Raw genomic sequence first — 57,671 nt, forward strand, 5'->3', positions numbered from 1 at the left:
ATTGGCTTGAGCAMTTTTCCCGTCAATTTCCATTGTCATAATTATGTTTAGACTAAAATCAGGACTAAAAAAAGGGTGTCGATTAGGTAGTATTGGGTAGTATTAGGTATGATTATTTTAATTTCATAACTCAAAAAGCCTTGCATTGCAAGGCTTTTTGAGTATTTTTAAACACGAAAAATAAGCCGATGATGAGATTTGAACTCACGACCTGCTGATTACGAATCAGCTGCACTACCCCTGTGCTACATCGGCGAGTTATTAAAACAGCAAGTTAAACACAAGTTTTTTGCGAAAATTATTATACCATCATCGCACACTTTGTTGAGTCTAAAAATTTGCTACCCCTAGGAATAATTTATCTCCAGCTATCACCGAGTAATACTAAAACACAAAATGGCTTAGCCATTTTGTGTTTCTAAAATCATTGCTGGGTAGCGATTAGCTGATTTCAAATTCAAAAAAAAATATAGGCTGTTGAGTCTTTGATTTGAGAAAAGCGCAGAGCACCTTTCTCAAAAATTGCTCTGGGTTTTAAGTCAGCGCAAAGCGCTGTACTACTAATTCTATTTCTGCAATCGTTTTAGTTCATCCTGTAAAGCTTGAACTTTGCTCTTGAGAGAATCCACATCGTTTACAGGTTGGCTAAAATTATCATCTTCCTCATCATCAATGGAGATCGTGCGGGGGGTATCTTTACCACTAGGATTGGGTGAGTTTTGAGATTCACTGATCGGCTTTTGAGAATTACGCACCAGATCATCTACAAATTTTCTTGCCTCCTCGGTAGTCATTTCACCGCGCTCAACTAGCTCATCGGCTAACTTGCTAGCCTGTGTGCGGAGTTCACCCAGAGTTTCTCCTGCTTTCTCACCTGCGACAGTCGCCAAGCCTAGACCTAGATAAAATGCTTTTTGGACGATGCCACCAAATGGATTCATTACCATTACTCCTAAGTTAATATCTAATTTAGTAGGATTAACGTACAGTGTAACCTACACCAAATTTATTCATATATCATATCTCGATCGCCTCGAATTTGGCTCTAAGTAAACCCTGAACATGAAATTTCCCAATTGGCTATCACAACGCGCAGTGCAGAAAAAAGGTGAGATTGCCTTAATTTTTAAATCTACGATTAGCCAAAAATCAGAGTATTGGACTTACTCTCAATTAGAAGATGATGTTAATTACTGGGTAGATTACCTGCAAAGCTTGGGTATAAGGGCAGGCGATCGCGTTGGTTTGTTACTAACTAATCAGCCTAGATATATCATGCTTGTTCATGCCTTAGTTAGGTGCGAAGCCATGGCTGTTTTTCTGAATATTCGCCTCACTTCTGAAGAAATACACTGGCAAATAGAAGATAGTCAGACCAAATATTTAATTTGCGATGAATTTACCCAACTCACTGCTAATCATTTAGGAAGTCAAATTAAGCAGTTAGTAGTTGAGAATTGCCCTCACTCCCCAGCACCCTCTCCCAGAGAGAGAGAGAGGGGAAGAGTCATGTGCCCCTCTCCCTCTGGGAGAGTGGAGAGGGGTGAGGGCTTAATTAATCTAGAAAAAATACAGGGTATTTTCTATACATCTGGAACAACGGGCAAGCCCAAGGGAGTGACCTTAACTTATAGCAATCATTTTCATAGCGCGATCGCCTCTGCTTTACAGTTAGGTATTCATCCAGATGATAACTGGTTGCTGTGTATGCCTCTGTTTCATGTGGGAGGTTTAGCGATCGCATGGCGGAGTGTGATTAATGGAACGACAATTACGCTGTTACCCAAATTTGATGAGCAGGAAGTGCTGGAGGTGATCGCTTTTGAGAAGGTGACAATCATTTCCCTTGTGCCAACGATGCTAACTCGGTTACTGCAACATCCCAACTGGCAAAATTTACAGAAATTACGAGCGATTTTATTGGGGGGCGCACCTGCGAGTTTAGAACTGATTGATCGCTGTTTGCAATTGAATTTGCCGATAATGCCAACCTATGGCATGACAGAGACAGCTTCACAAATTACTACACTGTTACCCCATGAAGTCGCTATAAAGAGAGGCTCATCGGGTTTACCACTTTTCGGTAATCGTCTGCGGATTGTGGATGATTATCAGCAAGATCTTGCTGTTAATGCGATCGGGCAAATTCTGGTGCAAGGGGCAAGCGTAATGAGTGGCTATCTCCATCAATCTGATGATAAGGCGACTCAAGATGGTTGGTTGTATACAGGCGATCTAGGCTATCTTGATTGCGATGGATATCTCTATGTCGTCAGTCGTCGTTCTGATTTGATTATTAGTGGTGGTGAAAATATTTATCCAGCCGAAATTGAGTCAATTTTATTAGAACATCCTGCGATCGCTGAGGCTTGTGTGGTGGGAGTAAGCGATCGCGAATGGGGGGAAATAGTTGCGGCGGCGATCGTGACTAAAGCTCAATTATCACTAGCAGAAATTAGAAGCTTTTGTGAACAAAAATCTCTAGCACGATACAAATCTCCCAAGTCGATCTATATTTGGGAATCTCTGCCAAAAACCTCTTCTGGCAAGTTGTTGCGCCAAGAAATCCGCGATCGCATGGAGGAATTATAGCGATTACGTTTTAAAGTAACCAAGGAAACGTAATTACTTTCATATTTATAAATACCAAGGCGATCTCAATTCATCCTAACCCAATCCCATTTTATGACGAAGATCAAACTAGAGAATTCTGAAATTGCTATAATTGATAATCATATTGAAAACTTGATAAAACATGAGCAAAAACACCTCAACACTACTTTTTTTATTGCCTATGGCTCTTTTGGGTTGTTCCTTATTTACGGCTCAAGTTGATACTGCCAACACTCTTCAATCAACTCAAAGTACTCCCACCACATCGGAGAATAAATCCATTCCTGATAATCAAACTGTCAAAAAACAGTTGATCACCTCAGCATTTATAGATGTTAACACCTTCAACCTTGATGAGTTATTTGATTCTAAGGGTGGTGGATGTGGCATGACCTTACAAGCAAAAAATGAAAAGAGAACTCAAAAATTTTTATTTTTCAATGGAATTTCTCCCAACTCGATGCTGATGAAAATCAATAGTAAAATGACTCGATTTAGCCTTGTCGAAGCAGTGGGCAATGACTTTTATGGTCAAAAGAATTTCCAAACTTTTGTTAGTGAAGACAAAAAAATTGAGGTAAGAGTAGCCGTAGTTCAGGGGGAAAGCGGTGAAATCGAATCTCTTGGTATTAGCACAGGTGTGATGTTAGTTAAAATAGGAGATAGTTTCCGAGAGTTAGTGGTAATTGGTGATGCAGGCTGTTAAATAAAGAAACTACACCTGTTTATAAAAATAGAATTAAAAAATGGAGAAAGATAAGGATAGGCGGCACGAAGTGACGCCTATCCTTATCTTTCCCCATTACTAATTTTGTTGTTTCGTGCTAGCATTAAATTGAATGCAAATTTAGTGCTACAGTCCTGTGATTAATCTTAGTCAAGACATTCAACCCCTATCTACCTTCAAGCGGAATACCAATGAACTCATCACCCAGATGAGAAAGACTGGCCATCCTATCGTATTAACCATCAATGGTAAAGCAGAATTAGTCGTACAAGATGCAGCCTCCTATCAACAATTGCTCAATACAATTGAAGAACTAGAAACCATCATTGGAATTAAAAAAGGATTAGAAGACGTGGCACAGGGTCACACTAGACCTTTGAACCAATTTGTCGAAGAAATGCAGAAAAAGCATGGAATTTCAAGTTAGACTAACTCGTTCTTCAGAGCAACAAATAGAGTCAATTTATCTATGGTTAAAAAAGCGTAATCCTGAATATGCAGATCAGTGGTTTAGAGGTTTAATGAATTTGATCGCCACCTTACAAGACAAGCCCAGACGCTGCTCATTAATCAAGGAAAATCATTCTACTTCTGAAGAAATTAGACAGGTTCTCTATGGTAAATCAAGAAATAAGTATCGAGTTTTTTTGCGATTAGAGAAGACATTGTACACATTCTTTATATACTTCATAGCGCCCAATCTTCAATCACTTTTAATCTCCTAGACTTTGAATAATGGCAAAAGCAAAATCTCGATATGTTTGTAATAACTGCGGTGAAGACTTCCCGCAGATGTATGGGAAATGTCCCGCTTGCTCCAGTTGGGGAACATTGCAAGAGGAATTAATTCCTGTGATGTCCACAAATACCAATGCGATCGCCACATTCTCGCATCTCGGTACAGCCAAATCTACGGGCAAAGCCAAACCTAGAGAATCCTTAACCCTCTCGCAAATTACGGACAATGACCAAGCGCGATCGCCTTCTGGTTATGAAGAACTCGATCGCGTTTTAGGTGGAGGTATTGTCGCAGGTTCTCTTGTGCTGATTGGTGGTGAACCGGGGATTGGCAAAAGTACGCTGTTATTGGGCATGGCGCAGAAATTGATGAGCCGCTATCCTACGCTCTATGTCTGTGCCGAGGAGTCAGCGCAACAGGTGAAACTGCGATCGCAACGATTGGGAATCTTAGAAGAGAACTCTGATGATCTCTATTTGTTAGCAGAAACAGATTTAGAAACTGTGTTGAGAGAATTACAATCTCTCCGCCCCAAAGTTGCGGTTATTGATAGTATTCAAGCACTCTACTTCTCAAACTTAAATGCTGCCCCCGGTTCCGTTTCGCAAGTGCGGGAATGTACGGCGGCGCTGATGCGTGTGGCGAAGCGGGAGAATATTTCGCTATTTATCGTTGGTCATGTGACTAAGGAAGGCTCAATCGCGGGGCCAAAAGTATTAGAACATATGGTTGATACGGTTCTCTACTTTGAAGGCGATCGCTTTGCTACCCATCGACTATTGCGCTCGGTCAAAAATCGCTTTGGCGCAACACAGGAAATCGGTGTATTTGAAATGATCGATCGCGGCTTACGTGAAGTATCTAACCCTTCGGAATTATTTCTCGGCAATCGCGATGAATCTGTCCCCGGAACTGCCACGATTGTTGCCTGTGAAGGAACGCGCCCGATTGTCGTGGAGCTACAAGCCCTCGTCAGTCCCACCAGTTATTCTTCGCCGCGCCGCACGACAACGGGTATCGAAACCAATCGCTTTCTGCAAATTCTGGCGGTTTTGGAAAAAAGGATTGGGATTCCATTATCAAAACTTGATGCCTATGTAGCGGCGGCAGGTGGCTTGAGTGTGGCGGAACCAGCCGTAGATTTGGGGGTGGCGATCGCTGTAGCGGCAAGTTTTCGCGATCGCACGGTCGATCCACGTACAGTGATGATTGGTGAAGTGGGACTCGGCGGACAGGTTCGTCCTGTGTCACAGTTAGATTTACGCTTAAAGGAAGCAGCTAAACTAGGATTTAAACGAGCAATCATTCCCAGTATGCAGGTGATGCAGGACTATGGAATGGAAATCATTCCTGTAAGCAAAGTACTTGATGCGATCGTGGCGGCTTTGCCTCGCACCAAGTTTGAAGTTGCTAAGGCAAGTGATGAATAGAGCAATTCAAGCCGCCTCACTTGCGTATTACTAACGATGTTTTAAATTATGTGCAGATATAGGCGACGCATGACACTAACTTACTCTTGTTACGTGGAACTCTGGTGATGAATCTCTTGCTACTAGCGTGACAGGGCAACCACGGGGGGATTACCCCTACCTGAACAATTAAGATTTCGTAGGGGCTGTGCCCCCGTGCCAGCCCTTAATTTCTAGGATCGCAGGCATTCCTTCCACGTAACATCAGTAACTTAGTGTTGATAGAGCATTTATTAATTTTTGATTTTCATGTTCCAGACGCACAGCCACTCGAAAATAGCGATCGCCTAATTCTGGAAAACTTAGACAGTCGCGAATGAGAATCTTATCTTTTTGTAATAGTTCCTTTTGTAAAAGAGAACCTGCAATTTCTGTTTGGACTAATAGATAATTTGCAGCATTTGGCAATGGATTTAACCCAGTTATTTGCGATATGCCTGTGAAAAGTTGCGATTTTGCCCTTTCTAACCAAGCCCAAGTCTGTTGCTGAAATTCCCGATCTTCAATTACAGCTATTCCTGCGGCAACTGCCAAACTATTCACACACCAAGGATCACGCCATGCTTGCCAACGTTGTAAAAGGTCTGGATGGGCGATCGCATAGCCAAGTCTCAATGCTGGCAAACTGTAAAACTTAGTAAGTGATCGCAAAATCACTAAATTTGGATGTGATGGAACTAAATCGATTAAACTTTGCTGTTGCTCTGGCGTAAGGAAATCCATAAAAGCTTCATCAATCACCACCAATGCAAATCTCTCCAGATAAGGCAAAATGCTATCTCTAGTAAATAAGTAGCCCGTAGGATTATGGGGATTATTGATCAAGATTCCTTTGGTATGAGAATTAGTGACTTCTGGCAGATCAGCATTAAAACTTACGGCTTGATTTTTAAATAGAAATGGATACTTTTCTACTTGACAATCAAAAGTTTTTAGAGCGCGATCGTAATCGGTAAAGGCTGGAGTAAATAGAACTGTTGATGCTAATTGTGAAAGATCACGCCCCACCCAAGTTAACAGCTCGGCAACACCATTTCCCGCCAAAATCCATTCTGATGATAACTGGTGAAACTTTCCTAAAGCTTCTCTGAGTAACGTATATTCGGGATCAGGATAATGATTAAGATCCGCTAAATGGGATTGAATTGCGGCGATCGCCGATTTGGGGGGGCCTAAAGGATTAATACTCGCTGAGAAATCTAAAATTTGCTCTGGTGTAATACCAGCAAGACTCGCCGCCCATTGACGATTTCCCCCATGCATTGGACGTGAGCGATCGGTTGCTTGCATAAAATTTTGTATTAACTCCGTTGAATTCATTATTAATTTACGCTCTTTATCCCCACAACTTACGAGAATACAGGTTAAGCTAGGATTAATCATCGCTTCTTACGTCACAATCTATGCTACGAATTGTCACCCAGAGAACTGAAGCAGAATCCGAAATCAAGCGGATTTGCGATCGCATCTATGACGATCAGATGATCCACAAGGAAGCCACCGTCACCGAAATCATCCAAACGGTTAGACGCAAGGGTGATATAGCCCTTCTGCACTATACCTCTGAGTTTGATGGTCAAGACTTTACGGCGGCGGAACTGCGCGTAAGTGGATCGGAACTTGATGCTGCTTATCAGCAGGTCAAAGGCGGTCTGCTGAAAGCGATCGAAATGGCGCATCAACGTATCGACGACTTTCACAAAATGCGTGTACCAAAAAGTTGGGTGCATTTTGGTGATAAAGATGTGGTGTTGGGCAAGCGCTATACACCTGTCGATGCTGCGGGTATTTATATTCCTGGGGGAAAAGCTGCCTATCCAAGTACTGTTTTGATGAATGCCGTACCTGCAAGAGTTGCAGGGGTGAAAAAGATAGTTATGGTTACACCTCCTGGTCAAGAGCGCACGATCAATCCTGCAATTTTGGTGGCGGCGCAGGTGGCGGGAGTAGAAGAAATTTATCGGGTGGGTGGGGCGCAGGCGATCGCGGCTTTAGCCTATGGCACAGAGACAATCCCCAAGGTTGATGTCATCACAGGACCTGGAAATATTTATGTCACCCTTGCCAAAAAACAAGTATTTGGACGGGTGGGAATCGACTCGATCGCAGGGCCTTCAGAAGTTTTAATTATTGCCGATGCCAGTGCTAATCCTACCTATGTAGCAGCCGATATGCTTGCCCAAGCCGAGCATGACCAGATGGCAGCATCGATCCTGCTCACCAATGATTCGCGCCTTGCCAATCGGGTCTGCGAAGAAGTCAATCGGATGCTGGAAAACCATCCTCGTCGTTTGATGACCGAAAAGGCGATCGCCCATTATGGCTTAATCGTCGTTGTCGATAGCCTGAAAACTGCCGCTGAGCTATCTAATCAGTTTGCTCCTGAGCATCTCGAACTTGAAGTCGAAGAGCCTTGGCAGTTGATCGATCAAATCCGTCATGCGGGGGCAATATTTATTGGACATTCCACACCTGAAGCCGTGGGTGATTATCTAGCGGGACCAAATCATACTTTGCCCACCTGTGGTGGTGCGCGATATTCGTCAGCACTGGGGGTCGAAACCTTCTTGAAGCATTCCAGTTTGATTCAGTACAGTCCCGAAGCATTAAAAGAAGTATCAGGGGCGATCGCTTTATTAACCGAAGCCGAAGGCTTACCCTCACACGGTGATTCAGTAAGATTACGTCTACAAGATTTGTAATAGCTATGGTTATAGCCAATTCTCCGCCAACGTTAACGATTTTGGAAAATGGCGATCGCCTGAATCGCGTTGAATTTGAGCGGCGTTATACAGCCTCAAACATTAAAAAAGCGGAACTCATCGAAGGACTTGTATACGTGGCATCTCCCTTACGTTTTACCCCCCATGCTAAACCTCATAGTCAAATCATTGGTTGGCTAATTACCTACCAGTCCATGATGACTGACTTAGAAGTTGGCATTGAGCCAACAGTCCGACTGGATGCTGATAATGAACCGCAACCAGATGCAGTCTTATTTCGGCTAGATGGTAATGCTCAAGTTGATGAGGATGGCTATATTACAGGCTCACCCGAGTTAATTGTCGAAATTGCCGCAAGTACTGTTTCCTATGATTTGCACGCTAAAAAACGCGCCTATGAACGTAACGGCGTAAAAGAATACATTGTTTGGCGAACATTGGATCAACAAATTGATTGGTTTGTTTTAGAAAATGGTCAATATGTGGAGTTAGCTCTTGATGCCGCAGGAATTATTCATAGTCGGGAATTTGAAGGCTTACGGCTCAATGTATCAGCCATCTTAAATGGTGACATATCAACAGTGCTCAAAACATTGCAATAAAAAAAGAACCTCCCGTTGGGAGGTTCTTTTTTTAAAAGCCCATTACTTTTGCAACGCTGGTAATGTCTGGAGCGATGCCTTTATGTAACTTGGACTCGGCACAGGCGATCGCTGTGTCAGGGTCTTTAATGCCATTGCCTGTTAACACACAGACAATCGTTGCACCTGAAGGAATTTGATCACTGACTTTTAGTAGTCCAGCTACCGAAGCAGCACTGGCAGGTTCACAGAAAACCCCCTCTTCGCCAGCTAGAAACTTATAGGCTGATAAAATTTCCACATCGGTAACACTATTAAAAGCGCCATCACTTTCTTCTCTCACTTTGAGCGCTTTCGCCCAGTTAGCAGGATTGCCAATTCTGATGGCAGTAGCGATCGTTTCAGGTTTCTCAAAAATTTGCCCCGTTACTAGAGGTGCAGAGCCTGCTGCTTGAAAGCCCATCATACGGGGTAATTTTGTGGACTTGCCTGAAGCATAATATTGTGAAAATCCCATCCAATAGGCGGTGATATTACCAGCATTGCCCATGGGAATGCAGAGCCAGTCTGGAGCATCGCCGATCGCCTCGACCAATTCAAAGGCAGCGGTCTTTTGACCTTCAAGACGGTAAGGATTGACTGAGTTAACTAGCGTAATCGGAAATTTCTCAGACATTTCCCGTACAATTTCGAGAGCTTGGTCAAAATTGCCATCGATCGCAATTACTTCTGCTCCATAGATTAGAGCTTGACTCAATTTTCCGAGCGCAATTTTTCCATCGGGAATTAATACAAATGCTTTTAACCCACCACGCTTAGCGTAGGCTGCTGCCGCCGCTGAAGTATTACCTGTACTCGCACAAATTACCGCTTCCGATCCCGCTTCCTTGGCTTTAGAAATTGCCATGGTCATGCCGCGATCTTTAAAGCTGCCTGTGGGATTAAGTCCGTCATACTTGAGTAAGACTTTGATATTGCGCCCTAGTCTTTCACTAAGAGCGATCGCAGGGATTAGTGGAGTATTACCTTCATGCAAAGTGACAATTGGAGTTTGGTCTGTAACTGGCAAATAATCCGCATAGCGACATATCAGTCCTGGCCAACCATTGGGAACTGTAGAGGCATGGTAAAGATCGAGACGAGTATCAATCACGCTTTCTTCTATAAAATACTTATAAACTGTCAAACCTAGTTTAGCCTGATACCAATTTCAAAGTCCAGACTGGGTTTGAGTTGTACTGGCAAACGAGTATAAGCTTATATATTACTGCAAATAGTTGAAGCGATCGCCAAAAATATAGGGGATAAGAAAAACCAAAGTAATGACAGGCTGAGAAAGTGCAAGACATAAACTATAGCAAAGTAAGTAAAAGATGAGTGGCGGCGCTTCGCGCCGCCACTCATCTTTTACTTACTTTGCTATGTATAAATCATCCAACTTGGTTAGCCAAAATAACGATTTAGTAAGTTCTTAACCTGTGAGGCTTTAACACGACTATGGCGATCTTTATTAGGCATAACTACTAAATTAGGAGCTTGTTTGCATTGCTTTTGACATCCCGTTTTTTGAATTTGGATGCGATCGCTCCAGCCGCGATCACGCAATTCCTGTTCCAAACTCTGATATATCTCTTTACCACCCTGTAGCCAACAGTCCGATTTTTGACAGATCAAAATACAAGATGCTTTATTCTTTTTCTTCTCAACCACATTGTGAACATCGCTAGAGGAAGTTAACGTTGACTTTAGTTTGGGCTTTAATTTGTGATTTAATTCACTATTAGGACAATTAGCTGCACGAAGAGATGAAGCTTTTAGCTTGAGGATAACTTTTTGGCGATCTAGGGTTTGAGTTCCCTCAATCTCTAACCAAGAACCATCTGTCAAGTTTGGATCAAATCTCTGACTCAATTTTTTCGGTAACTTCACCCAATATTCTTGAGAGGAGATCGCCACTTTCAAGTATTTGACGCGATCGCCATCTTTGATAATAATCCCTAGAAATTGCGCTATAACCTGAAAATCTGTCATTTGCGATAATAACTGTGACATGTATTTAGGATAAGGCAACCACACATATTTTTGCAGAACCGAATAAAAATGAATCCAAAATAGAAAATGCTTTTGAGTACTTGTGCAAAATAAATTACTAAATCCGTACTGCCAAAGCCCAAAAACTGGCAAGAATGGCAAGGATTACCACCAAGAGTGGAAAAGCCATCTAGATTGGCGATCGCGTGTCCTGTTGATCGCGTAGGGTATGAAAGTCTTTTTCAGGATTCCACTGAATTGCACCGTCGCGACCTGTCCAAAACACTCTAATTTTGGAATCATAAAGTTGATTGACCATCGCTTCGACAACACTCGTTGCTGAGGCGATGGCAATTTTAGGATTGATTGATTGCAAAATAGTTGGCTCAATTTGACTGCCTGTCCACCAAAGAATATTTGCAGATAGTTGGGGAAGTAGCTCTTTTTTAGCAGCGATCGCCTGTTGAGATTTAGGATCAGCATTTGGCAGCAATAACCAAGATAGCTCACCTGTTTTGATTTTAAGCACATCAGGAGATTGGTTGAGTAGTTGAATTTCCACTTGATTGTTAATCGTCAGAGTCTCGCCAGCTTTAAGGGAAGCCAAAGGTGTTTTAGCATTGGCAAGGGCTTGTTGAAGATTTTGATAAGGTTTTGGGGTAACACCGAGACTGATATCGCGAAACTGGGCGATCGCTACTGAGCCAGACACCAAAGTATTCCAGCCATCGCTAACATCGGGCTGAGTATCGGTGGATATTGCCCAATCAATGCGATTAACCCCCAGCTTCTGTAAAAAGGGTTGTAGTGTAAAACTGGCAAATTGTTGATCACCACTGTTAATTAGTACAGTTTGATTTTGATTTTTAATCAACATAATCGGGACATCATTAAAGGCTGGTAATGTCACTTGAAAGGTATTAGCTTGGGCGATCGCATTGGGAACAAATAGGACTACACAAGCTAAAACAAAAGCGATCGTCCAGCGCTGCATCTTGCCAAACCAAGGCACTACCCAAATCGCGATAAATAACAAATAGGCAAGTAACATTTGCCAGAGATGAATTGCCCCAACGCTAGTACTCGCATTGGGTAAAGTATTCAGCCATTGAGCCAGATCAATCATCCAATGTAGTAATGGATATAGCAACCAAGCGATCGCGGCTCCAATTGGTACAAAGATAATCCCTAAGACACCGCTAATAAGCCCGCCATAGGTGGATATAGAAACTAACGGTGTCGTCAGAACATTGGCGATCAAGCTGTAGGGAGAGAGTTTGCCAAATACTAATAGTTGTAAAGGTAATGTCCAGATATAGGCAGCGATCGGTACAGACAGTAATTCGGCGATCGTAGGTGGTAGCCATTCTAAACGCTCAGAAATTGAGCGCGAGGTGGTTAGCAGTCCAAAAGTTGCTAGAAAACTAAACTGAAATCCTAAATCCCAAATCCAAAGTGGTTGATAAAGCAATAACAATACGGCAGTAACAATTAAACCGATCACAGGACGGCTACGGCGTTGTACCACTAAACCAATCAAACTTCCGAAGCCCATCACCACGGCGCGCAAAATCGATGGACTCGCACCTGTTAACAATAAATATCCCCCTAAGCACAGGCTACCAATCACAAATTGGAGTTTGAGTGATTTATTTCGCGTTAAGGCGATCGCTGCACCTAGTACCAATGTCACCTGAAATCCCGAAGCCGCTAATACAGCCGCTAAACCTGCTTGAATAAAAGCATCTTTAAGATCACTCGGCAAATCCACGGCGCGGCTACCCAAGACCAGCGAGCTAAGCAATGAACCCTCTGGCACACCTGCACCCATCACATGGGCACGGACAATCCGACTCACAAACCACCATTCGCCAAAACTAGGAGCATTACCTTGCTCAACTAGCGATCGCCCACTCATTCCCGCAAATACACCCTGACGCGCTAAATAGGATTTGAAATCAAAGGCTCCAAAATTATCAGCTCGATTGGGCAAATACAATCTTCCCGACAGCTCAACGGCTTGTCCTGAGCGTAAACCTGTCACCTCAATCAATGGCACAGTCACATACAATTTTCCCGAAGCCGCTACAAATTTATTAGCCTCATCAGGTTTAGCTTCAGGACTACTGGGATTTGCCGCAGGATTTTGGGTAAGTTCTTTAATGTCTAATTTGCCAGAGGTATTGATTTCCTTCACCTCTAGTAAAAACTTTGCCCTTTCACTCCGAGTCAAGCTGGGCGCTTCGATTACCTGTCCACGCACGATCGCATTCGATAACGGCGCATATTTAGAAATATCGTCGGTTTGTGGTTGAGGAGTACGAATTTTTACATAAAAGCAAGCAAAAACCGCTAGCAACGTTGCTAATAAATAAACCCAACGCTTTGGCCCCAAGCGCCAGATTATAGGAAGCACCAGCGATAAGACAAAACCAAGGCAAAAAACCGTATAAAAACCTGTCCAATCGGCTAAAAAACTGGCATAGGCTCCCGCCACAAAAAATAAAGCTAGCACTAAGACAACTTGCGATTTCATTGGCTCAGATTAAATCGTCGTCATAGGTGTTCCGAATAGCGCGATCGCTAAATTCTGAAGGTGGGCGATCGTTGCTCCATGCCCACCAAACTGCTTGGCACTCACATTTATAAAACTCTTGCCACTTGCGTTGATGGTTTTCAGTATAAACAGGCGATCGGCGGTTTATCCACACCGCTTCAGATTTACTAGGCGGCTGCCCACATTTAGGACAACAAAAACCATTAGCATGTGTAGCCTTTTCGACCCATTCTGGAGGTATTGGATTGAAAGCATCCATAAAAAATGATAGGTAACGCGACTTTGCGATCGATATTTCTGGAGATTTTGCCGAACTTATGTTGCTTTAAGTTAACGCAAGATTAGCAATAAATGTCTTATGTTGCACAATTTTGGCGCAGATATACTCATATAGCAAAAAAAAAGAGTTAGCTAATACAAACCAAAACCCCAGAAGATGAGTTGTGGCACGAAGTTCCGCAACTCATCTTCTGGGGTTTTGTCCTAAGTAAAACTTGCTTTGCTATGTATCCCTATATAAATATTTATTAAGGTAGATCGCCTTGCATATTCGCTTAATAAACTTAAATCCGATTAAAATATTGGATTTTAATCGGTTGAAACTATAGGATTCCTTATTTTACGGAGAAGCCTATATCTTAGTAAGAGTAGTTCTCAATCCCTAAAATAGTTACACACCGCGCATTTATAACTTTCTTATAACTTTTTGGGAGTGACAACAGCAATCAGCGCGAAGTATTATTTATAGGAGATTAATTTAGTTAATTCTTATTGTTTTTTATGTGTATTTGTCTTTAAGAAACTGATGTTGAGAGGAACCCAATTTCAATTTTGGGGTAAGAAAGTAGCTCAATTTAACTTTAAGTATGTATAGGGAATGGCACTAGTTCCCTAACTAGAAATATTAAGTTGTAATCTATTCCTAGCAACAATTTTAGTCTTTAGCTGCAATTTATCTGCAAAGTCGCCAATCAACTGATTCATTGCTCTATCACTAAGTTAGTCTTCTACAGACTCAAAGAAGGGAAACAAATTACAACTAAACAGGGCTAACAGCATTGGGGGGCTATACGCTTGATATTTATATGTTTTATCTGACTTAAGACATTAACACTATTAAAAGAATTAAATAAATATTATGAATTGCAACAAGGTTGAAGCAAATCCAAACACCGATATCAACATTTCCGACTATGTTGTAGATGTCTATGCCAGTATAGAATTGCCTTGTTCGCACTATAGAAACTATCGCAATCCTATAAAATCCTCTACTCAAGAATTAATTAATGAGTCAAAATCTTTGATTGCTCATGCTGAAAAACTAATGATTAATTACAAAGCACTGTATAGATTGAGAACTTAATTATCATCCCCAAAACTCTTGTATTCTCTATATAAAGCTTAGATTCTCGGCTTTAAGCCATAGCAAAAAAAGAATTGGCTAGTGCAAACAAAACCCTAAGGAGTGAGTTCTAGCTATCCGCGCCAGAACTCACTCCTTAGGGTTTTATCTCTTAAAAAAATGAGATCAGATGATTTTGTGAATTATTCTTTACTACATAGATATAGCGATCCTAAAATGATTTGTAAGATTTGGAGGGTTGTGAGAGTGCGCCCCTTCGGGGCGCACTCTCACAACCCATTTAGATTGCTATATAGACTGGCGCAGTTACAATTAGAATGATTTTGAGTAATCACAAGGATTTTAGACAAATCTATTTAAATATTTAATTTTGCCCTCATGCCATCATACTTACAGCGCTTTGCGCTCAAATCCATACTAAAGAGTTTTTTGAAAGTGGTGCAAAGCAATTGTTTCAAAAATTCTTTGTGGTTCGTTTGATTGATAATTGCAGTAATAACTTTCTTATAACTTTTTAGTATAGACATTAACTCTTTGAATAGAATATAGTAATTTTGTAGTTAAATACTACGACAAGTTTCTGAATTCTACTGGTTTCTATAGCCATTCAAAAAATGGAGATCGGAACAGAGTTTTCTAGAGTTCTTGATTTATGTGTAGGGGATGGGGGAATCAAAACAACTATTAAATTGATTCCAAATTAAGTTTCTTGAAATCAAATTGTAAAATTTATAGGGGTTAATCATGAAATCTTCTGTCTTTTGTATCTCTGCGATCGCTGCATCTAGTCTAATCACTATAAGCTCTGCTACGTTGGCATCTGCTCAGCCTAAAAGCATTTCTGCAAGTCAGTCACAGTCTGTGCTGATATCCGAACATTCTACACAAATGCAAAAGGCTGGCTCTGGGGCTGAGACAAATGGAAGACTGTGTATTCCTATTCTTGATCCTTTGTGTGGTTGGTGGTAAGCGGCGACTCTTATCATTATCTCAAATACTCATTCTGAAAGAATAGTTTCTAAATCCTACTTGTTGACATATCCATCAAAAAGCAGGGATTAGGATAGATTTTTCTTGTCATCTTACACTTATATATGAGTATAGAAGAATCAAAACAACTATTAAATTGATTCCAAATGTTAAGTTCCTTGAAATCAAATCGTAAAATCTAAGCGGCTAACCATGAAAATCCCTTCTATCTTTTGTATCTCTGCGATCGCTGCGTCTAGCCTAATTACTCTTAGTACTGCGGCGTTGGCAATTTCTGAGCCTAAAAGTACTTCCACAAATCTAGAGTCACAGTCTCTTCAAATATCTGCATATTCTACTCAAAAGATTGCAGAAAAAACAGTAGAAGCAAATGGAAGACTGTGTATTCCTCTTCTTGATCCTTTGTGTGGTTGGTGGTAAGCTGCGACTCTTATCATTGTCTCAAATCCCTAATCAGAATAAAGTAGTGGAAAGCTTCAAAGAAATAAACACTGACAGCAATTACAGATCAAACGAACCTCAAGATATTTTTTGAAAGTGTTGCAAAGCAACACTTTCAAAAAATATCTTGGTTTGAGGGCAAAGCGCTGTAAAAAAGCTTTGACTTAAGTTTTTTATGTTTAATTCAGAACAAGCTATATGAGAAGGAAAAATAGATGCCATTTTCCTGCAAGGAATTACGATTTCCTTTTACTGAAATCAACGGAAATCCATAGTCAAGTCTTGCGGTAAGGCGATCGCCCATTTGCCAACGCAGTCCTAATCCTGTTCCCAATATCCAGTTATTAGCTAGATTAGAAGAATTGCTTTGATTCCATACTACGCCGCTATCAAGAAAAGGAACAATTTGCAATAAACCTTGGATTTCTGGAACCTTTAAAACAGGCAGCTTAACCTCCAGAGATACATTCAGTCCATTATCACCAACTAAAGCGTCTTGGCGATACCCTCGACCATTTTGAGAACCACCTAGACTAAACTTTTCTGCTGCTGGTAAAGGGCGATCGGCAAACTGTAAATTGCTACTCAAAACCAACAACGTATCCTCAGCTAGAGAGCGGATATATTGCAATTGTCCCCTCCAAGCTACAAAACGACTATCAGGGAATTTGGCATTAACCGTAGAATTGATCACGCTTCCTAAACCAAAACTAAGCTGTGATCGCAAGGCAAGCACCTCCTCGCTACTGCGTTGTGTAAAGTCTTGAAAAAATCGTAGGGTCGATAGCTTCGTCCGACCGAAATCATCTGCACCTTCCGACAGCGGAATGGCTAACTTGAGCAAGGTTGTGAAGCTTTCACTATGAGATGCTGTCAAGCCAAGTGCAAATTCTTGGGCGGGTGTTTTGATAAGTGGTTGACGGAAAGTTAGCTCGTAAGTTGTGGAGTTGGAATAAATATCAAGAATCTTGAATTCGGGATCGATAACACTGCTGTTTGTATTACTAAAAAGAAAGCTCAGCGTCCCGTTATAGGCATTGACGGGTAATGTGTAGTTGAGATTATAGAGGTTACGACCGTCTGTATTTCCATAGGTAGCGGCAATACGATCGCCAAAGCCCAGTAAGTTAATATCGCCGACTTCAACTTGTCGCAACAGTTGCCCAACACTGGGAGGTGCAGAATTATCAAGGCTTACCCTTATGTTAAAGGAATTTGCCTCTTCAACCTTAACTGCCAAGATGTTTGTCCCCAGTTGCGAACCAGTCTTTAGTTCTGCGGAAACAAAAGTAAATAAAGGATCAAGTTGCAATAATTGCAAAGCATTAAGCAAGCGATCTCGATTTAAAGGAGTGCCTGTTGCTACTTCTAAACGAGAACGAATATAGCTAGGGTCAAGTCGATTAGTACCTGTGATCTGAATTTCTTCTAACTTGCCTTCAACTACTTGAATAGTGACTGTGCCATTATTTGTTTCTTGGGGAGGTATAAAAGCACCTGAAGTGATATATCCATTGCGAATATATAAGTCAGCGATCGCCGCCCTTGCTTGCAATAATTCTGCAAAACTGATGGGACGATTGGTAAAAGGTTTAACAACCGCAGTTATCTCATCTGCCGAGAACACCGTACTACCAATAACTTGGAATTCCTGCACAACGAAAGTATTGTTTGCATCGGGTATTTCCAGATTGGGCTGAGTTGGGGGACTACTTGGCTTTAATAGTTGATCAATGGGAGGTAGAAACTGTGGCGGGACTTCGGGGCTTATAGGTACAGGTGGAACTAGATCGGATGATCTAATAGGTTGGGCAAGAATAGAATCTTTTGCTGACAAATAACCAAATATAGCGATCACACCGCAAAAAACAATAGGTTTCCAATGTAACCGCATCTTACGATATATCTCCACACATACAAGTTTTGACTATGTATACAAAACTAATTGCCCAACAATATAATATAGAGATCACCACTTTGGTAAAGCGATAAAGCCTAGAAGAAAGTTAAGAGACAAAGAGTACCGTAACCTTCTTTTGTTTTTTTGATATTGTCCTAATTTAGGATTAGCCTTCACTAAGTACCTAAGCTCAATTAAATATAAAGCTCCAAAATCTGTACTGCTTACTGTGCGGGCAGCACAGATTCTTAATCCATTTTTTCATTGCACCAATATATTTGCAATAATATCATTAAAAATTAATAAATTAGTTAATTACAGTAGATTAATTTAAGTTGATATTAGGTATCAGAATAATTGTTAGCTTATACTTCTCAATAAGGATAATATAATATGAAAATTTTGCAGCCAATTTATCTTAGGAATGCGATCGCTGCTTTTGTAAGTGTAAATGTTTCTGCTATATGTAATCCACAGCAGACCTTTGCCCAAATTACTCCAGATGCCACATTACCAAATCCTTCAGTTGTTGTTGATACTAATCCCTTGTTCACCATCATAGGAGGGACAACAGCAAACACCAACTTATTTCATAGTTTTAGCCAGTTTTCTTTGCCTACAGGTGCTGAAGCATTTTTCAATAATCCTCTCGCCATCCAAAATATTCTAGTTAGGGTAACGGGAAACACGATCTCCAGTATCGATGGCTTAATTAGAGCCAACGCTCCTGCCAACTTATTTTTAATTAATCCTAATGGGATTGTTTTTGGGCAAAATGCTAGATTGAATATTGGGGGATCGTTTTTAGCAACTACCGCTAATAGTGTGCGTTTTCTAGATGGGACTGAATTTAACGCCAATGCAAGTACTCAAACTACCTCGCCTCTATTGTTAGTTAGTGCGCCAATTGGGTTGCAGTTTAACGGTGTAACTAATGGCGCAATCACGGCTCAGGGTATTGGTAATGGGTTAGACTTCCCTTTTCCTCCTTTTGTAGAGATTTTTCGTCCCGGCAATCCATCTTTAAACGTGCAGAGTGGTCGAACTTTGGCTCTGGTTGGTGGTGATGTGACTCTGCAAGGGGCAAACTTAACTGCCGATAGTGGACGCATCGAACTGGGTAGCGTTGCGGGTAGTGGGTTTGTGGCGATCGCGCAAACGGCTAATGGATGGCTATTAAATTATGATAATGCACCTAATCTTGGCAATATTCGACTAGAGCAAGCATCTTTAGCCGATACGAGTGGAAACAATGGCGGTGGAAATATTCAGGTACAAGGCAAACAAGTAACCCTTAATGATGGTTCAGCACTTCTATCCTCTTCTTTAGGAAATGGCAATGGGAGTGAAATATTTGTCCGCGCTACAGATATCTTTGCGATCAGGGGCGAATCTAATGTTCTATTTCCTTTCCCTAGTGGTGTCTTTACAGACACAAAATCTCTGTCTACAGGGAATGGTAGTAATATTAAGATCGACACAAAAAGATTAGAAGTTACAGGCGGAGGGGAAATTTCTGCTGGTACATTGGGTTCAGGAAATGCTGGCGATATAAAAATCAATGCTAGTGAAATTCTCTTAACTGGTATATCTAATTCAGGTTTTTATCCAAGTGGGATATTTTCTCAAGTTCTCAATACAAATGTGAGAGGGAACAGTGGCAAAATTATTATTAATACCGATAATCTACAAGTCTTGAATGGTGCAAGACTCACAACTGGTACTTTTGGAATTGGTAATGCAGGCAATATTGACATAACAGCGAAAAATATCAGCCTGATTGGTACACCGCTTTCCCCAACAGGAATTACGACTGCAGCAGAGCAAGGCACAGGCAATGGCGGTATATTGACAATTACATCAGATAACCTGTCAATTAATAACGGAGCGCAAATTTCTGTTGGTACGTCCAGCCGTGGCAATGCGGGTAACTTATTGGTAAATGCCAAGTTAATCGATATTGCTGGACAGGTTGAACGTGGGCGCAGTGGTTTATTTGCCAATGCCGTTTTTAGTACGGGAAATGGTGGCGATATTGTCGTTAATAGCGATCAATTGATCGTGCGCAATGGTGGCATTATTAGTGCGAGCAACTTTCGCAGTAACAGTACCACCTTCCCCGGTAGTGGCTCGGTGGGTAACATTACTATTAATTCGCCATCAATCCTGCTGAATAGCGGACGGATAAATATTGATTCGTTAAGCGGCACTCGCGGCAATATTAACCTAAATTCAACATTAATAGTTTTACGAAATGCGAGTGGGATCTCCACCAATGCCTTAGGTAATGCGACAGGTGGCAACATTAGGATTAATACCGACTTTCTAGTAGCAGTTCCCTTAGAAAATAGCGATATTACTGCTAATTCTTTCAATAGCTTTGGTGGACAAGTCATTATCACAGCTAAAGGCGTGATTGGTTTTCAAACGTTGAATCGTTTAACTCCCTTCAGCGACATTACGGCAACCTCGGCTTTAGGTACACAATTTAATGGACTTGTGGAAATTCGCTCTCCCGATAACGATCTCAGCCGAGGTTTAGTCAAGCTTCCTGATAATTTAACCGATGGTAACAAACAAATTGTGGCGGCTTGCGATCGCTTTCGGGGCAATGAACTCATCGTCACTGGGCGTGGTGGCGTTCCATCTGACGCAACTCAAACAATTTCCAGTCAAGCAATTTGGCGAGATCTACGGTTGTCTGAGATTCCATCAACTCCAGCAAATATCACGGCTCAAAGCGAGACAAACAATATCACAACTCAGCCATCTACACCCATCGAAATCCAACCACTTCCCCAAATAGAAGCCCAAGGATGGGAAAAAGATGATCAGGGGAGATTAAAGCTGTTAGCCTATGCAGCATCGCCTTCAGTTCCAGTTTGGAGACTCCCAGTCATTTGTCCAGCGAATCCAACCAAATAGATAGGGAGAAAAACATGAAATTTGCGATCTCTAAGGCTCAAAAGTTCTGGCAAATATTCGGACAAAAAATACTGGGTAAAAAAAATCTTGTTTTCTGTTTAATGCTGGCGATCGCCACTTATTGCTCAATAGCAATCATTCAACCTGCGATCGCTACAAATAACCAGAATGTAGCAAAGCAGAATATCCCATCACTATTGTCCCAGTCCCATCAGACTTCATTGCTAGAGCAAGGCATTCGGCTCTATGAACAGGGAAACCTTGCTGAAGCTGTGACAACTTGGCAACAAGCCTTAATCACCTACCGAAATGATCAAAGCTCAGGATCTAACAAATTAAGCGCTCAGCTAAATGAGGCACTATGTCTAAATTATCTCTCAATGGCTTATCAAGAATTGGGAGAATGGAAACAAGCACAAACTACCATTAATCGGAGTACAGCCCTACTCGATCAACAGTTGACCAGTAAAGAAGGCATGGCGATCGCGGCAAGAATTAGCAATACGCAAGGCAGTCTCCAACTTGCGATGGGAAATCCTCAATCCGCTCTTGACAGTTGGAAAATAGCTGCGGAAAAATACAATCAACTTGATGACGAAATTGGGTTACTAGGTAGTCAAACTAATCAAGCACAAGCACTACAAGCATTAGGTTTATTTCGCCTAGCTAGTGAACAATTAGAAGCGATCGAATTGCATCTCCAAAAGCAGCCAGACTCAATCCTTAAATCTGTAGCGCTACATAGCTTGGGAACAACCTTGCAGACCCTTGGCGATCTTGCCAAATCTCAGAAAATTCTCGAACAAAGCTTGGCGATCGCTCAACAATTAAACAATCCTGCCGAGAGTAGTGCCACACTGATCAGCATCGGCAATAACTTTAGATTTATCAAAGATATAGATGGCGCGCTGCAAAAATATGAGGAAGCAGCAAAACTTTCTCCCGTTAGCATCATTCGTTTAGAAGCGCAGGCTTTAATTCTAAGTTTACTGGTCGAAAGCGATCGCCTTCAAGAAGTGAAATCTCTATGGCAACAGATCGAACCTGACCTTGCGAAGCTGCAACCGAGTCGTCGCAGCGTTTATCTGATGGTTAATCTGAGCGAAAGTTTGACTAAGATTCGAGATGCTAAGGATCGTCCCATTACGACATCGAAGATTGCCGATCTATTAACTGTAGCATTGCGGCAATCTCAAGCAATCCAAGACCGCAGAGCTGAGTCCTTTGCACTTGGTGCGCTAGGTGGACTTTATGAACAAAATCAACAACTTACGGAGGCGTATCAACTTGCCCAACGGGCGCTTGTACTAGCTCAATCAACAAATGCCGATGATTTGCTCTATCGTTGGCAGTGGCTCTCAGGCAAAATATTAAATCAACAGGGCAAATCCGATCTCGCGATCGCTGCCTATCGTCAAGCTGTAAAGAATATCCAAGCCCTACGTCTAGAGCTTGCAGCCACATCACCAGAAGTGCAGTTTGCTTTTCGCGATCGCATTGAGCCTATCTATCGTGAACTCGTGTCCTTACTATTAAGGAGCGAAAATCCCTCTCAAGAAAACCTCATCCAAGCACGGCTCACCTTAGAGTCACTGCAAATCGTAGAACTAGAAAATTATTTTCGAGCAGCTTGCCTAAATATTCAACCTCAACAGATCGATGCGATCGACTCCAATTCAGCAGTACTCTACTCAGCAGTCTTAAAGGATCATCTAGCAGTGATCCTTTCATTGCCTAAGGCTCCTCTGCAATACTATTCAACGAATATATCGCAGACCGAATTAGAAGAGAGTGCAGATCAATTCCTCCAATCTCTGAATCCCGCCTTTTCTGAACGCATTCGCTTAAAAATTTCACAAAAACTGTACGACTTGATCATCCGTCCTACAGAGCCCGCACTCATCGAAAGACAAATCAAAAATTTGGTATTTGTTTTAGATAGCTCATTGCGAAATCTGCCGATGGCAGCTCTGCATGATGGCAAACAATATGTAATCGAGAAATATAGTTTAGCTTTAACCCCAGGACTACAGATACTGGGCGCAAAGTCTCTCGATCGCAGCCAACTGAAAGTTTGGTTAGGTGGCTTATCAGAAGCTCGGCAAGGTTTTACTGAGCTAAAGGGTGTCAAGTTTGAAGCCGCCCAAATCGCTAGCCAAATTCCCACTAATTTAGAGCTAAATAGTAACTTCACTAAATTAAACCTTCAAAAAGGGCTTGCAGAGCAAGACACAGCTATAGTTCATCTCGCAACCCACGGACAATTTAGCTCCGATCCAGAATCTACATTCATTCTGACTTGGGACGATCGCATCACCATCCCCGATTTCTATAAGTTTTTGCGCGATCGCACTGACAATCGCAGCAATCCCCTAGAACTACTCGTTCTCAGCGCCTGTAAAACCGCCGAAGGCGATGCAAAGGCTTCATTAGGACTTGCTGGTATTGCTTTGCGATCAGGAGCGCGTAGCACCATGGGCAGTCTATGGGCAGTCAATGACGCATCAACTAGTAAGCTAATGTCAAACTTTTATGACATCCTCATCAAACAACCTACTATCTCTAAAGCTGAAGCCTTACAACAATCTCAACTTTCAGTACTTAAAGATCCACAATATCGACATCCCTACTATTGGGCTGCTTTTGTATTAGTAGGTAGCTGGCTTTAAATTCCATCACTTAGCCGATAAAATAGCCAATCAAAGATTGTGATCTAGGTCATTTAACGGCTTTTATTTTAGTAGATAGTTGGCTTTCCATTTGACCACTTGTCTTGTAAAAAGCAGTAATCTAAAAACAGCATGCAATTAGGGTGGGAATTGGCTCAAGGGGCTGATATCTTTAGAAGTTATAAATACATATATATCTTTTGTATAACTTTTGAATATAGATAAATCATAATTACTAGATTATGATTTATCTTAGTTATTGTATCTAATACTACCTTTACTAGTACTTACTAGTACTAGTAAGCGGAGACAAAAATCAATATTTTTGTTGGTTTTTATCTTTTGCGATTCTTTTGCGATTGAGTATTAGTAAGAAATATTTTCTCCCAATTGAGGATATAAAGATGTACTCAAATTTGTCTATGATGCCCAAGATTTGCCTTTCGACATTAACAGCTATTTTACTGCCATTAGCCTTTACACCTGAGATGATGATGGCGCAAACAATTAATTTTAAGCCCCCCAGCGGTGGAGCACCTAAAACTACAACTGGAGCAGCCACTCGCGACCAAAGCTGTTTGATCGACTCTTCTCAACCCAATAAGAAAACATTGCCAATCTTGCCACAGTCAAACTATGGTTTAACAATCTCTAGCCGCCCTGAATTTCTGATATTTAAGACCAAAAGTACAGCTAAACAGATATTTTTGAGCCTTGAAAGTGAAGATGAAGAACAGGTTTACCAAACTTTTTTACCTTTATCATCAGATGTTGGATTTGTTAAGATTAATTTCCCCAGTCAAGCTCCAGATCTGGTTGTGAATAAGAAATACAAATGGACAATGACCTTCATCTGCGGGAAAGCGCTCCGACCAGACAGCCCTGCGATCGCGGGTTGGATTCAACGCACAGCCCAATCACAAGCGCTCACCACTAAGCTGCGCGCAGCATCACCAGTTGATCGTGTAGTTATATATGGTGAAAATGGCATTTGGTATGACATGATCAGTGAACTCTATCGATTGCAAAAGCAAACCCCTACCAATCCAACACTTTCTAAAGCTTGGGAAAAGTTGCTCAAAGATCATGTCGTTCAATCATCTGAATCCGTTACGATTTTTAAATAAAGGCATAATTAGAACCGTAAATAAACTTCAAACAAGTATATTTACGATTCCAATTTTAATCGTGATTCTAATTTGCTCATTACAAATATTTGGTTTGTTTCAACTATTAGAGTTGAAATTTTTAGACACACTCTTCCAACTAAGAACATCTGAAGGTTTAGAATCACGCATTGTTATGGTCACTTTTGATGATCGTGATATTGCAAGGGTTGGGAAATGGCCATTCCCAGATGATGTAGTTGCAAAATTAATTGCGAAAGTCAAAGTAGGCAATCCACGAATAATTGGTTTAGATGTATATCGCAATCTCCCAGTAGAACCGGGGTTTGACGAATTAAAACAAATTTTTCAATCTACTCCTAACCTGATTGTTGCGGAAAAATTTGTTAATCCTAGTGTTTTACCACCACCTTACATTGATTATAAAAATCAAGTTGGCTTTGTTGATACTGTAGTCGATCAGGATGGCACAGTAAGACGAGGATTACTATCTATTGAGAAGCCTAATGGAGAGATAATTTATAGCTTCTCAACCAAAATCGCCTTAAATTATTTGGTTTCAGAAGATATAACTCCACAGATATCCTCTGACAAAGATCAAACAGTTGTTTTGGGGAAATCTAGATTTTCTCCATTAAGTTCTCACCAAACAGGTTATGGGTCTACCGACAACGGCGGTTACCAAATTTTGCTTAATTATCGTTGTCAGACAGAATGTTTTCAGGAAGTTTCCATGACAAATGTTCTAGATGGTAAATATCCACAAAATCTGTTTAAAAATCGGATTGTGTTAATTGGGTCTACGGCAGAAAGTCTCCGTGATTTCTTCTTTTCTCCATATGGCAAAATTCCAGGGGTACATATCCATGCCAATTTGATATCACAAATTATTAATGGCGCCATCGATAATCGTCCATTTTTACAGACTTATCCAAAGTGGCTTGAAGGAATATGGGTTATTTTATGGGCTTCCATTGGTGTAAGTGGAATTTCAGGGTTTTTGAGAGGAAGTAATCTTGGAAAGTCTCAATTTATTATAGGCATTCTAACTTTCCTTGTAATCTCAACATTGGGATTGGGCTTAATTAGTTACAGCTCTTTTTTGTTTAGCTTTTGGTTACCAATATTTCCTGCTCTATTCTCATTTTTATTAAGTAGTTTGATCTCCATTATTCAACTTGGAGAAAAGTTTCGCTACGCTTCAAATATTGATGAACTAACACAAATTGCCAATCGACGTTATTTTGATCGCTTTCTGATGAAAAACTTTCAAACTAAACAAGATCTTTCTGTAATCATCTGTGATGTTGATCATTTTAAACTTTATAACGACAGCTATGGGCATCAATCTGGAGATACATGCCTACAGCAAGTAGCGCAAGCTATTAACAAATCTGTACGCAGTGGTGAGCTTGCTGGTCGCTATGGAGGTGAAGAATTTGCAGTGATTCTTCCTCATACTGATTATGAATCCGCCTTAGTTGTTGCCGAAAGGATAGTTACAAATGTGCGTAATCTCAATATTCCTCATAAAAGCTCAAAGACGAATAATGTTGTGACATTAAGCTGCGGAGTCGCGTGCATGACGGCTGAGGACAGTTCTAGCTTGGATTTATTGATTAAAGCCGATCGCGCTTTGTATCAAGCAAAAGAACAAGGACGAAATCGCGTAGTAGGCTATAGCAAGTAGTAGTAATACCAAAATATAAAACGGCGTAGCCGTTTTATATTTTGAAAACCCTTACTGGGTTTGTTTTTTAATTCACAAAAGTGTGACAACAATTTTGTGTATTGGTATTACCAAAATGTAAATATCCACGCTAAGATGTAAAGGTTTGTTACGATTTCTTAAAAAAAATTACCGTTGTTAGTGAGCCGTGCCAGCCTTATCCTCTGAACCCAATTATCGCTGGAGTCGTGACAACTACTCTGAACTCGCCCGCACCATCGACATTTGGCGAACAGTACTGACCTTTTCTTGGATGATTTGGATCGATGGCAAAAAGTGGAGCTATGTCGGTGGCAAAACTGAAGCCAAGGTCAAAAAACGTACTCGCAAACGAGCAGTTTGGCTACGCGAGTCAATGCTGCAACTAGGCCCCACGTTTATCAAAGTTGGTCAATTGCTCTCTACCCGTGCTGATATTTTGCCCGCCGAGTCAGTGGAGGAATTATCAAAATTACAGGATAAGGTTCCTGCCTTCACCGCAACTAAAGCCCAACAAATTATCGAATCAGATCTAGGTAAACCCATTGATCAAATGTTTGGTTATTTTGATCCAGTTCCCCTTGCGGCGGCGAGTCTTGGACAAGTGCATAAAGCCCAATTACATACGGGTGAAGAAATCGTTGTCAAAGTCCAACGACCAGGTTTATTAAAATTATTTGCGATCGATTTAGGGATTCTCAAGCGCATTGCTCAATATTTTCAAAATCATCCTAAATATGGACGGGGGCGTGACTGGGTTGGCATTTATGAAGAATGTAGCAAAATTCTTTATGAAGAAGCAGATTATTTAAATGAAGGCAAGAATGCGGATACCTTTCGTCGCAATTTTCGGAGCGATCGCCGCATTATGGTTCCGCGTGTGTATTGGCGCTATGCGTCACGACGGGTGCTAACTCTCGAATATATGCCGGGGATCAAAGTTAGTAATTATGAAGCTTTAGAAGCGGCTGGAATTGATCGCAAAGCGATCGCCCGAGTTGGGGCTGAGGCATATCTAGAGCAATTACTCAATCATGGATTTTTTCACGCTGATCCCCACCCTGGCAATCTCGCAGTAACGGGTAAAGGCGAATTGATTTTCTATGATTTTGGAATGATGGGACAGATCCAATCGATCACCCGCGATAAGTTATTAAGAACTTTCTTTGGGATCGCCCAAAAAGATGCGGAGGCAGTGATTAACTCATTAATCGAACTAGGCGCGTTAGAAGTTACTGGTGATACAGGGCCAATTAGGAGATCTGTACAATACATGCTCGATAACTTCATGGGTCAGCCGATGGAAAAACAATCGGTTGCCGCAATCAGTGATGATTTGTACGATATTGCCTATGACCAACCCTTTCGGTTCCCTGCTACATTTACCTTTGTCCTGAGAGCAATTTCTACGCTTGAAGGACTGGGCAAAGGACTCGATCCTAACTTTAACTTTATGGAAGTCGCCAAACCCTACGCAACAAATCTTATGGAAAATGGTAGCGCTAAAGAATCAGGAAATTTATCCACGGCTTTTCTGGGTGAACTAGGTAGACAAGCTGCACAGGTCAGTAATACAGCGATCGCCTTGCCACGTCGCATTGATGACACCCTCGCCAAACTTGATCGCGGTGATATTCGGGTCAGGGTCAAATCTCAAGAAACTGATCGCCTATTAAGGCGCTTAAGTAATGTCGGGATCGGTGCTATTTATGCCTTGTTGGGAGCAACTTGTTTATTGTGTGCCACCCTTTTATTTATTAATGGCTTGCAGATCCCAGCCATAATTGCGGCGATCGTCGCAGTTTTTTTTGTATCAGTTTTATTGCGATTGCTATCAAAAATTGATCGTCCCGAACGATAGGTCTAATTTTTTCGCTATGCGTTAAGTATCTGGGCATAATATAAAACCAGAAGTAAAACCTGTGGCGTGCGCCACAGGTTTTACTTCTGGTTTTATATTTAATTGTACCTAGCTTACTTAGGGCAGAGAAAAACAACAATTATGATTGCTGTAGTTTTTGCCTGTGAGCGTTAAACTAAAGATTGCTATAGCAGAACTGGTCAATTTAATACGTCGAGCCGAACCACCTAACATGAAGCGTCTATTTGCGGGAGCAACCGATACTGGCTGCGTCAGATCAGCCAACCAAGATTCTTACTATATCGACCCTGAGGGACGATTTTTTGTAGTTGCTGATGGGATGGGAGGACATGCAGGTGGCGAGGTGGCAAGTCAGATTGCCGTCGATTCCATTCGTTCATGTTTAGAAGCACTGTGGGATGTCGAGGTGTCTCCTCAGAAGCTATTGCAAGATGCGATCGACAAGGCTAACCAAGCAATCATTAATGATCAAGCAGCTAATCCTGTGCGATCGGATATGGGCACAACTATTGTGGTGTTGTTATTTCGAGATGAACAGCCTTGGTTTTGCCATATTGGTGATTCTCGGTTGTATCGATTGCGTGGCAGCAAACTAGAACAGATCAGCGATGATCACACATGGATTGCTAGAGCTATTCAAACTGGCGTAGTTAACCCTGATGAAGCTAAAAGCCATCCTTGGCGACATATGTTGTTGCAATGCCTAGGACGGGAAGATGTTAAATCAGTTACGGCGCGTGAAATCGAATGGCAACCAGGCGATCGCTTCTTGATCTGTAGTGATGGCTTAACTGAAGAATTAAGCGATGATCGGATTACCCATCACCTCAAGGGTATTCGCAACTGTCAGCAAGCAGCACAATCCCTCATCGAGTCAGCTAAGTTGCGAGGTGGTCGCGATAACATCACTGTAGTGATTGTTTCTAACGAATTAAACCAAAACAACTAGATTAACTAAGTCACATCCAAAATCAACACTTTATATACCTCCTCCCACCAAATAAATAAACACTATAAAGTTAAGAATTGGTGGTGCGAGGCAAAGCCTCGCACCACCAATTCTTAACTAGACAGGGAGGAGTTTTAAAAGCTCTGTAAAGCATCATGAATAGCATTCGGAGAATAATTTTTTTAGTTTTGCTGACTCTCTCTTTAGTCGCAACCATAGGGATGTCCGACGTGAGTTTTTTTGCTGACTCAGAAACCAAATCCAGTCTCGCTGAGGAAGCTTGGGGACAAGCAGGCTCGATCGCCTATCAAGCAGCCGCAAGAACCATGCGTTCTAAAAATGGCGAAGGTTTACCTTTAGATAATGTCCAAAAGCGTTATCTAAGACGATATTTCATTGACTATATTGATCGTGTGCATGTCATTTACAACTCACAAATGATGGATCGTTGGGTACTTGGTAATGTTGCTGTACATTTTGGTCAAATCGAGACGATCGCCCAAACCTATTGCGATCGCATTTATCTTCGCGACGCTTATAAGCCTGAAGATATCAAGCAGTTATCAGTTTTAGCTCACGAAATGGTGCATGTGCGCCAATGTTTTCAAAACGGAGGGTTAGATCAATTTGGCTATCAATATTTTGTGGAATATAAGCGTGGCAAACAAAAGTACGAAGATAATCTGATGGAGCGAGAAGCCTACGATTTGCAAAATCGCTTTGCTAAAACCAACCGATAGGGGTAGCGCTTTGCGCTCAAACCCGAACCAAGAATTTTTGGGAAAGTGTTTTGCACCTCCTTGACTTTTTCTAATGAAGACATGAAGTAACGTTAAAATTGTTAACGTTACTTCATGTCTTCGCTGTTTTGTATACTCGACCTCTAGCCAATCTGATTGAACAATTGCAGCGCCTACCTGGGGTAGGCGCAAAAACTGCTCAACGTCTGTCACTACATATTCTCAAACGTCCCACTGAAGAGGTTGAAGCTCTTGCTCAAGCATTAATACAGGCAAAACAACAGGTGGGGCTTTGTACTATATGCGGACATCTTTCAGCAGAGCCAATTTGCGAAATTTGCGCCCATCCCAGTCGTGATAATTCGGTAATTTGTGTAGTTGCTGACTCCCGCGATTTGATTGCACTTGAAAAAACTCGCGAATATCGTGGTAAGTATCACGTTCTCGGTGGACTAATTTCGCCCATGGATGGCATTAGCCCCGATCAACTGAATATCCAAAGCCTAGTGCGGCGCGTCAGTGGCAACAAAGTCGCGGAGGTAATTATGGCGATCGCGCCTAGTGTCGAAGGCGAGACTACCACTTTATATGTGGGCGGATTATTAAAACCCTTTACAAAAGTTACGCGAATTGCCTTTGGTATTCCGATGGGCGGTGATTTAGAATATGCAGATGAGGTAACACTCGCCAAAGCGATCGAGGGGCGACGCGAACTAGATTTATAGGTTGTTAATAGTCTCACCCGAATGGTGAGACTATTAACAAAATCTTGTTGCATATTGTTCCATCATGCAGATAATATTTTGCTGATTCGCAGCTCATTAGTAATGATGATTAACCCATTCCCTACCAGAAGTACTATGACAGCTTTATCTGGGTTAATTGGCTCTGGTTGCATGATTTTTGGCGTACCATGCTTGCCGCCAATTAGTACCAATCCTTCGCCTAGAGAACCACAGGCGATCTTAGTCTTGGGCGGCTCTCCCACCCGTGAAAAGTTTGCTGCTCAGTTTGCTTTACAACATCCCCAATTACCAATTTTTGTTTCGTCAGGCAGTCCAGAGGAATATGCTGAATATGTGTTTGACCTTGCAGGGGTTAAGCGCGATCGTATTCATTTAGATTATCGTGCTGTTGACACGGTCACTAATTTTACGATTATGGTGACGGAGCTTCAGCAACGTAAAATTACGGATGTATACGTGTTGACTTCCGAGTTTCACATGCCGCGCGCTCTCGTTATTGGCAAAATTGTTTTAGGTAGTCGAGGTATTGAGATGCATCCTGTAACAATTCCCTCAAGCATCAAGTCTGAGAATCCTGCTAAAGCTGTGCGCGATGGTTTGCGATCAGTTTTTTGGCTAGTTACTGGCTCATAGGAGACGCTTTGCACAGTTTTGCGCTCAAGCCCAAACTAAACAACTTTTTGAAAGTGTTGTTAAGCAACACTTTCAAAAAGTTGTTTTTAGTTTATTTGCCCAAAATTTGATTTTGAGTAATTTCTAGAAATTTTTTTTAATTCTATTGATCGAAATTCCCCATCAGTGTTATCTTAGTAAAGCGCTAAAAAACGCACAGCGCCGGGATAGCTCAGTTGGTAGAGCAGTGGACTGAAAATCCACGTGTCACGAGTTCAAATCTCGTTCCTGGCATGTTAAACAAAAAAGAGTTCGCTGAGCGAACTCTTTTTTGTTTTTTGCGTAAGTGAAGTGTAGTCACACTTTACTTAATTGGTATAAGATTCCAAAAGCTAAGTCATCACGTAATTGATTGGAGAATATAGCCTTGAAAGGAATTTTGATTAGCTTTGGCATTATGGCAGTTGCTGTACTAGTCATTGTAGTTGCCCAAATTACAGGCGGACAGCCAGCAGTTGCCAGCACTGGTGCGCCATCTACAGGCGTACCAAATCAAACAGAAGTAAAAATAGCAGCAGCACCTTTAATTAGTATGAGTGATTCTGAAATCAAAGAAACTGGCACTGGTCTCAAATATAAAGTGATCACTGCGGGTACAGGTGCAACTCCTAAAAAAGGCGATACCGTCATCGTTCATTACACAGGTACGCTCGAAGATGGAACTAAATTCGATAGTTCTCGCGATCGCAACAGTCCTTTTTCGTTCAAGCTTGGTGTTGGTCAGGTGATCAAGGGCTGGGATGAAGGTTTATCAATTATGCGTGTTGGCGATCGCTACACCTTGATTATTCCTCCCGATCTCGGTTATGGCGCTCGTGGAGCAGGTGGCGTAATTCCTCCGAATGCGACCTTGATTTTTGATGTTGAACTATTGCGTATTTCTTAGAAATATCCTGACGGCGATCGCTGATTAATTAATTTTTTCAGTAGTTCCAAAAAAGAAAGGATAGGCGGCGCATTGCGTCGCTTATCCTTTCTTTTTTATTTTGCTAGTTCTAGGTTTAGGAATAACTGATTCAATGGGCAAGTCTTCACTGAGCAGATAAGTAGCTGCTTTCTCACTAAGTAGCATCGCTTTGGCAAGATGCGATCGCGCCGTACTATTTTCAGGCAAATAAAGCTGGACAATTTTGCGTTTGATCAATGGCGATGTTGTCGAGATCGTATTGCGGGCATTGCGCCATTCGCTATCGGAGCGACAAAAGAGACGCAGAGCCAAATCAACCGTAGGTTGTTTGCAATTGCTTTCATCGTTATTGAGGAAAGCGTAAAGTTTTTCATAGCGGCGGCTAATTTCAGGAGCAAGGCAGAGAATCAGCAAGTCTCGCTCGAATTGACCCAGCTCTAGGCGATCGCATAAGGTCGGAATTGCTAGACGAATATTGTTCTCACGACTCGCAGCAAGGCGATCGCCATAACGTCCAAGAGGATGTGGAATCTGTGGTAATTGTTTGGGTGCGAGACTACCGCCCTTAGAAGGATCAATCGCGATAAATCCTTTCCACCAATGGCTAGTGGAGCGGTCAACGGCAGATTTTGCTACGCGATCAACTTCTTGGTTAGTTTGACGCTGTTTAGCTAGCGATCGCATCAATACCCGATCCAGCCAAGCTAATTCTGCTTTGAGATATGACCAGTTATCGGCAAAGGGTTGGACTTCAGGCAAAGCAGGAACTTCACCCATTTCAGCAATCATGCTACGCCTCGTCGTAAAGTCCCTCGAATGAATATACCGACAAATATACCGAAAATTAATAGAGCGATCGCGGCATTAGCGATCGTCATATTTCCCCAAGGCGCAGTAAATACTACGCTATCCCATGCCCATGAGCTATGGCTGTAAACATAACGAATTGGTTCGATTGCCCAAGACAAAGGATTAAGGCTAGCAATCCACTGCAACCAAGTCGGCATAAAAGTAAGAGGTGCTAGAGCTGTGCTAGAGAACATTAAGGGTAAATTCACCAAGAAAATAAACGCCAACATTTCTTGGTGTCCTGGCATGGCAAAGGCAAGTCCTAAGCTCAACATCGTAAAATCTATGATCAGCAGCATCAAGATCAATGACATTACAGCTAAACCACTCAGGCTGGGTAAGCCTGCTCCCATCAAGCCACTGACTGAGACGATCGCCAAGGTTTGTACCATACTCAACGCAATGATAAAAATCGCGGAAGCGACAATAATCGAAAATCTCGATACTAAAGGTGCAACCAAGATGCGATTGAGAAAACCAAATTCGCGATCGAACAGCATCGGTAGTCCCGAATTAAGCGCACTGCTAAAGGCTGTAAAGACAATGATCCCCGCCGCTAAAAACTGTACATAGGTCTGACCATCACCAACTAAACCTTTGGGCAACCCACTAAACAATGCTCCAAACAAGAGTAACCACATTAAAGGCTGTAATACTCCTGCGATCAGTGTTGTCGGACGACGACGTAGTTGGATAAACAGTCGCGTCGTCAAAGCTGTCACTTCTTGCTGAAAATCTGATGACCATAGGCTTGGCTGGGGACTTTCTGGTTGCGCGATTGGCTGGCTTTGTGGTTCTTGAGCTAGAGGTGGAAGGGAGGTTTGAGTCATATCGTTATCTGTACAGATGAGCCACAATATCTATCATAATCCACACACAGCCGAGCGCTCGGTAAAACAAAAAGAGAGTGGTGGTGCAAAGCACCACCACTCTCTTAAAAAAAATTAGAGATGGCTAGTTCTTCTTTGTTTTGGTTGGTCTGCGTAACCGACTACCGATCGCGATAAGCGCTACCCCAGCGATGAGGTAATAAGTTGCAATACCAGTAAATGCAATATTTGTCCCGTAGATAGACAAAATCCAAATCGGAAAAAGCACAGATCCAGCACCAGATGTAAGGAAAAATCCACTGATCATCCTTCGAGCGATACTAATGAGAAATTTGGGTTTAAGCAATGTCCAGCCCAAAGTCCCCGACGTTAATCCTAGTATGCCAAACTGGATGATCATCTCAGGGGCACTTCCCATCAATATTGCCAACAGGAAATATGCCAAACTGGATGATCATCTCAGGGGCACTTCCCATCAATATTGCCAACAGGAAAATTACAATCTGGGGTATACCTGCCAAGATCAGTAGCCAAGAGACAATAGCGCGAATTACTTCTAGAAAGCTAGTTGATCGATAAACTAGAACTGCGATCGCGATGATTGCCAAACCGCCGATTCCGAACATTAGAGCCGCAAAGGAAGTATAGGGAACGTAATTGGATACCCAGATGGCAAAAATTACTGATGTAATTCCGATTGTCCCAAGAATGATTGTCGAGATGCGGCGTAAACTCATTGTTTAACTTTAAGTCTATTAAATTTGCTTTAACTCATTAGCAAGCTTACCAACCATGTCTTTAGCACCACCAAATAACATCATCGTTTTTTGTTGATAAAACAGGTCATTTTCGACACCCGCAAAACCAGCACTCATACCGCGCTTAATCACGATCGCATTTTTGGCTTTATCTACTTCTAAAATAGGCATTCCATAAATCGGGCTAGCTTGATTAGTGCGTGCCGCAGGGTTGACCACATCATTCGCACCGATAATCAATACCACATCAGTATTTTCAAACTGGGTATTGATATCGTCCATGTCATAGAGTTGCGAATAAGGCACATTTGCCTCAGCAAGTAATACATTCATATGCCCAGGCATCCGACCCGCGACAGGATGAATCGCAAACTTCACTTCGACACCTTTGCGTTCCAACATATCCGATAACTCACGGACGGCGTGTTGTGCTTGAGCAACTGCCATCCCATAACCAGGGACGATTACCACCGATCGCGCATAGCCCAACATCATCGCGCATTCTTCGGGCTCAATAGTTTTCACTGTTTTGTTGCTACTGTCGCCTGCGTCACCATCTGTGACTAAAGTTGTGCCAAAGCCGCTAAATAGCACATTGGGAAGAGTACGGTTCATTGCCTTACACATAATCTGTGTGAGGATCAAGCCTGAAGCGCCGACCAATGCACCTGAAATAATTAACACATTATTCATCACCACAAAGCCTGCGGCACTAGCAGCAACCCCTGATAGAGAATTCAGTAGTGAGATGACCACGGGCATATCACCGCCACCGATGGGGATCACAAACAATACGCCGACCAGTAGCGAAATGATATTAATACCAATGAAAGCGACCAGATCAGCAGGATTGACAATCAACATGGCTGAACCAACGGCAAAAGTGGCTAGCAGCAGAATATTAATTGTTTGCTGATAGGCAAAGCGAATCGGTGCGCCTTTCATGATCCCTTGCAATTTGGCAAAGGCAATCATGCTACCTGTGAAGGTGATATTACCAATCAGGACGCTAGCAATAATTGAGAGGTTATCGACTAGCGGCAAGGTAAGTCCATGACTAATTACGCGCCAATATTCGCCCACCGCAACTAACGAAGAAGCCAAACCACCCAAACCATTGAGTAAGCCCACCATTTGGGGCATGTCGGTCATGGCGACTTTATAAGCAATCAGAGAACCGATCGCCGAGCCAATTGCGATCGCCACTAAAATCAATCCATAACTCAATACTTGCTTGTCGAGCAATGTTGCTACGACCGCTAACAACATTGCCACAGCGCCTAGCAAATTCCCCTGACGTGCTGTAGCAGGTGATCCCATCTGTTTGAGCCCAACCATAAATAAGGATGCGGCAACCAAATAGGTAAGCTGAATCCCTGTCGGGACATAATCCAAAATATTTTCTAGCATGGTGCTTTACGCCTCTTTCTTTTTGAACATTTGCAACATGCGATCGGTAACTAGGAATCCGCCAACAACGTTAATTGTGGCGCAGACAACCGAGATTAGTCCCAGAATTACTGAGAGATTGGGATTGACATCGCTACCCGCCACAATCAAAGCCCCAATTACCGATATTCCTGAAATGGCATTTGAGCCAGACATTAGTGGTGTATGTAATGTCGGTGGAACTTTGTTAATTACTTCAAATCCTGCAAATGAAGCCAGTACAAAGACAAATAGAGCGCTGATTAATGATTCGTTCATAGTGATATTTATTGAAATTGCAATTTGACATTGTTTCTGTCATTGCAAACAGTAGGGGTAATTCATGAATTACCCCTACTGTTTGCGGGAGGATAGCGAACTATACCGAGACGACTAATTGAGAAAGTGCGTCTTTAACTCGCTGATTGCGAATCTCGCCAGCATGAGTGATACAGGTGCTGCTAATAATGTCATCGTCAAAATCAAGGTTTAGTTCACCCTTCTTGATCAGGTGATTGAGTAAATTGAGTAGATTTTTGGCATATTTTTGCGAAGCATGGATGGGCATGGATGCAGGCAAATTAATTGGCGAAATAATTGTTGCCCCGTGACAAATTACATCTTTTCCTGCAACTGTTCCTTCGCAATTACCTCCCTGCTCTCCAGCCAGATCAACGATGATCGAGCCACGCTTCATCTGAGCAATCATTGCATCGGTAACCATCACAGGCGCTTTGCGTCCAGGCACTTGGGCTGTGGTAATCACAATGTCTGCATCTTTAATATGCTTAGCGAGGATCACTTGAGCATGTTGTTTGGCAGCTTCCGAAATCTCTTTTGCATAGCCACCTGCGGCGGTTGTATCTTCTTCCAAAGTGACATCAATGAATTTCGCGCCAAGGCTCTGCACTTCTTCGCGCACCGCAGGACGGATATCATAGGCTTCCACCTGTGCGCCCAAACGACGCGCCGTGGCGATCGCCTGAAGCCCTGCCACACCAGCACCCAATACTACTACTTTCGCTGGTGGGATCGTGCCTGCCGCCGTGGTCAACATCGGCAAATACTTAGGCAAAGCTGCCGCCGCAATCAGTACTGCTTTATAACCTGCGATCGAGGCTTGCGAGGAGAGTGCATCCATACTTTGCGCCCGACTACTGCGAGGAATCATCTCCATACTCATAGCAGTTACACCCTGATGTGCAAGACGGCGAATTAGTTCTGGTCTACCCAAAGGATTGAGAAAACCAATCGTGATTTGTCCAGATTTGAACATACTCACTTCTTCTTCACGCGGCGCACCCACCTTGAGCAAAATCTCTGCTTCATTAATCAGAGTGCTTTTGTCAGTGATAATTTTGGCTCCTGCTTCCACATAGGTGGAGTCCGCAAAAAAGGACAATTCGCCCGCATGACTTTCAATTAAGACTTCCAATCCACTTTTAGTTAAGCGGCTAACAACTTCAGGAATTAGCGCTACTCTACGTTCACCAAATTCTATTTCCTTGATAACGCCTATCTTCATTCATGCACCTTATTCAATTATCTTCACTTACCCAAATTTGTGATCTCGCAACCATTAATTAAGAGCAATTCATCACTGCTCTTATTCCACAAATCAAATAAGTAGGAAGGTTCAATTATTTGTAGGATGCGCCAATTCAAGGATGAACTGCAACGTAACGCATCAATTATTTATCAATTATGGGTTACGCTATCGCTAACCCATCCTACATTTAATTCAACAACTTACTTAGGATTGCTGTATGGGTTACGTTCATTGTAAGAACCTAAATGTGACCTTTTGGCTACTTCTTCAGATAATCTTTAACTGTCTTAACGAAAGCACCTTACAAATATTTACTTTCAATAACTTTTGCAAATAAGTTTAATGATTACGACCTACACACAACGTAAAAAAGCGAAAGCTTGGCTCAAAAACTATCGTGGTAAACGTCCAGTATTTGCTTGTGTGTTGGGCTTTACGGAAACAGGATTAATTCCAAATATATCCGCCGCTGGAGCTACCCCTGAAGATCGCAAATATACCGCGATCGCCGATGCCGAATTTCTTGCTACGGGATCAAATACCAACTTCCCTTTACCACCCCTTGTTGCAGGCGCTTCCCCCGTCTTAATTTCCCGAGCCGTTGTTGCCGCGCAAGAGTTACCACTTTTTATCTTTGATGCAGGCTTAGCGATCGCCCCAACAGATGAAACCAAGGCGATCGCCCTCGGTGGATTACCAGCCAAGTGTCTGAGTACGGTGAAAGCTTTGCCAATTGAAATAGTGCTGCAATTATTTGTACAGGGCTTAGTATGGGGAGAGAAGTTAGCCCAAGCGGGAGCCTATGTAATCTTGAGTGAATGTGTAGTTGGTGGCACGACTACAGCTCTCGCCGTGTTGACTGCGTTAGGAATAGATGCAAAAGATAAAGTCAATAGCTCTCATCCCACCTGTAACCATGCTCAAAAGTGGGAAGTCGTCCAAATAGGATTGCAGCATCTAGAACAACCCGCCACGCCCTTTGAGATCGTGGCAGCAGTGGGCGATCCCATGCAAATCGCAGTGGCAGGAATGGCGATCGCTGCAAGTCGTCATGCAGGTGTATTGCTGGCGGGCGGAACCCAAATGTTAGCCGTTTACGCCCTCGCGAGAGAGATCGCTAATGATCAACATTTAGTCTGGAATCCTGAGGCGATCGCGATCGGCACAACCCGATGGGTTGCTGAAGATCCCACAGGTAATACAGTAGAGCTAGCTTTAGCTGTGCGCGATGTACCATTGCTTGCCACCCAGCTAAATTTTGCTAAATCTAAGTTTCCGCAGTTACGAGCCTATGAACAAGGCTTTGTTAAAGAAGGTGTTGGCGCTGGTGCGGCAGCGATCGCTGCTCATTTATATCTAAATTGGACACAAGAAAAATTGCTGAGTGCGATCGAATCGCAGCTATAGCTGCGGTTCAATTCCCGCAGCACGTAGTTGGGCGCTCAAGATCTCATTTTTTTGACGCTCCTGTTCCGCCCGTTTACGCTCCTGCTTAGCAATTAACTTTTCTTGCCCAGAAGTTTCCCAGCCTGTTAACAGCAAATTACCGTTAGCATCCCACCAACGTAGCCAAGGCAGTTCTATATTTTGGTAAACTCCTTGCCAAATGCCAAGCTCTACTCCTAACTCTGCGATCGGGAAATGTCCTCTTTCATTAGCTTCTACTAATTCAAAATGATTTGTAACATGACGATATAACTCAATACTCGATTTCTGCACCTCATAAATGCCATAAAAAGCAGGACGAATCACCTGCTCATAAATAAAAAATTTACCTGTCCAAGGCGTGCGATCGCGCTCTTCTTTTCCAGTGCCAGACACAAATTCTAAAATGATCAGTGGTGCAATAAATTCTTGCCAAAGCACATAGGAGCGGCGAGACTGACCATCTAATGTCGGCGGGACATTCGGCACATAAAACCAATCAGGGGCTTCGGCTCCCTTTTCAGGTGGTTCCGTCATCCGCCAATAGATACCTGAATCTTGCCCGATCGCATATTGTCCATCAGGGTGATATTTTTGCAAAATTGGCTCAATCGAATCCGTGAGCAGAATACTTTGGGGATGCTCTTGAAAATTTTTCACAAATGTACCATCAGATTCGGGAAGTTGCGTATGGTCAGGAAGTGTGACGCGATCGCTAGATGAATCTAAGGTAAAAGTCATGTTTTTTCCTTCTGCACAAATGTACGCATTGAGTCTGGACAATCTCAATAATTTTAGCTCATTATCAAAAATCCCAAAGTGTTTGCGGCGTTTCTATCTTTTGCGATTTTAGGTCATAATCATGAAGAAGTGCATCAGGAGAATAGACCCATGGCAGCTATTACCGCTCGTGAATTAGAGATGCAAATGCCCGATGCTAAAAAACTTTTGAGCGATGAACCTGAAATGGAAAGTTCTTTGCATTATATGCAGTTGCTATTACTGGTGACCTGTCTTGAATGGGCTTGGCAAGAGCGTGACGATTTTTTTATTGGCGCAAATCTGACAATTTATTTTAGTCGCCAGCAACTTAAAAATCGTGACTTCCGTGGACCTGACTTTTTTCTAGTCAAAAACACCACCAAAGAACCGCGTAATTCATGGGTAGTATGGGAAGAAGATGGACGCTATCCTGATCTGATTATTGAGCTACTATCTGACTCAACTGCCAACGTTGATCGCACAATCAAGCGTAACTTGTATGCTGAGAGATTTCACACGCCAGAATATTTTTATTTTTCACCTGACACCTTAGAATTTGCTGGATTTCGGTTAGATATTAATCAATACAAACCGATTACTCCTAATGCCCAAGGCTGGTTGTGGAGTGAGGTAATCGGCGCATTTTTAGGAGTTCATGAGAAGCAACTACGCTATTTTTCTCTAGAGGGAGCATTGTTACCTACACCTCAAGAAACTGCCCAAAAAGAAATTCAAAAAGCTAAACAAGAGCAGGTTAAAGCTGAGCAAGAGCGTATTAAAGCCGAGCAAGAGCGTATTAAAGCCGAGCAAGAGCGTATTAAGGCTGAGCAAGAACGTGCTAAGGCTGAGCAACAACTAAAGCGAGCTGAGTTAGCTGAAACTAAGTTGCAAGAGTTACAAGAGAAAATACGATCGCTTGGTATTGCTGATGAATAAATAATAGGCGGCGCGAAGCGCCGTCTATTATTCGGGAATTGTGGATAAGACAGAATTATAGATTTTCATCAATTGATGATAGTTCGCGGAACGGGTGTAGCTTTCTTGGTACGTTGCATAGGCATTGTTGCCCATAATTTGCATGGCTTCAGGATTTGTGCCACACCAATATAATTTTTCTGTCCATGCGCTAATGCGATCGCAAGGAATCAAAAATCCATTATGTTCTGGGATAATTAGTTCCGATAGAGCGCCTAAATCTGAAGCTAATACAGGTGTGCTACAGGAAAAAGCCTCAACCACGACTCGCCCAAATGTTTCATACCACTGCGAAGGAACCACGATCGCTGTGGCAGAATGCATAGCACTTGTTACCTGAGATGAAGTCAAATATCCTAAAAACTGAACATTTTTTAGACCTAACTCTTCAACAAATCTTTGCAAATTCAATTTTTCAGAACCGTCCCCGATAATCTTTAACTGCCAATCTATCATGTTCAATTCAGCCCATGCTTGCAGTAATGTAATTATGCCTTTTTCTGCGGATAACCGTCCTACAAATAAGAAGTTAGGATTTTCAGCCTGCAACGATGGCAAAACTTCAACATTCTTGGGACTAATAATTACATTAGGATTCACGTAAAGTCGATCGCTAGGAATTCCGATCTCTTTGAGCTTTTGAGCAGCAAAATGACTGGGGGTAATAAAGGCATTCACATCTTTTTCCCAAGTCCGTCGGCATCGATTGAATGTTATCATTGCCCAGACTGCTAAAGAAGCCATAGGCGAGTCACGATAGCAGCCATAGCCAATGCCACGCCAAGGATTCTTCCCTACGCAAGCTTCACAAACTTTTCCATCTCTAAATAAATAGCTATTTAGACAACCTAACCGAAAGTTATGTAGATGTTGTACAGTTGGGATATTTAGCGATCGCGCGGCGGCATGAATGGAAGGCGAAAATAATGGAAAGAAATTTTGGACATGTACCAGATCGGGCTTGAGTTTTTGCAATTGCGATCGCATCTCGCTATAAACTTTAAAATTCCAAGATGTCTCTGCAAACAGTTTGAGTTTATCGAATTTGGAATAAGTCTTAATGATGTCATTGTGAACTTCAATTAAAGTAACCCGATGACCATATTCGCTTAATAGTTCTACATCTGCCTCGGTTGCGGCATCTTCGCCCCCCGCATATTGATAACGGTTATGAAACATTACAATATGCAGTGGTTTAGACATAAAAGCGCACTAACCAAGAGAATAATTTAACTATGAATAACGGAAGTCCAAGCAAAAAACCATATTTATAAGTATGGTAATGAAACTGCGTTGGTAAATGATAGGGAGATTTATAATCCCAGAATATTGATTTGAAGGTGCGATATTTTGCTTTCTGGACATAATTAGTAAAGTTATGAATAGGATCTTTTTCTTCAACCAAAACCACCTTTGCATTACCTAAAATATATACCTTAAAACCTGCTCTAGTCGCTTTTAAAGTATACATTCCGTCGCCAGCATATTGTCGAAATTTAGCAGCATCAGGAGCGCCTATTTGCTTAAATACTGATGCTGGTATAGCGACACAATAGCCACTCAATCCATCAACTTCGACAACTTCATGTTCTAGGGCTTTAACTCTTTTCCTGCCCTTAACCCCTGTTTCTACTAATAGTCCTGATCCCTGCTCATAGCAAGCAGCACCAACAATTGAGTCTGGGTGACTTTTCAGAAAATCTACTAATAAGTCAAGGGTATTAGGAGCAGACAAACTATCATCATTTAACCAAATAAAATATGTTGCTCCTTGTTGATTAGCATATTCCATTCCTAATGCGATCGCCCCAGTCCACCATAAATTGCCATCTCCTTTAAGAATAGTAACTTCAGGATAGTTTTCTGTAACTTCATCGGCTGTGCGATCGCTAGAGCCATCATCAACAACGATTACATGATATTTCTGCAAATCACCATTAGTTTTTAAGTTCTCTAGACAAGCTAAAGTAAGGGACTTGCGATTATGAACAGGAATAATAATGTAGATGGGTTGCATGATTAAACTACATGATGAACAATTTCTAAAAAGCGTCTTCCATAGGTCATAACCCGTGCTTGGTTATCTTGTCTAGCTAAAGCTTCTAATTGGGGATTTACACCTGCTTCTAAATTTGATAATCCTTGAGAGATTAACTCAGCAAGTTCTTCGGGATTACTGCGCTCAAAGAAATAAGAATTAGGAGGATTTTGCTCAAGATGCACAGGAAAATCAGAGGCAATTACTGGCTTGCCTAAACTGCGAGCATCCTCAATTACAGAACTCCATCCTTCAAACAAAGAGGGTTGAATTATGGCTAAACATCTTCGCATCAATTGAACTTGATCGTTGCGAGGAATAGAGCCTAAAACAATAAATTGCTGTTTAAGTTCTAGTCTTTCAGCTTTTGCTAATAATTGGTTGAAATAATCAGGATTTCGATAATCAGATAAAGTACCAGTACATACGATGGTGGCATCAATATGTCTTTGTTTAAGAATTTCTAAGGAATCGATAATGACACCATGATCTTTATGCTTCCAAAACTGATTACTAACTAAAAAAAAGCGATCTGGCAGTTGATATTTTGCTTGCGTAATTTGTGGGTCTGGCTCATACCACTGAGGATCAACAAAACTAGCAAAATGCATTACCATTGTGCGATCGCGGGCAGAAGGATAGCGATCGCTAAAATCAGCACCAGCCATCTCACTACTAACCACGATTACAGGTGCATTATCCGCCATTCTTTTTAACTCAGCATTACGAGCATCCAGTTGCTTTTGTGAAAATAAATGTGGCAAATGACAATGTTGAAGATCGGCAACCCATGCCCCCCATCTATAAGCAGATCTCGCACCTAATAAATCTGGATATACAAAGTCATAGGATCGTGGATTTAATACTTTTAATGGCACAAATGAGGCATATTCCGCTAATAGTTTACAAGCTTTTAAATAAACATATTCCGCGGTAGTACCTGCATATACTTGAGACACCAAATCTTTGACTGGTTCCGCTAATCTTGCATTTCTTTTAAATAAAGCCAAACTTAATTGGATATGTTCAGTTTCTTCTGTTGGTAATTGTGCGATCGCCCTAATCAAATTTTGAATATATAAAACCCCGCCTAACCAAGTCGGATCATGCACCATATTCAAACAAATATGTAATTTATCTTGCGATTTATTCAGTAATTTATTTACCATCCGATAATTTCTCCGCGACACCATTGCATAAAAGAATCTAAACCCTTTTCTAACTCAACTTTTGGCTCGAAGCCAAGCTGTTTAATTTTGGTAATATCCGCTTGCCAATTACAAGGAACTCCTGATGGTAGATTTCCATCAAATTCAATCTCTATTTCAGGATTTAGTTTCGCAACAATCAATCTTACTAAATCTTCAATTTTGGTTTCCATACCAGTTGAAAGATTGAAAATGTCTGCTTGACCACTACTATTTTCTGCTAAAACTAGCATTGCCATAGCCACATCGATACCATGAATAAAATCACGACTTTCCTGTCCCGTTCCATATAATTTAATCCTATTTTGGGTCAAGACTTTTTGGCAAATATCCCAAACCACTTGTCGTCGTAAACCCGCACCATATGCCGAAAAAACCCGTGCGATCGTGGTTGGCAGTTGATAAACTCGAAAAAATTCTAGACAAAGTTGTTCTCCCATCAATTTATGAAATCCATAGGGAGAAATGGGCGCAGTGAATTGAGATTCAGAAATGGGAATGGTGTTGGGATTACCATATACGGCAGCACTAGAGAGATAAATAAGATGACATTTAGGTACATATAGCCGCAGTGTATCTAAAAGATCAAATGTCATCGCCACACTAGCCTGAAAGTCAGAAGCAGGATCGCTGACCGAAAGCTCCACCGAAGCTCTACCCGCACAATGTACACAAACATCTGGCTGTAATTGCTGCGCGATCGCTGCTAAACCTGGTGAAGGCAGAATAATTTGGTAATAGTGCGACAAGTCTTGTCGAGGTGCATTTTCAGGAGGACGAGTGCCTATGCCTGCTACTAACCATCCTGCTTGACTAAACTGGCGAGCAATATATCGACCGAGAAACCCAGTAACACCTGTAATTAAGACTGTTTTCACTATCTATCCTGATCTTTCTCTCTATAATTTAGTCGCGACAAAGGAATAAAGACGACCAGCAGTGCGATCGCGCCAAGTATGAATATTACTAACCAATTTAATAAAATTGGACTGAGAGCTTAACCAACTAGCCAATTGCGAACCTACATATTTCTTTAGCTTATTGGCAATATTTTGTTGATATTGCGATCGCGTAATTGGTGCATAGTTAATCACAGATTGATAATGTCCATAACTAGTTTGTAAAGTTAAGCCCGTCTGTGAAATAGCATCGTAATACTGTTTAAGCAAGAAAGCATTTTCTCCACCATATAGTTGATGTAATGGATGGCTTTGCAAAAATATCTCTAAGTCTTGAGTTTGTGAAATAACATGTTCTCTAGTAGCAATAAATAATCCCTTTGGTCGCAATACTCTTGCGGCTTCCTGACAAAGTTTTGGTAGATTATCTGCGTGATGTAAAACTTGACGGCCATACACAATATCAAAACTATTGTCAGGAAATGGAAGTGACTCACCAAAACTTTGGATAACTTTAATGTCAAGATTAGATTCCTTAGCTAATTTTGCGATCGCTCCTGCTCCAACAATATCACTAGGATTCGGCTCTAGAGCTGTCACTTTACAACCTGCAATCGCAAAAGCATAACTAGATATGCCATTACCTGCACCTAAATCGAGAACATCACATTTCATCCAAGCTTTGGCAATATCAAAAACAGCCTGCCATTCCTCGCTACTTACAAATCGATGAGCCGCTTCCAGCACAGAGTCATCATAGTAACAAGCCCTTATTAAATCTTGGCGATCACTCTGAGATTTTAGCCATTGCACTGCTTCTTCCCAAGTCAATTGCTTATCGCTCATCTTCTGGAATCTCCCTGATTACTTTCGCTGGATTACCTGCAACTATTGTCCATGCTGGTACATCCTTAGTCACCACCGATCCAGCCCCAACAATTGCGCCTTCACCAATCGTAACTCCTTTGAGGATAATAGAGTTAAAACCAATCCATACTTTGTTAGATATTTTAATCGGCGCTATTTTGACATTAGCCCAGTCTTTTTTACCTAATTGCCAATTGACTACATCTTGCGATCGTTCAGAAAAAGATATGGCGTGAGAATTATGATCAACAACAGTCACTCCCCAAGAAATTAAAACATCATCCCCGATCTCAATTTTTTGAGCCGCAATTAAGGAGCCATTAATAAATGAACGTTTACCAATAGAAATCAACGCATTATCTTTATCAAAGCAGATAGCTCCATCTACTTGGCTGTGCTCATCAATGTTAATCACACAATTATCTTTTAACTGCAACCTACTCATACTAAAAGTTGAAGAAGGATGAATATTTAGACTTAAATTATTCTTATTTAGAAATAATATTATTAAGTTTTTAAGTTTTTTAAAATAAGACTTTATTTTTTGCATATTTATAAATCCTAGTAATCAATATAAATTAAATACGTTATGGATTAATATTCCCTTAATGAAACTAAGCCTTTGGATTATTATTGCTAACCATTTACCATAACGTTTTATTCTTTTACCCCCATAGCAGTAATCAAATACATAGGCATCCGCTAAGTTATCTCTAGCCATAGATGGAGGATGGACTATTTCCCAAATATCTTCTGTTTGCATATTTGCAAGCTGATTATCATGATTCGTATGAGTTGCGTTAGAGTTAAAGCCAATATTTGATACAAGGTTTACGGCAGGTGCGATCGATAATTCTTTTTGCATCCAACGAGCATAAAGCCACTGATAATCCCAAGTATTTGGTATACCATTGACAACTCGATCAAATATACTCGTCCAATATAATTTTTCAGCCCAGTCATCATAAATATAGTCAATTAGGTTGTTTTGTTTAGCCTCTGTCCAATTTTTTATGTCGCGATCATAGTATTGCCATGCCCGCCGCCAAGAAGCCCATCCCCAAATGCCACCATACTTAGAAAAGAAATAACTGTAATTAGTTGCATGATTATGAACCTGAAAATTATTACCACTGATATGCATTACCCTTGAGTCATGTCTATAGTATTCCAATAAAGTTTGGCAAAAGAAGAAAAAAGATTGTGTAGGTAGGCAATCATCCTCTAATATGATCGCCTCTTCTACTTCTAAGAATACCCAATCCAAACCGCTTGACACTCTAAGTTTACAGCCTAGATTTACATCTGAAAAGTTAGTCAATATTTCACAATCCCAATCAACTTTTTCAACAATACTTCTAGCTTGATTACATTTTTCTTGTTCTTCAGGGAACCTTGGTCCATCCGCAATAATTAAAAGTTTTTGAGGCTTTACTTTACGAATTATCTCAAAAACTCTAATACTAATATCGGGTCGATTGAAGATAAAGAAAGCTAATGGAGTAGTTAGTTGAGGTTGTAGCATAACCAAATATTTAGTTTATAGAATAATTTAAAAACTATTTTTCTGCCTCAGCATATATCGATTCATAATCTCTTTCAAATTTATCTATTAATGCATCAAACTTGCGAATATTTACATTTTTAAAACCTACACTTTGAAGTATCACTATTAAATTTTTAGAGTCAAACATATATCGATGATTACCATCCATATACGCTATATAATTAATATAGTCAATTTCAGAATTAAAGTTAAAAGCCTGAGGATATTTGCAATATTCTAGTGAATTAAAATCTCTAGGATTTACATAGGCATTTATATAAATGCTTGCATCTGGAACACAAACACTAAATTTTCCACCTTCTTTCAAAACCTTATAACAATTATCTAATAATTCAATTAAATCTTTATAATAAAAATGCTCCAATACATGAGAGGAATAGATTGTGTCAATACTGTTTGGAGGGAAAGGTAAAGGAAGTAATAAGTCCCAGTAAATATCACATTCTGTGTTTAAATCTAGTGTAATCCATTCATTTTTACCTTTTTTCGATCCTGCACCTATTTCTAACTTTATTGTGCTGTTTTGTCTAGATAAAACTATTTTATTTGCCTTGACCTTACTAGTATTCATAAGCTTCTTTGCACGCAAGTTTTTTAATTCGTTCCAAATAGCACTAGGAATAATTCTTTTAAGTAATGATTTAATAGTTACAGGCATTGCTAAAACACTAGACTTAATCCAAGAAAGTAATGCACGGGGATTCAACAATAAATCAATATTGCAGATAATCATTGACAAATTGTAAGATAGCCTTGACGCTGTGCTCTTATAAACATTCCTATTATCTTTACTAAGTTGATATAACAAGGGCTTCATTTGCTTTTGATAGCAAAGAAATTCTTCTTTCAGTAACCGAATAGTAGTTAGCATATCTGATGTTTCTGCCAAAGCTTTTTGTGTTGATATAGTAATAGCCATCATATAGTCTTGATACAATCTCGACAGTCTATCTTGTTCATTTTTGCCCCAACAGTCCCAGTGACATTCATTAAGTACAGTATGTATAAACCAATTTTTATTGAGAAATAAGCACTTATAATTTAAGAGTAAATCAGCAAAATAAATCACAGGAAAGAAACTGTTTTCGATGTGTTCATCCCAAAGCTGAAAGTTTATAAGTTTTGGATTGAAGAAAAGTCCAGTTAAAACGAAGCCGTTATACATATATTTAATTGAATTTACAGCATTTGGCTCGATTGTTGTATTTTTGCTGAATGGTTTGCACCCAATCCAATGAATAGATTGATCCTCTAGATAAGAATATCTAGGAACAAAGAAAGACCCGATCTTATTGTCTAAGTTATCTAGAGTTTGAACTATTTCCTTAAGACTATCGGGTTGTAGGCAATCATCATCAGTTAATATTGTGCAGAAATCAGCTTTTGAGGTAGCAACCATATCTCTTATATTAAGGCTCATACCCTTATTTATACTATTCTGCTCGAATCGAACAAAATCTTTAAAGGGTTTGATAATCTCGGTTATTTCCAAATCAGTTACATTCGGACTCGCGTCATCAACTATCAAAATCGTAATTCTATCGCTCAATTCTAATTCTTGAACCTGCGATGCGATTGAAAGTATAGCTTGAACAAGAGATGTAGGTCGTTTATAAGATGGAATCAGAAATTCTAAGGTTAGAGGCTCAAAAGCCAAAGATAATAATTCTTGTTGATGCATTGTTTTGTTTGAGGATGTCTCACTAAACTCGGTATAAGAAACAATCTAACTGTGAATCCATTCTTGTAATTGGTCTATTAGTAAAAGGAGTCTCACGATTAGTTGATTCCTTTATATGATAACGAAAACCATTATCTTCAAAATACTTAAGTATACTACCAAGCTGTTGTCTCTCATCTCTTAGAGAATGCCATTCAAAAAATAAGTGGTCTACGTATTTTACGATTAAGTCTTGAGCATGTATCAATACATCTGTCTCTGCACCTTCAATATCAATTTTCAAAAATTCAATTTTTCTATCTATTATTTTTCTTAAGTCTAAAGCTCTAACTTCAATAGTTTTTTCCTCTAATTCTAAACCTGAAGATAGGTAACCTCCCCAACTACCTTCCTCTTTGAAATGTAGGCTTTCTGAGTTAATCCAAACAGCAGAATTAATGCACTGAACATCACTAAAATCATAGGATAAAATATTCTGCGTAAGTACATTATAAATATTAGGATCAGCTTCAATCGCAACTATTTTAGATTTAGGATAAAGTTTTTTGAAATATATAACACTCAAACCAATATTAGCACCACAATCAATTATGTAAGGAGCCTGATTATCAGTTTTGAAGTCGTAAATATTTTTTAAAAATAGTTCTTTAGTCATCTCTAAGAAAGATGCATTATCTACGATATTCAGTTCTTTACCCAAGAAATTAACTTTTGCAAGTGTATATCTAGGAATTTCCTTAAGTTCCTTATAATCTCCAGAAAGAATCAAATCTTTTACTTCCTCATATTCAGAAAGACGAACTTTCTCTTTGGAGATTTTTTTAAACCCTAACTTAGTCAATAGTTTTCTTGGGCTAAAGTCTAGAAGTTTATCTATAGTAGATTTGCTATAAGTTTTTAATCTTCTAAAGCAAGCCTCTAAAAACTCTTTACTATTGTTTAAGTCAGAAAGCCATATTAGAAATGAATTGTATAAAACAAATGACGCTTTAATTCTACTCAAACCATATTTTAATCCTAAATGCTCTTCAACAAATTCTTGTTGTTCTTGGTTTATGGTTTCTGGCAACCTAGAAAACAGGGATAAGGCTTTTTTATAAGACTTTAATTCTTTATAGGAATTAAACAGTCCCATTTCAACATTGGGATCACCATAGTTTATGTAGATTGGCTCTGCTCCATAAAGTCCAAATGGGATGCCCATCTCAATCGCATAAAATGTATGAGAACCAATTGAATCTGATATCGCATAGGTGTGTTTTGACAGGATTCGATAGAACTTCTCAGTAAATCCCTCTTCCAAGCTTTTTCCAGCAGTGGTCACTTTATAACCTAATGCTCTGAATTCTCGATCTAAACCTCGATCAATATCATGGGTATGTAAGCATATAGTCAAAGGATTATATTTTTCAGGTAGAGCTTGTAACTCCTGATGGTATTCTTCTACAGATTTCTGCGAAACAACTTGCTTAGTGGAATGAGATAAAAAGAATACGGAACCTTGAGCGTTTTCACTCTGTTCAATATTTAAGGATTTACGGGCAAATACAAATGGAGAGGGTAATGTGTAGCATTGTTTTATTTTCTTCTGTTTGAATTTTTGGGTTTTAACATGCCAGTAAGAAAGAAATACAGGAGCATCAGATTCTAGTTCATGCTTTGCGGGATATTCATCAAATGGCACACCATGATCAATATCAACGCATAGCGGAAGGAAGCTAGGATAAAATCCATACTTTCTAAGCCATTTGCCAAATCCATAAATTTGTGATGTCCAATATTTTTTCATAATTATTATGTATATTATGTAATTGTTATTCCGCTATTGATGTTGAGCCATTGCTTGAAATTCTTCATTCTTTGATATCAATTCATTATAAGTTCCAAAGTCTGATATACGGCTGTTCTTCACTAGATAAAGCCGATCGCAGTTCTTTACAGTACTCAGGCGGTGAGCAATCATAATCATAGTTTTATGTCCGCTCATGGCTTCTAAAGCCTGCATAAACTCTCGCTCGGTGGTATTGTCTAGTGCCGCAGTCGCCTCGTCCATGATAATTACTTCTGGATTATGATACAGAGCCCTTGCAATGCCGATCCGTTGACGTTGTCCACCAGATAAACGAATTCCACACTCACCAACTAGAGTATCTAGATGATCTGGAAGGCTGTTTACTAACTCTTCTAACTGAGCCGCTTTGAGTGCAGCCCATACTTGTTCTTCTTTAATTTCATCAGTAGTTAAGCCAAAGGCGATATTATTGCGAATGGTATCGTCAGAAAGATAGATACTTTGAGGAATATACCCAATTTTTTGTTGCCAACTTTCAAGATTAGTAAGAATATTTTTGCCATCAACGAGGATTTCACCTTGGCTAGGTGTTAGTAACCCTAAAAGAACATCAATAAGTGTAGTTTTACCAGATCCTGATGCCCCGACAAAGGCGATCGCTTGACCTTTAGTAATTGACAGAGAAATGCCTGATAGTGCTGGATGAGAAGCATTAGGGTATTGATAATAGATATCTTTTAATTCAATTGAATTTTGAAATAGCTCCGAGGAAGTCTGAGAAGATGTGCCTAATGATATTGAAGTTGATATAGTTTCTAAAGATATGAGATCGTGGTGAACCAGATCGACTGCGTTTTTAGCATAGCGAATATTGGTAATTGTTGAGATAATGCGCTTAGCGGAGGGCATCAGACGTAAAGCCGCGATCGCAAATAACGACAGCATTGGCAAAATCGACTGAATTTGCCTACCTTGAAGTAAGCTAAAAATGACAATTAATAATACAGATCCAATCAACACTGTATCTATAAATAGGTTCGGCAATTGAGTTGCTAATCCCACAATTAGATTCGCTTTACCAAAGGCTTGTGCGCTTTTGGTAAAAGCTTGCAGAAAAAATATTTCTCTACCCAATACTTTAGTCTCTTTAATGCCACCTAAGCCTTGATTGACACATTTAATCATTTGACCACTTTGTTCTTGGCGAATTAATCCCTGTCCATTCATTTGCTTGCGGATAGTTTTATTGAGCCAAAATATTGATACACACAGAAATATGGCAGCGATCGCTGATGATAATGGTTCCGCGATCGTCAATAAAATCACGATGCAACTCATCACCATTAGCTCAGTAACTAGCGTTAACATTGGCACTAGCACACCATTAAAAATCTGTAATATTTCAGAGGTAATATTACGAACCAGTTCTGCAGAGTTTCTTTGTAGATGAAATGTATAAGGACTATATAGGTAAGCTGATAACAAACGATTGGATAAAGAAACTTGTTTTACATATAAAAAATGATATTGCCAGTAAGTAATTAAGGATAAGTAAATATTTTTAAATAGATATATAACTAGTAACATTGTACTAATCCACAACAAAAAAACTTGATTTGAAGTTGCTCCCAAGCGCTCATACAGCCAAACTAAAAACTGCTGTTGCTGAATAAGTTCAGGATTACTGAGCAAATTAACAAAGGGTGGAATCAAACCAACACCTAATGTTTCTAGCCCAGCCCCTCCAAGCATCAGTAAAAAGATGATCCCAATCTGGAATTTCTCTTGACGATCAAAAATATAAAATAACTTACCGAGTAGATTGTTGATCATTTTTTACGCAACTCTCATTCACGAAAACCATGATTTTTAAGTTGCTTGGGGCTGAAAGCTAATTCAGTCATAATTTTCTCCGATCAAATCCCATTGCATGGGCTGACCTGCTTTAACATCGCGCCCAATCTTCTTACCGAGCAGTATATCGTAATATTTTGGCAGCAAGCCTGAACCAGGACGAATTGCCCTTAGGTTCGCAGGTGTGAGTATATCTCCTGCTTTCATATCTTGCGAAATATAAAGTGATCGCCGAAATACTATAGATTTCTTTTCAGCTTCGGTCACACCATAACTAATTTTGCCCAACGCTTGCCATGCTCTTGCCGATTCAATCACCAACTGCTGCATTTCTTCTGGTTCCATCGAAAAAGCAGCATCTACACCACCATCAGCACGGCTAAGGGTAAAATGCTTCTCAATCACGGTTGCGCCGAGAGCCACACTCGCCACCGAAACCCCAATGCCCATCGTATGATCTGATAGTCCAACTTGCACATCAAATAAGTCTCGCAAATGAGGAATTGTCAAAATATTTGTATTCTCTGGTGTCGCAGGATAGGTGCTAGTACATTTGAGCAAAATTAGATCATTACAACCCTGATCCCTTGCTGTTCTTACTGTTTCATCTAGTTCAGCCACACTCGACATGCCTGTGGAAATAATTATCGGTTTACCAGTGCTAGCAACTTTGCGAATAAGCGGTAAGTCGGTATTCTCAAAGGATGCAATTTTATAGCATGGCACATCTAGAGATTCCAAAAAATCAACGGCGGTGGCATCGAAGGGAGTGCTAAAGCCAATAATGCCTAGTTCTTTGCAGCGATCGAATATTGGTTTATGCCATTCCCAAGGTGTATAGGCTTGCTGATAGAGTTTATGGAGAGAAGTCCCTTTCCAAAGGCTAGTCGGATCATTAATAAAAAATTCTCCCTCACTAATGTCAAGGGTCATTGTGTCCGCAGTATAGGTTTGGATTTTGAGTCCATGAGCGCCTGTTTTGGCTGCGGCTTCCACAATTGCTAAGGCTCTTTCTAGAGATTGGTTATGATTACCCGACATCTCCGCAATTATGAAAGGGGCATAGCCTGTCCCAATTTTTTGCCCCTGAATTTCAATTACTTTCATGAATAATTATCAATTTGATTTCAAAATTTTAAGGCTTTTCCAATTAAATTCCTTACGGGAGTATCCCAACCTCTATCTAATAAATATTCATATTTTTTACGATCTTTAAGACGATGAAATGAACCATTTTTATTTTGAGGTTTAGGATCTATGCTCCCTATTTTAATATCATTCCAATGTTTTTTAAATAATTCAATAGCAGTTGAAGTTAATCTATAATAACTAGTCTTTAGAGTATCATCTTCAGTAAAGAAAACCTCTTCTTGTACAAGGACATCACCGGTATCAATTCCAGAGTCTATATAGTGAATGCTTACTCCTTTTGGTGTATTTTCCAAGAAACTCCATAAGTTTGGATCTGCTCCTCTATTCCAAGGTAGAAATGATATATGTATATTAATTATCTTATTGGGGAACAATAGAATTAGAGCGTCTTTCAGAATATGTTGATATCCATAACTAATAACAAAGTCTATACCTTGAATGATTTCAGAACTTAAACTAATATTTTCCTCAGTAGTTATAACTTCATTATCATCCAACTTTAAAAAATTTATTAAATCTTCTCTATAAGGACTAAGCAGCAATATTTTCATAAGATTACAGTTGCTTATAAATAATTACTAATCGTAAAGTAACCAATTTTCATCTAACATTTGATCAAGATCAGCAATCGCCTCAAGCTTAAATCAAATCTGAATCAATCCCTAACTCACTCAACTTAGCCGCCAACTTAGCTGCTCTTTGTTCAGCCTGATGTTGAGCTTGTTCAGCCTGATGCTTGGCTTTCCGCATTTCTCTGGGGCTAAGTAATTTGGTTTCTGACTTGAGGGAATAAAACCGCATCTCACCATATAAAAACCGATCTAATACTTAGGCTAACATACTGGTCATTTCTGAGACAACGCGCCTTGCACCATTGCCATCAACTAATTCCCGTCCTTTTTTACTCATGGTTTCACGTTTACGGAGATCGCTGATCAATTCCTGCAACACCGAACCAATCTGCACAACAGTTACATCTTTGTGCCAACCCAGATTGATGATTACACTTTGTCGATCTAGTTCCGCAGCTATCGCCTTTTGATTATCTGCTATGGTGAACACGAGACTAGGCAAACCCATAAATGCTAGTTCCCAACTAGTTGCTCCACCTGCTGCGATCGCAAGATCAGCCCAAGCCATCACCTCAGGCATATTGCTAACATTTTGTTGCAAAGAGATTACTAGGCTTGAATCGGCAATTAATTTCTGTAAAATCTCACAATGAGGATTACTGCCTCCAATCACAACAATGACTTCTAAATCATCTCTATTTAAACGATTTAAAGCTTGAATTACTTTAAATGTCACATTATCAGGATCACTTCCCCCCAATGTAACCAATATCTTACGAGCGATTGGGTTTATTTCTCTTTGCAAATTTTGCCATTGCCAAAACTCTCGTCTGAGTAAAACATAGTCAGTACCTAATAATAATTGAGTATATATTTCTCGACTTTGATATAAATCTTTGTGAGCCGAAATATTTTGGTTTAAGACTAGATCGGCATAGTAATGCTCTGCGTGACCATAATCATCAAAGACTAATAGTTTAATACCAAAATCCTTGATATCTTTTTGATATTTTGTCCCAAAGTGATAGCCATCTACAACTATCCATTGAGCATTAAATTTTTGAGCAAAATCTACAGTTTGATTCACATCATCATGGCTTCCAGTTGCAACTAATAAATAAACAACTTGTATTCCTTCCGATATCAATCTATTTTCTAGAGAAGAAGATTTATTTGCTAATACAAATATGGCTTTACCACCTTGATCTTGCCATACCTGCGCTAATGCCAAGCAACGCATCACATGACCTGTACCCATTGTAGTAGAAGCGTCAGCACGAATAACAAGCTTCATCTTATGGCTTCCTTGCAACTAACAACATATTTGAAGATAAATTATTAGCAGATAAAAAATTCTGAAATACTTCTTTATGACTTTCCCATTCATCTATCAAAATATGCTTCAGAAAAGGTTGATTACTAACATCAAAATGCCCAGCAATAATTTGGTTTCGCACTAATTCAGCATCTAGCTTGCCAGGGGTTTCTCTTTCAATCACCTCAAATCCACAACTCTCTAACAACTTACTTAGAGAATTAATGTTAAACATATTGAGATGTTCGTTATCAACGGCACTTGAATGCTTACCTAAAGTCAAGATATCAAAGCCTTTAGAATTTGGACAAGTGAGTACAAATATACCGCCACTCACTAGCAAACCATAGCATTTTAATATAAATTCTCTGGGACAAAAAAGATGTTCAATCACTTCAAAATTAGCGATTACATTAATATTCTCTTTCCCAAAATCAACTTGTTCTATGGGTTTTTCAATAATTTCTATACCTCGATTTCGACAGGTTTGAGCTAAATCTGATGTTGGTTCAACGCCAACAATGCGATTGAAAGTTTGTGTTTTCTGTATTTCTTCACAGAAGATACCAAAACCTGCACCCACTTCTAATAGAGTGTGAGTCGTTACATTGAACTTTTTACAAATGTCAAGCACTTTTTGAACACGTGGTTTAAAAATTTTCTCGCGCCTCGCTGATTCGGAAGCTGGAAAAATATATTGATTCCAATAAGCATAGTTTTCTGAATGACTATAGTACTCATCCAAATGTTCTGGTCGAGGACGAGGGCTAGCATAATTGGTCTCACATTCATTGCAAGCAACAAACTGGATACCATATTTCTCATATATCTTATGATGATCATGAGAGCCACAAGCTGGACAAGGAACTATGATGAAGTTGTGTTTGTGTTTTAACAGTCTCTCAACGTCAGCAGCATGTCTTTCAGCTTGCCCCTCCATAAGTTCATTTGGACGAATTTCAGATTCTTTTAGCATAATCTATCTCCTTAATACTCCATTCATATCTTTAAGATCAATCTTGATATTAGGCTTACGATAAAACAAAACTTTGTATCCCAATCAACTCATGGATAACCTTTGCCAACTGTGATGTACTTGGCCTCTCGATTATATTCGAGCAAGCTGGTAGCTTCAAAAATGCTTGGTAATTTTATAAAATCATTTTCAATTAATTGATTATAGTTATTCTGCATACTCCAGCCGTTAAAATGCCATTGATTAGGCTCAATTTGATTCCAGAACTTAGGATTGCGGTGTTGATCGATCATAAATTGAAGCGATCGCGGTGTAACTCCAAGCCATTCACAGAATTGATTTAGATAAGCCAAGGGTGCTAATTCATGTTTACGCACAAGGGCTAGACCTTGATCACGAGAGAGCCGACCAAATCGAATCTCCCGACAAGCATGATCGGTAACTTTGGAGTAGCCATGTTTATAAAGTTTTAATAGATCATGAAGATCCATATAATTGAAGCAATCGACATAATCATAGCAATCAAAAGTTCGATTAAAAGATGCTGTTTGGTAGTCATATTCACGCATCATTTGTTCATGTTGAGATTTAATGTCCCAACGCACATAGTTGCCAAGGTAGATACCGCGCACACCGATAGTATGGATATCTTGGTCACTAGGATAGCGGTACTGCCAGATATCTTCTTCTTTAAGAATGTCAAAAGCAGATAGAA

Annotated in this window: 53 protein-coding genes and 2 tRNA genes (1 of these 55 running past the window's edge); 23 read left to right on the forward strand and 32 right to left on the reverse strand. The window is 40.5% G+C overall.

Translation table 11 applies throughout. The features are described from left to right. Positions 1–183 precede the first annotated feature (183 nt). A tRNA-Thr gene (locus tag B9G53_RS14625) sits at positions 184–255 on the reverse strand. Positions 256–566: 311 nt separating this feature from the next. Then, complete coding sequence (locus B9G53_RS14630; RefSeq protein WP_094533549.1) at positions 567–941, reverse strand: phasin family protein; 375 nt, start codon at positions 939–941, stop codon at positions 567–569. Positions 942–1,062: 121 nt separating this feature from the next. Here B9G53_RS14630 and menE point away from each other — a divergent pair, with 121 nt between their 5' ends. From menE to radA, 5 genes are all read left to right on the forward strand, one after another. Then, positions 1,063–2,592 carry an o-succinylbenzoate--CoA ligase gene (gene menE / locus B9G53_RS14635; RefSeq protein WP_094533551.1) on the forward strand — a complete coding sequence of 510 codons (1,530 nt, stop codon included), beginning with the start codon at positions 1,063–1,065 and terminating at the stop codon, positions 2,590–2,592. A gap of 202 nt (positions 2,593–2,794) precedes the next feature. After that, positions 2,795–3,319, forward strand: a complete 525-nt coding sequence (locus B9G53_RS14640) for a hypothetical protein (protein ID WP_094533553.1) — start codon at positions 2,795–2,797, stop codon at positions 3,317–3,319. A 157-nt stretch (positions 3,320–3,476) separates the two neighbouring features. Then, positions 3,477–3,767 (forward strand): type II toxin-antitoxin system Phd/YefM family antitoxin, encoded by a 291-nt coding sequence (locus tag B9G53_RS14645; protein ID WP_094533555.1) that lies wholly within the window; start codon positions 3,477–3,479, stop codon positions 3,765–3,767. Then, positions 3,751–4,065 carry a type II toxin-antitoxin system RelE/ParE family toxin gene (locus tag B9G53_RS14650; RefSeq protein ID WP_217901588.1) on the forward strand — a complete coding sequence of 105 codons (315 nt, stop codon included), beginning with the start codon at positions 3,751–3,753 and terminating at the stop codon, positions 4,063–4,065. The genes B9G53_RS14645 and B9G53_RS14650 overlap by 17 nt, the downstream gene beginning before the upstream one ends. 10 nt (positions 4,066–4,075) lie before the next feature. Continuing rightward, entirely contained in the window at positions 4,076–5,509 is a 1,434-nt protein-coding gene (gene radA, locus B9G53_RS14655; RefSeq protein WP_094533556.1) for a DNA repair protein RadA, read from the forward strand. Between the two features lie 243 nt (positions 5,510–5,752). Here radA and cobD read toward each other — a convergent pair whose 3' ends face one another. Further along, positions 5,753–6,868: a threonine-phosphate decarboxylase CobD gene (gene cobD / locus B9G53_RS14660; protein WP_254923663.1), complete on the reverse strand. Its 1,116-nt coding sequence runs from the start codon at positions 6,866–6,868 to the stop codon at positions 5,753–5,755. 83 nt (positions 6,869–6,951) lie between these two features. Between cobD and hisD the strand changes: the two genes are divergently transcribed. Both hisD and B9G53_RS14670 read left to right on the forward strand, forming a co-directional pair. Continuing rightward, the gene (hisD, locus tag B9G53_RS14665; RefSeq protein ID WP_094533558.1) at positions 6,952–8,250 is read left to right on the forward strand and encodes a histidinol dehydrogenase; all 1,299 of its coding nucleotides are present in this window, start codon (positions 6,952–6,954) and stop codon (positions 8,248–8,250) included. A gap of 5 nt (positions 8,251–8,255) precedes the next feature. Beyond that, the gene (locus B9G53_RS14670) at positions 8,256–8,873 is read left to right on the forward strand and encodes a Uma2 family endonuclease (RefSeq protein WP_094533560.1); all 618 of its coding nucleotides are present in this window, start codon (positions 8,256–8,258) and stop codon (positions 8,871–8,873) included. Positions 8,874–8,904: 31 nt separating this feature from the next. Here B9G53_RS14670 and thrC read toward each other — a convergent pair whose 3' ends face one another. The 4 genes from thrC to B9G53_RS14690 form a co-directional block, all read right to left on the reverse strand. Then, a complete protein-coding gene (gene thrC / locus B9G53_RS14675) occupies positions 8,905–10,005 on the reverse strand; it encodes a threonine synthase (protein ID WP_094533562.1) in 1,101 nt (366 codons plus the stop codon). Between the two features lie 290 nt (positions 10,006–10,295). Then, a complete protein-coding gene (locus B9G53_RS14680; protein ID WP_094533564.1) occupies positions 10,296–10,904 on the reverse strand; it encodes a (2Fe-2S) ferredoxin domain-containing protein in 609 nt (202 codons plus the stop codon). 169 nt (positions 10,905–11,073) lie between these two features. Then, on the reverse strand, positions 11,074–13,419 hold the full coding sequence (locus B9G53_RS14685) for a ComEC/Rec2 family competence protein (protein WP_094533566.1): 2,346 nt from the start codon (positions 13,417–13,419) through the stop codon (positions 11,074–11,076). Positions 13,420–13,423: 4 nt separating this feature from the next. Further along, positions 13,424–13,699 (reverse strand): hypothetical protein, encoded by a 276-nt coding sequence (locus B9G53_RS14690; RefSeq protein ID WP_094533568.1) that lies wholly within the window; start codon positions 13,697–13,699, stop codon positions 13,424–13,426. A gap of 879 nt (positions 13,700–14,578) precedes the next feature. On the opposite strand from B9G53_RS14690, the gene B9G53_RS14695 reads away from it, so the two are divergent. From B9G53_RS14695 to B9G53_RS14700, 3 genes are all read left to right on the forward strand, one after another. Then, positions 14,579–14,803 carry a hypothetical protein gene (locus B9G53_RS14695; protein WP_094533570.1) on the forward strand — a complete coding sequence of 75 codons (225 nt, stop codon included), beginning with the start codon at positions 14,579–14,581 and terminating at the stop codon, positions 14,801–14,803. Between the two features lie 744 nt (positions 14,804–15,547). Next, entirely contained in the window at positions 15,548–15,772 is a 225-nt protein-coding gene (locus tag B9G53_RS26835) for a hypothetical protein (RefSeq protein ID WP_141211789.1), read from the forward strand. A gap of 213 nt (positions 15,773–15,985) precedes the next feature. Beyond that, the gene (locus B9G53_RS14700) at positions 15,986–16,213 is read left to right on the forward strand and encodes a hypothetical protein (RefSeq protein WP_094533572.1); all 228 of its coding nucleotides are present in this window, start codon (positions 15,986–15,988) and stop codon (positions 16,211–16,213) included. Positions 16,214–16,418: 205 nt separating this feature from the next. Here the strand turns inward: B9G53_RS14700 and B9G53_RS14705 are convergent, their stop codons facing one another. Next, complete coding sequence (locus B9G53_RS14705; protein WP_217901589.1) at positions 16,419–18,071, reverse strand: ShlB/FhaC/HecB family hemolysin secretion/activation protein; 1,653 nt, start codon at positions 18,069–18,071, stop codon at positions 16,419–16,421. 456 nt (positions 18,072–18,527) lie between these two features. Between B9G53_RS14705 and B9G53_RS14710 the strand changes: the two genes are divergently transcribed. The 11 genes from B9G53_RS14710 (at position 18,528) to B9G53_RS14760 (ending at position 32,438) form a co-directional block, all read left to right on the forward strand. Continuing rightward, entirely contained in the window at positions 18,528–21,059 is a 2,532-nt protein-coding gene (locus B9G53_RS14710) for a filamentous hemagglutinin N-terminal domain-containing protein (RefSeq protein WP_094533576.1), read from the forward strand. A 14-nt stretch (positions 21,060–21,073) separates the two neighbouring features. Next, a complete protein-coding gene (locus B9G53_RS14715; protein ID WP_217901590.1) occupies positions 21,074–23,728 on the forward strand; it encodes a CHAT domain-containing protein in 2,655 nt (884 codons plus the stop codon). Between the two features lie 422 nt (positions 23,729–24,150). After that, complete coding sequence (locus B9G53_RS14720) at positions 24,151–24,855, forward strand: DUF928 domain-containing protein (RefSeq protein ID WP_176453226.1); 705 nt, start codon at positions 24,151–24,153, stop codon at positions 24,853–24,855. Next, on the forward strand, positions 24,815–26,545 hold the full coding sequence (locus B9G53_RS14725) for a CHASE2 domain-containing protein (protein WP_094533580.1): 1,731 nt from the start codon (positions 24,815–24,817) through the stop codon (positions 26,543–26,545). The genes B9G53_RS14720 and B9G53_RS14725 overlap by 41 nt, the downstream gene beginning before the upstream one ends. Before the next feature lie 187 nt (positions 26,546–26,732). Next, positions 26,733–28,424: an AarF/ABC1/UbiB kinase family protein gene (locus tag B9G53_RS14730; RefSeq protein ID WP_094533582.1), complete on the forward strand. Its 1,692-nt coding sequence runs from the start codon at positions 26,733–26,735 to the stop codon at positions 28,422–28,424. A 232-nt stretch (positions 28,425–28,656) separates the two neighbouring features. Further along, positions 28,657–29,394 (forward strand): Stp1/IreP family PP2C-type Ser/Thr phosphatase, encoded by a 738-nt coding sequence (locus B9G53_RS14735; RefSeq protein ID WP_094533584.1) that lies wholly within the window; start codon positions 28,657–28,659, stop codon positions 29,392–29,394. Positions 29,395–29,549: 155 nt separating this feature from the next. Then, positions 29,550–30,134, forward strand: a complete 585-nt coding sequence (locus B9G53_RS14740; protein ID WP_094533586.1) for a DUF4157 domain-containing protein — start codon at positions 29,550–29,552, stop codon at positions 30,132–30,134. 128 nt (positions 30,135–30,262) lie between these two features. After that, the gene (gene recR / locus B9G53_RS14745; RefSeq protein WP_094533676.1) at positions 30,263–30,859 is read left to right on the forward strand and encodes a recombination mediator RecR; all 597 of its coding nucleotides are present in this window, start codon (positions 30,263–30,265) and stop codon (positions 30,857–30,859) included. Between the two features lie 135 nt (positions 30,860–30,994). Next, positions 30,995–31,513: a YdcF family protein gene (locus tag B9G53_RS14750; RefSeq protein WP_254923664.1), complete on the forward strand. Its 519-nt coding sequence runs from the start codon at positions 30,995–30,997 to the stop codon at positions 31,511–31,513. 200 nt (positions 31,514–31,713) lie between these two features. Then, positions 31,714–31,786 (forward strand) — tRNA-Phe (locus tag B9G53_RS14755). A 133-nt stretch (positions 31,787–31,919) separates the two neighbouring features. Next, the gene (locus B9G53_RS14760) at positions 31,920–32,438 is read left to right on the forward strand and encodes an FKBP-type peptidyl-prolyl cis-trans isomerase (protein WP_094533588.1); all 519 of its coding nucleotides are present in this window, start codon (positions 31,920–31,922) and stop codon (positions 32,436–32,438) included. Positions 32,439–32,519: 81 nt separating this feature from the next. On the opposite strand, the gene B9G53_RS14765 is transcribed toward B9G53_RS14760, so the two are convergent. The 7 genes from B9G53_RS14765 to B9G53_RS14795 all read right to left on the reverse strand — a co-directional run bounded on the left by B9G53_RS14765 (position 32,520) and on the right by B9G53_RS14795 (position 37,849). Continuing rightward, complete coding sequence (locus B9G53_RS14765) at positions 32,520–33,248, reverse strand: hypothetical protein (RefSeq protein WP_094533590.1); 729 nt, start codon at positions 33,246–33,248, stop codon at positions 32,520–32,522. After that, on the reverse strand, positions 33,245–34,138 hold the full coding sequence (locus B9G53_RS14770; RefSeq protein ID WP_094533592.1) for an ABC transporter permease: 894 nt from the start codon (positions 34,136–34,138) through the stop codon (positions 33,245–33,247). The genes B9G53_RS14765 and B9G53_RS14770 overlap by 4 nt, the downstream gene beginning before the upstream one ends. A 124-nt stretch (positions 34,139–34,262) precedes the next feature. Continuing rightward, complete coding sequence (locus B9G53_RS14775; RefSeq protein WP_141211790.1) at positions 34,263–34,556, reverse strand: hypothetical protein; 294 nt, start codon at positions 34,554–34,556, stop codon at positions 34,263–34,265. Then, on the reverse strand, positions 34,540–34,875 hold the full coding sequence (locus tag B9G53_RS14780; protein WP_094533596.1) for a hypothetical protein: 336 nt from the start codon (positions 34,873–34,875) through the stop codon (positions 34,540–34,542). The genes B9G53_RS14775 and B9G53_RS14780 overlap by 17 nt, the downstream gene beginning before the upstream one ends. Positions 34,876–34,893: 18 nt before the next feature. After that, entirely contained in the window at positions 34,894–36,294 is a 1,401-nt protein-coding gene (locus tag B9G53_RS14785; RefSeq protein WP_094533679.1) for an NAD(P)(+) transhydrogenase (Re/Si-specific) subunit beta, read from the reverse strand. Positions 36,295–36,312: 18 nt separating this feature from the next. After that, positions 36,313–36,603 carry an NAD(P) transhydrogenase subunit alpha gene (locus B9G53_RS14790; RefSeq protein ID WP_094533598.1) on the reverse strand — a complete coding sequence of 97 codons (291 nt, stop codon included), beginning with the start codon at positions 36,601–36,603 and terminating at the stop codon, positions 36,313–36,315. A 100-nt stretch (positions 36,604–36,703) separates the two neighbouring features. Next, positions 36,704–37,849 carry a Re/Si-specific NAD(P)(+) transhydrogenase subunit alpha gene (locus tag B9G53_RS14795; protein WP_094533600.1) on the reverse strand — a complete coding sequence of 382 codons (1,146 nt, stop codon included), beginning with the start codon at positions 37,847–37,849 and terminating at the stop codon, positions 36,704–36,706. 366 nt (positions 37,850–38,215) lie between these two features. Between B9G53_RS14795 and cobT the strand changes: the two genes are divergently transcribed. Further along, positions 38,216–39,280, forward strand: a complete 1,065-nt coding sequence (gene cobT / locus B9G53_RS14800) for a nicotinate mononucleotide-dependent phosphoribosyltransferase CobT (protein ID WP_094533602.1) — start codon at positions 38,216–38,218, stop codon at positions 39,278–39,280. Here cobT and B9G53_RS14805 read toward each other — a convergent pair. Then, positions 39,275–40,039, reverse strand: coding sequence for a Uma2 family endonuclease (locus B9G53_RS14805; RefSeq protein ID WP_094533604.1), 765 nt, complete (start codon positions 40,037–40,039; stop codon positions 39,275–39,277). The genes cobT and B9G53_RS14805 overlap by 6 nt on opposite strands. A 150-nt stretch (positions 40,040–40,189) precedes the next feature. On the opposite strand from B9G53_RS14805, the gene B9G53_RS14810 reads away from it, so the two are divergent. Further along, entirely contained in the window at positions 40,190–40,996 is an 807-nt protein-coding gene (locus B9G53_RS14810; RefSeq protein ID WP_094533681.1) for a Uma2 family endonuclease, read from the forward strand. Between the two features lie 27 nt (positions 40,997–41,023). Here the strand turns inward: B9G53_RS14810 and B9G53_RS14815 are convergent, their stop codons facing one another. The 16 genes from B9G53_RS14815 to B9G53_RS14885 all read right to left on the reverse strand — a co-directional run. Beyond that, a complete protein-coding gene (locus B9G53_RS14815) occupies positions 41,024–42,238 on the reverse strand; it encodes a glycosyltransferase family 4 protein (protein WP_094533606.1) in 1,215 nt (404 codons plus the stop codon). Continuing rightward, entirely contained in the window at positions 42,231–43,052 is an 822-nt protein-coding gene (locus B9G53_RS14820; RefSeq protein ID WP_094533608.1) for a glycosyltransferase family 2 protein, read from the reverse strand. The genes B9G53_RS14815 and B9G53_RS14820 overlap by 8 nt, the downstream gene beginning before the upstream one ends. A gap of 2 nt (positions 43,053–43,054) precedes the next feature. Then, complete coding sequence (locus tag B9G53_RS14825) at positions 43,055–44,242, reverse strand: glycosyltransferase family 1 protein (protein WP_176453227.1); 1,188 nt, start codon at positions 44,240–44,242, stop codon at positions 43,055–43,057. Then, positions 44,236–45,159, reverse strand: a complete 924-nt coding sequence (locus tag B9G53_RS14830; RefSeq protein WP_094533612.1) for an NAD(P)-dependent oxidoreductase — start codon at positions 45,157–45,159, stop codon at positions 44,236–44,238. The genes B9G53_RS14825 and B9G53_RS14830 overlap by 7 nt, the downstream gene beginning before the upstream one ends. A gap of 21 nt (positions 45,160–45,180) precedes the next feature. Beyond that, positions 45,181–46,026 (reverse strand): class I SAM-dependent methyltransferase, encoded by an 846-nt coding sequence (locus B9G53_RS14835; protein WP_094533614.1) that lies wholly within the window; start codon positions 46,024–46,026, stop codon positions 45,181–45,183. Further along, positions 46,016–46,597, reverse strand: a complete 582-nt coding sequence (locus B9G53_RS28850; RefSeq protein WP_094533617.1) for a DapH/DapD/GlmU-related protein — start codon at positions 46,595–46,597, stop codon at positions 46,016–46,018. Before B9G53_RS28850 ends, B9G53_RS14835 begins: the two co-directional genes overlap by 11 nt. 18 nt (positions 46,598–46,615) lie before the next feature. Further along, complete coding sequence (locus tag B9G53_RS14845; RefSeq protein WP_094533619.1) at positions 46,616–47,572, reverse strand: hemolytic protein HlpA-like protein; 957 nt, start codon at positions 47,570–47,572, stop codon at positions 46,616–46,618. 34 nt (positions 47,573–47,606) lie between these two features. Beyond that, complete coding sequence (locus B9G53_RS14850) at positions 47,607–49,295, reverse strand: glycosyltransferase (RefSeq protein ID WP_094533621.1); 1,689 nt, start codon at positions 49,293–49,295, stop codon at positions 47,607–47,609. 22 nt (positions 49,296–49,317) lie between these two features. Continuing rightward, entirely contained in the window at positions 49,318–51,084 is a 1,767-nt protein-coding gene (locus B9G53_RS14855; protein ID WP_094533623.1) for an FkbM family methyltransferase, read from the reverse strand. Between the two features lie 33 nt (positions 51,085–51,117). Then, positions 51,118–52,920: an ABC transporter ATP-binding protein gene (locus B9G53_RS14860; protein WP_094533625.1), complete on the reverse strand. Its 1,803-nt coding sequence runs from the start codon at positions 52,918–52,920 to the stop codon at positions 51,118–51,120. A gap of 63 nt (positions 52,921–52,983) precedes the next feature. Continuing rightward, positions 52,984–54,048: a pseudaminic acid synthase gene (gene pseI, locus B9G53_RS14865; protein ID WP_094533627.1), complete on the reverse strand. Its 1,065-nt coding sequence runs from the start codon at positions 54,046–54,048 to the stop codon at positions 52,984–52,986. Positions 54,049–54,068: 20 nt separating this feature from the next. After that, a complete protein-coding gene (locus tag B9G53_RS14870; protein ID WP_094533629.1) occupies positions 54,069–54,644 on the reverse strand; it encodes a formyltransferase family protein in 576 nt (191 codons plus the stop codon). Positions 54,645–54,732: 88 nt separating this feature from the next. Continuing rightward, positions 54,733–54,894: a hypothetical protein gene (locus B9G53_RS27445; RefSeq protein WP_176453228.1), complete on the reverse strand. Its 162-nt coding sequence runs from the start codon at positions 54,892–54,894 to the stop codon at positions 54,733–54,735. A gap of 27 nt (positions 54,895–54,921) precedes the next feature. Further along, on the reverse strand, positions 54,922–55,959 hold the full coding sequence (gene pseG / locus B9G53_RS14875) for a UDP-2,4-diacetamido-2,4,6-trideoxy-beta-L-altropyranose hydrolase (RefSeq protein ID WP_094533631.1): 1,038 nt from the start codon (positions 55,957–55,959) through the stop codon (positions 54,922–54,924). 1 nt (position 55,960) lies between these two features. After that, a complete protein-coding gene (locus B9G53_RS14880) occupies positions 55,961–56,956 on the reverse strand; it encodes a bifunctional 2-polyprenyl-6-hydroxyphenol methylase/3-demethylubiquinol 3-O-methyltransferase UbiG (RefSeq protein ID WP_094533633.1) in 996 nt (331 codons plus the stop codon). A gap of 89 nt (positions 56,957–57,045) precedes the next feature. After that, on the reverse strand, positions 57,046–57,671 hold the 3' end of the coding sequence (locus B9G53_RS14885) for an N-acetyl sugar amidotransferase (protein ID WP_094533635.1). It continues 634 nt past the right edge of the window; 626 of the gene's 1,260 nt are visible here — the last part of the coding sequence; its start codon lies off the right edge, out of view; its stop codon occupies positions 57,046–57,048.

The organism is Pseudanabaena sp. SR411, assembly GCF_002251945.1.
Classification (GTDB): domain Bacteria; phylum Cyanobacteriota; class Cyanobacteriia; order Pseudanabaenales; family Pseudanabaenaceae; genus Pseudanabaena.

Bases quoted from the DNA above. Each gene is read 5' to 3' on its own strand.
- B9G53_RS14690 (WP_094533568.1), bottom strand. From the start codon at position 13,699: ATGGATGCTTTCAATCCAATACCTCCAGAATGGGTCGAAAAGGCTACA.
- B9G53_RS14750 (WP_254923664.1), top strand. From the start codon at position 30,995: ATGACAGCTTTATCTGGGTTAATTGGCTCTGGTTGCATGATTTTTGGC.
- B9G53_RS14695 (WP_094533570.1), top strand. From the start codon at position 14,579: ATGAATTGCAACAAGGTTGAAGCAAATCCAAACACCGATATCAACATT.
- B9G53_RS14650 (WP_217901588.1), top strand. From the start codon at position 3,751: ATGGAATTTCAAGTTAGACTAACTCGTTCTTCAGAGCAACAAATAGAG.
- menE (WP_094533551.1), top strand. From the start codon at position 1,063: ATGAAATTTCCCAATTGGCTATCACAACGCGCAGTGCAGAAAAAAGGT.
- cobD (WP_254923663.1), bottom strand. From the start codon at position 6,868: ATGAATTCAACGGAGTTAATACAAAATTTTATGCAAGCAACCGATCGC.
- B9G53_RS14815 (WP_094533606.1), bottom strand. From the start codon at position 42,238: ATGTCTAAACCACTGCATATTGTAATGTTTCATAACCGTTATCAATAT.
- B9G53_RS14850 (WP_094533621.1), bottom strand. From the start codon at position 49,295: ATGCATCAACAAGAATTATTATCTTTGGCTTTTGAGCCTCTAACCTTA.
- B9G53_RS14790 (WP_094533598.1), bottom strand. From the start codon at position 36,603: ATGAACGAATCATTAATCAGCGCTCTATTTGTCTTTGTACTGGCTTCA.
- B9G53_RS14820 (WP_094533608.1), bottom strand. From the start codon at position 43,052: ATGCAACCCATCTACATTATTATTCCTGTTCATAATCGCAAGTCCCTT.
- B9G53_RS14835 (WP_094533614.1), bottom strand. From the start codon at position 46,026: ATGAGCGATAAGCAATTGACTTGGGAAGAAGCAGTGCAATGGCTAAAA.
- B9G53_RS14720 (WP_176453226.1), top strand. From the start codon at position 24,151: ATGATGCCCAAGATTTGCCTTTCGACATTAACAGCTATTTTACTGCCA.
- B9G53_RS14795 (WP_094533600.1), bottom strand. From the start codon at position 37,849: ATGAAGATAGGCGTTATCAAGGAAATAGAATTTGGTGAACGTAGAGTA.
- B9G53_RS14725 (WP_094533580.1), top strand. From the start codon at position 24,815: ATGTCGTTCAATCATCTGAATCCGTTACGATTTTTAAATAAAGGCATA.
- B9G53_RS14825 (WP_176453227.1), bottom strand. From the start codon at position 44,242: ATGGTAAATAAATTACTGAATAAATCGCAAGATAAATTACATATTTGT.
- B9G53_RS14765 (WP_094533590.1), bottom strand. From the start codon at position 33,248: ATGATTGCTGAAATGGGTGAAGTTCCTGCTTTGCCTGAAGTCCAACCC.
- pseI (WP_094533627.1), bottom strand. From the start codon at position 54,048: ATGAAAGTAATTGAAATTCAGGGGCAAAAAATTGGGACAGGCTATGCC.
- hisD (WP_094533558.1), top strand. From the start codon at position 6,952: ATGCTACGAATTGTCACCCAGAGAACTGAAGCAGAATCCGAAATCAAG.
- B9G53_RS14710 (WP_094533576.1), top strand. From the start codon at position 18,528: ATGAAAATTTTGCAGCCAATTTATCTTAGGAATGCGATCGCTGCTTTT.
- B9G53_RS14775 (WP_141211790.1), bottom strand. From the start codon at position 34,556: ATGGGAAGTGCCCCTGAGATGATCATCCAGTTTGGCATACTAGGATTA.
- B9G53_RS14810 (WP_094533681.1), top strand. From the start codon at position 40,190: ATGGCAGCTATTACCGCTCGTGAATTAGAGATGCAAATGCCCGATGCT.
- B9G53_RS14770 (WP_094533592.1), bottom strand. From the start codon at position 34,138: ATGACTCAAACCTCCCTTCCACCTCTAGCTCAAGAACCACAAAGCCAG.
- B9G53_RS14740 (WP_094533586.1), top strand. From the start codon at position 29,550: ATGAATAGCATTCGGAGAATAATTTTTTTAGTTTTGCTGACTCTCTCT.
- B9G53_RS14805 (WP_094533604.1), bottom strand. From the start codon at position 40,039: ATGACTTTTACCTTAGATTCATCTAGCGATCGCGTCACACTTCCTGAC.
- B9G53_RS14855 (WP_094533623.1), bottom strand. From the start codon at position 51,084: ATGAAAAAATATTGGACATCACAAATTTATGGATTTGGCAAATGGCTT.
- B9G53_RS14670 (WP_094533560.1), top strand. From the start codon at position 8,256: ATGGTTATAGCCAATTCTCCGCCAACGTTAACGATTTTGGAAAATGGC.
- B9G53_RS27445 (WP_176453228.1), bottom strand. From the start codon at position 54,894: ATGCGGTTTTATTCCCTCAAGTCAGAAACCAAATTACTTAGCCCCAGA.
- B9G53_RS14680 (WP_094533564.1), bottom strand. From the start codon at position 10,904: ATGTCACAGTTATTATCGCAAATGACAGATTTTCAGGTTATAGCGCAA.
- pseG (WP_094533631.1), bottom strand. From the start codon at position 55,959: ATGAAGCTTGTTATTCGTGCTGACGCTTCTACTACAATGGGTACAGGT.
- B9G53_RS28850 (WP_094533617.1), bottom strand. From the start codon at position 46,597: ATGCAAAAAATAAAGTCTTATTTTAAAAAACTTAAAAACTTAATAATA.
- B9G53_RS14640 (WP_094533553.1), top strand. From the start codon at position 2,795: ATGGCTCTTTTGGGTTGTTCCTTATTTACGGCTCAAGTTGATACTGCC.
- B9G53_RS14845 (WP_094533619.1), bottom strand. From the start codon at position 47,572: ATGCTACAACCTCAACTAACTACTCCATTAGCTTTCTTTATCTTCAAT.
- B9G53_RS26835 (WP_141211789.1), top strand. From the start codon at position 15,548: ATGAAATCTTCTGTCTTTTGTATCTCTGCGATCGCTGCATCTAGTCTA.
- B9G53_RS14700 (WP_094533572.1), top strand. From the start codon at position 15,986: ATGAAAATCCCTTCTATCTTTTGTATCTCTGCGATCGCTGCGTCTAGC.
- cobT (WP_094533602.1), top strand. From the start codon at position 38,216: ATGATTACGACCTACACACAACGTAAAAAAGCGAAAGCTTGGCTCAAA.
- B9G53_RS14715 (WP_217901590.1), top strand. From the start codon at position 21,074: ATGAAATTTGCGATCTCTAAGGCTCAAAAGTTCTGGCAAATATTCGGA.
- B9G53_RS14880 (WP_094533633.1), bottom strand. From the start codon at position 56,956: ATGCTAAAAGAATCTGAAATTCGTCCAAATGAACTTATGGAGGGGCAA.
- B9G53_RS14685 (WP_094533566.1), bottom strand. From the start codon at position 13,419: ATGAAATCGCAAGTTGTCTTAGTGCTAGCTTTATTTTTTGTGGCGGGA.
- B9G53_RS14630 (WP_094533549.1), bottom strand. From the start codon at position 941: ATGAATCCATTTGGTGGCATCGTCCAAAAAGCATTTTATCTAGGTCTA.
- radA (WP_094533556.1), top strand. From the start codon at position 4,076: ATGGCAAAAGCAAAATCTCGATATGTTTGTAATAACTGCGGTGAAGAC.
- B9G53_RS14735 (WP_094533584.1), top strand. From the start codon at position 28,657: ATGAAGCGTCTATTTGCGGGAGCAACCGATACTGGCTGCGTCAGATCA.
- B9G53_RS14780 (WP_094533596.1), bottom strand. From the start codon at position 34,875: ATGAGTTTACGCCGCATCTCGACAATCATTCTTGGGACAATCGGAATT.
- B9G53_RS14860 (WP_094533625.1), bottom strand. From the start codon at position 52,920: ATGATCAACAATCTACTCGGTAAGTTATTTTATATTTTTGATCGTCAA.
- B9G53_RS14870 (WP_094533629.1), bottom strand. From the start codon at position 54,644: ATGAAAATATTGCTGCTTAGTCCTTATAGAGAAGATTTAATAAATTTT.